Below are 43,701 nucleotides of genomic sequence, written 5' to 3' on the forward strand. Positions count from 1 at the left end.
GTCACAACCGCTTGCTATTCAAGCAGAATTTCCTGAATGGCTCATGGAAAAATTACAAAAATTTTTACCCGATACTGAGATTCTCAGGCTGGGCCAAACATTACAGTATCCCGCTCCCTTAGACTTACGCGTCAATACGCTGTTTGCAAAACGTGACGAGGTGCTCACACTATTAAATCAGAAAGGTATCGAGGCGCACGCTACCCCCTACTCACCTATCGGTATTCGTCTAACTGGCAAACCCGCCATTAATAAAGATCCGCTATTTCTTTCTGGAAAAATAGAAGTACAAGATGAAAGTAGTCAGATTCTGGGCTATCTGCTCGCACCCCGGCGGGGTGAAATGGTTGTTGATTTTTGTGCAGGTGCTGGTGGCAAAGCATTGATGCTGGGCGCGCTCATGCACTCCCAGGGCCGCATTTACGCTTTCGATATCTCTGAGAAACGTCTTAACAATCTGAAACCACGTCTCAAGCGCTCTGGTTTGTCCAATTTACACCCTCAACGCATCAGCAGTGAAAATGACATTAGGATAAAACGCCTGTACGGAAAAATAGATCGAGTACTCGTTGACGTACCCTGCAGTGGATTAGGGACATTACGCCGCAACCCAGATTTAAAATGGCGGCAAACACCGCAAAGTATCGAGGAATTAAAATGCAAACAAGCAACTATCCTTTCTTCTGCTGCCAACCTACTTAAACCAGGTGGCAGACTGGTTTACGCTACCTGCAGCCTACTTCCTGAAGAGAATCAAGAGATTATAGAATCTTTCCTCTCTGGCAATTCTCATTTCACCCGATTAAATTGTGCAAGTCTTCTGGCACAACAGAAAATACCGCTTGACACAGGCGAATACTTGCAGCTATCACCAGTACTTCATCAAACTGATGGCTTCTTTGCCGCAGCTCTAGAGCGAGAAAAGTAACCTGATTTATTTTCTTCGTTAGCACAACGGAATGTCTAATCTACTGACAATTACAATTAATCTTCGGATGAACCAAAGACTTCATCAGCAGCAGAGGACTTGCCAATATGATAGCCTTGTGCAAAATCTACCTCCATTTTTTCCAGCAATACCAACACCTCCTCATTTTCAACAAATTCAGCGGTAATTTTCTTACCAAACCCCCTTGCTACGCTGCATAAGGCTTTAACCAATATTTGATCAGCAGGGCTACTCGCCAGATTCCGAACAAATGAGCCATCTATCTTCACAGCATCGACAGGTAACTCTCTCAAATAATAGAAAGATGAAAAACCAACACCAAAATCATCCAGCACAAAACCGCAACCAAGTTCCTTAATTTCTCGAAGCAGGTTTCGTGTTCCAGGTAAATTATCGAGAGCGGCAGTCTCTGTTATTTCAAACATTAAAAGAGTGGGGTCGACACCTTTATCCATAAGCTCCTGTCTAATCACTGGCAGTAATCCTGGATCGTTGAACGCATGCGCGGACAAGTTGATTGATAAGCGAATTCGATTACCTGATTTATTGATCTTGGCTGCTTGTGCAATTGCCTTACGCAATACCATATGATCAATCTCATGGATCAACCCGGTATGTTCTGCGGCAGCAATGAAAGCCGCAGGTGAATGAATTGTGCCATCCTTACCGCACATACGCAGCAATACCTCATAATGGGAGATCGTTCTATCGCGTAGCGACATAATCGGCTGGAAATAAAGCAAATACTTATCATTCAAATTGGCATACTCGATTTGCTCTTTCCAATGTACAAGCGTATACATTCGCTCTCTCGTTTGATCGTCATTGGAAAACAGATGCCAGGTACCCCGCCCTATTTCCTTGGCCTGATACATAGCAAGATCGGCTGCAGCCAATAGATCGTGTACATTGTTACCATGCTCCGGAAAAAGAGCAATACCGATACTGGCTGCAATTTTATATGTTCTACCATTTACCGTTAACTGCGTCTCACTCAAGCGTAATAGAATTTTCTTTGCGACTTCAATAGCTCCGCTCGCTGTAATTTCTGGCAGAATAACAGCAAACTCATCCCCTCCTAAACGTCCCGTAATATCCGCAGCACGAATTGCATGAGATAGCATGTCGGCAACTATCTTCAGCAAAGAATCGCCAGCTTGGTGCCCACTAGTATCATTAATGTACTTAAATCGATCGAGATCAAAAAATAACAATGCCCCTGGATGTTGGTATCTCTCCGCCCAATTGATCATATGCTCGAGCTCTTCACTGAAACGACGCCGATTATATAGATTCGTCAACGGATCATGATCGGCCAACCATGCTAAATGGCCTTCCACACGCTTGTATTCTGTAATATCCAGACCAACTGAAAGTACTGATGGATCTGCTTCTGATTGCCACGACAACCGAGAGTGCAACCAAACGATATGTCTTTTTGAACCATCATTACATAAGGTAATGGCCTCATGCCTCAATTGTTCACGTCGACCAGAATGTATCTCCTCTAAGTACTGGCCAAGATTGTACTGTTCACTGTCAGGTAGCAATATCTCAAGAAAAGGCCTACCCTGAATCTCTTCTTCAGTATAACGCATCAGCATTTCACCATATGCGTTTAACATTATTATCTTACCTTTGACATTCTGGGTCAGCACGATGACCTGAGCTGTATCAAGCAAGTGTGCAATAAAATCTTTCTCTTTGCTTAATTCATCCCGTTGCTGAACAAGCAGCTTTGTACGATAAACGACTTTATCCTCCAGCTTCTCAAGCTTATGAGACAACGTCACTGCAGCTTCATAAAGAAGATCAATCTCATCCTTTAGCCATTGCTTCCTGTTAACAGAAGAAAGCGTAGCGCGGAAGATTCCAAAGCTGCCACCCGCCAAAAGCGGCAAGGTAAATACAATATGCTTAAGCCGTGAGAGTGGCTTAGAAAGAATAGCAAACAATAATATTTCTGAAAAAATTAAACCAATTAGACCGATGATGACTATACGCCAAATAGAATCACGAATCGCTTCAATGGTAGCGGTAATATCAGTAATGACAACCAAGTGAGCCTGATCTGTCATGCTGATCCCTTGTAATGGAAACAGTTTTATACGCTGGTAACGTTTATTCCATTCGGTTTGAATGCCCTGCTTCAGTTTGGCAAGATCGGGGTACTCTTCTACCGTTTGATAAAGGATCTCAAGATTCTTATCTCTATTGGTCAATGCTGCCAGGCGTATCTCCCAATCAGGAAACCATACATCATTGTGTTTAATCGTGTATTTTTTTTCTTTTAGAAACAATCCAATATCAGAGCCAAATGTTCGCTTAAAACCTAAGAAAACATCGGCCAGAGAAGCGCCAATAACGATCGTTCCTGTACGAATACCTTCCACCAGGAGCGGCTCGATCGTATACTGTATACAACTTTCTATGCAGATTAATGGATTGGCGGGCTGTTCATATAAATTGACTTCACGAACATGCTTCAAAAGAAGCGTATCTCGATAAATATCCGCTTCAAAGCTATCCCAACCTATCAGGAGCTGATTAGATTGATCATAAAACCTTACCGCTTCAATTCCATCTTGAAGCTGCAATAATTGCCAGTGATGTTCAAATGCATTTGCAATCTGCTCATTATTTTGTGCAGACAAGGCTGCATCCATTCCTTTCAGGAAAGGAATCATTCTGATCAGCTGATGTGAGCTAGATGAAATTTGCTCAATGAGTTTTTCAACCTCTTTGGCATATCGCTGATATTGTAGATCACTTTGTTGATCAATATTATCGATGAAGCGCTGATAATTAATGATGCTGAATGTCGTCACCACTATCAGCAAAATTATGCTGCTGAGTAGCGAAATCTTCCATTTCAGACTAGCAAATCGAGATGATGCGCCATGATCAAACTTAGCAATCTGAGTGTTTTTTTCCAAAATACTCTGTTTCATGCAGATTTCTGCTTAAAAGCGATAAGAAACCTGGGCAGCAAAGAGATTCCAATGTCGATCGGTAAAAGCAGGATCCGGATTATCCAATGTAGAAAGCCAGGCTGTGCCATTTACGCGATGATACTCGCCGCGTAGCATAATCGCAGGGGTAATATTCCAACGTAGCCCCACAGTCAAATCCTTAGCAAAACGACTGTCAGAAGGAAGCCCGGTTTTAGCATGCCATTCACTGCCATCACGATCTTTTCTATCTGTAAAAAGTACATCATACCGCAAGACCGCCTCCCAGGCTGGGCTAAACCGGTAAATACCCTGAAAATAAAAACTTTCACCAGTAAAACTCTGGTCAACAGAAGGATGGAAATTCTTCATTTCGATATGACGCAATGCATATTCCGAAGTAATGCTCCAGCGCTCAGCATTATATTGCGCAGAAAAGATTAATGGAAAGAATTCGATTGAACCTGAGCTCAATCGATCCTTCGCTGCTGGATCATACCCTACATTGACCTGCGCTCCGCTTATTGCCAAACGTAATCGCCCGCCATCTCGCTCATAAATCAGACGCCCTAAATATGATAATCTCGGCGTTAGATCACCTGACTGGTTTTTTCGCAAAATAGCTGCCTCGGTACTTTTATCGTCAACTTGTGGAAAACCCGTTACAAACTGAAGTGTAACGTCACCCCAATCAGAACGAGATTCGCCATATAATTGTATACCATCTGAAGCCAACGCTAAATTACGCGCCCGATCGAAGTAAATCGATTGTGGCAACAAAATACTCGGCCGGGTAAAGGGTACATCGCGAGTTTCATTATAAAAACCAAAAGGGTTTTTGGTTCTCCCTAAACGCACCCCTACTTCTTTAGTCTCAGTCGTGATTGCAGTATAATCGACAAAGCCATAATCGATACGAATACCACCTTTACTATCTTCGCCTGTTTGGCGGGATAGTAACTGCCCTGAAAATTGGAGATTCGTCAAGGGTCGATACGAAGCATTCACTCCAATCTCTCTAAAATCGAAGCTACCCCTCCCCCTGGTACTATCTCCAAACACATCATTTCGTGTTGCGGTTGTTTTTATATATCCCTGACTCAAGAAGCCATGAACCTGCAGACCTTTCAGATCTGGTCTTTCTGCCGCATTAATCCATGATGGATGCAATCCAGTCAATAGCATCACCACTCGACTCAAAGAGCCAATCAAAATAATAAGTCTATTCAACATGAACATGAAGGATCTGGATGCTATCATCTATATTTACTCTCTTCAAATAGCCGATAGCGCCCGGGGTCGTGGCGACCCGAACGCGCATTTCTTCTTCGGAACTTACTAGAAAGGGTGCCTGGCCTGTCCCTGAAAAGATAAGCCGATCCCATGCTGAACGTAATTGATAGGGAAAAATATTGAGCTTCTCTTTGGCAAAGAGATTGTGCAACGGCGCATCGTCAGGCAGCACGAACACCCGGATAGGGGAGCCATCCTGCCATGCTCTAAGACGCATGCCAAAAATAGCACGTAATGAGTTTCTGGAAAGGTGTTGTGTATTAACGCTGAGATGAACGACTACCTCAATGGAACCACTGGTTTGCGGAGCACTTGCAACGAATGGCGCACTGATCAACAGAAATAATAGAAAAATACAGCACAAATAATGAACAGTGATGCGTACCGCCATACTGAAAATATGCTAACAAGTTAAAATGCTAGTATCAGTATAGGGCACGCCCTGCCGACATCTACATATCGACTTGAAATCTTCGAGATTTGCTGGCCAGACTCTACCATTATCGGTCACCAGTTCCCAGATATCGCGATAATTTGTATACATCCTTTCCAGCACATCAATCAGGCAGACATAATAAGGGCGTCGTTGGCCATGATAATTAACTAATGGGCCGATAGGCTCGAATTGCATGCCATAAAAACCAAATAGCCTATTCAGAGCCGGATCCATTGCTGAAAATAAGTGATAGATATCATATTTAGCACATATTTGAATAATACCAATAGCCAGCCCTAACATCGGATGGGGGAATCGCCTTCGCCCACTCTCATCAGAGTGCTTTGAAATCTTACCAACTACAAAATGGAAATCATCTTTTCGTCTGAAAAAGTTACGAAGAATAACAAATCTCGAAATCTCAACGGCAGACCGTCGCTGCACGTTCATATTGGTATATGCTGGATAAAATTGCGTATGTAACTCAACAGGAAACTTTTGATTAATATCGAGGGGATTAGATAAAATCAGACGCGTAGTTCCTACAAAAGTATTGGATGGTTTATGTCGTAATAGTAAATGCAAAGAACAACTGTCATATTCATCACTTTCCAATTCGTCAGGATAACTTGACGCATCAATATCTGGGTATTTATTATCAACACACAAAATTCGATATCTTAGATTAAATACCTTCTTTAATAACGCTGGAGTATCAGCAATAATAATTTCAAAGTATTCATGAAATGCTGTGGTGATATCATTCATGACAATCCTTAGCAAGCAAGCTGGTTAAAATTTTTAACAAATAATTAACTAAGCTAATTTTACTGGTCAGCTTCCAATCCAAATCAATGAACTGATTCGAAGTTTTCCTTTATTTCAAAATAATCAGCATTCGCCAGAAACTCCAGTGCTATCCTATAAAAAAGAGCCTCAACCTATCTACATTCCTTGGAACTAAAAAATATAAAAATCATATTCTTATTCAGGCGCATCTATCCATCGATAAAACTTCACAAGTTAATGTTATTTAAAATAAATTGTCGTCAAAATACGACGAATCATTATTTTCATCGAAAATATCATGAAATGATGGAAAAATATATATTTAATAAAAAATAAATTAATAAAAAAATTAATTGGCATAAAATTGTATCAACGAACTAAATTTATATATTTATTCGTTGCTTGTACCAATGCTCCAACATCATTAACAACCAAATCATGGTACCGTGGTAACTTGCGTGTTCATACAAATATTGTCCAAGCAGTTTATCAATAAAATCAGAGCGAATAATTTTGCGTGATTTCAAATCATTTAAACTATCTGCAGCCAACGCTTGCAATAACTTGTGTTTTTGAAGCCAGATCCCAACAGGAAGACCGAAACCCTGTTTCTGTTTAACAATAATTTCATCCGGCAGAAAATCACGTAACGCTTCTTTAAAGAAATAGCGAAGCTTTGTTCCCTTAAGCTTGAGCTGGGGTTCAAGGCGAGCTGAAAAATCTACTATCGCATTGTTTAACAAGGGAAAAGAAACATCCATTCCCGTTAGTTCACATGCTTTGATTACTTTAGGCAAATCATTATCAGCGAGTGTGAATTTCCAGTCAAAAGCAAGCATACGATTTATTAGGCTATGCGCATGCGTCTGATCATAAGTTTGGCGCGATAATACTGAAGGTTGGATGGGGTCTATATTTGCCAGAAACTCACTGGTAAATACGTTCTCATAGTTATAGCGTACCAGCAGATTATAGGCTTCCATTCGCCCAGGCATAGGTATCGATGCTTGCTCAATATAACTACGTGCCTTACGTACGAATTGTAGGCTATTACCTTCTGGAATATTAAGTGCTAGTGGAGTAACAACCTTTTTCCGCAATACTGAGGGCAAATTTTCATAAAGTGAAAATATATATTGTTTTGCATAGCGCACATTGCCACCAAACAGCTCGTCTCCGCCATCACCTCCTAACAAAGCATCAAGACCATCGGCTCTAGCCATGCGCGCACAATAAAAAGCAGGAATAGCAGAAGCATTACCAAAGGGCTGATCAAAGACAGTCGCAATCTGTGGGATAGCAGTAACGACATCTTCAGGTGTGACATAATATTCATGATGATCTGTTGAAAAATGCCTTGCAGCAATACGCGCATATTCCATTTCATCGTACCCCGTAGCCTCGAATCCAATAGAGTAGGTTCTAGCGGGTTGACCGGTCACTTCTCCCAATATCCCAGCAACCGTCGAGCTATCAGTTCCACCACTCAAAAATGTACCGACTTTTTGGTCTCCTACCGCTTCACTTACACTCGAATGCAGCAAAGACAGAAACTCCTGCTTAAGCTCAATAAATGGTCTCTTTTCTTTTTCCCTAAATTGCACTTGCCAGTATTTCTTAATCTCTATACTTCCTTTCTTATAGCTTAGATATTCACCAGGAAGTAAGCGCTTCTGTCCATAATAGATAGTATCCGGACCAGGTATCATGTGAAAGAAAACATAATTATACAAACCCTGGAGATTGACCTCGGGTGTAGCAAGCGGATGCGCCGCAATAGTATCTGTCGATGAGCCAAACAATAAGCCCTGATGCGATACCTGATAAAGAAGCGGTCGTGTTCCCATCCGGTCAGTTGCTAAAATAGCTTCCTGTAAATTACTATTTAGAATGCAACAAACGAATTCACCGGTGAGATCTTCCAGTATTTTCTCCCCTTTTCTCTGCCATTGATCTGCTAGAACCTTCGCTACCCCCTCAACACCTGCAAGGTGATTCAATTCAGTATTTTGGAATCTAACATATCCCCATAACCCAACTAACCACCCATCTTTTTGGTAAACGTGAGTGTATCGATCGCTCGCAGCAATAATCAGAGCAGCGCTATTTCCAGTCAAGGATCGAGCTTGGCTGCCATCAAATCGAATAAGTGGATAAACCATTCGTTCAATAAGTTGCTGAATCTCATCATCAGTACTGCTATATCCGACCCATCCGCATAATCCGCTCATATTGGTTTCCTCTTTTGATGATCATCGAATGTATATTTTGATTAATCCCGAGCTATAAATCGGCCAGTTTCTTAAACCCACGCTAAAGAATCTCAGACATCCTACCTAAATAGGATTTAAGTGCATGACTATCCTGAAAATAAATTATGACAGCCATTCTTTAGAAGAAGCTAGACTAACACCTCTTGCGGAATGGGGTGACTTAGGAAAGCTGTTGGACTTGCTGTCAAACCATACGCACCAGACTGAAATACGACAATAAAGTCTCCAATGTCCGCCTTGGGCAATTCCATTTCATCGGCCAGCAAATCGAGTGGTGTACATAATGGACCCACTACCGATGCAATTTCTGTTTCAGAAGTTTCTACCTTGTTGCCGATAATCACTGGGTAATTTTTACGGATGACCTGACCAAAGTTGCCTGAAGCAGCAAGATGATGGTGCAATCCACCATCTGTCACCAGAAATACCCGTCCTCTCGACAATTTTTTGTCTAACACACGACATACATAAATACCCGCCTCTGCCACAATGTAGCGTCCCAGTTCAATCACAAACCGCGTTCCAGGAAGTACCAGTTTTCCTTTAGTTAATAAATGCTGCAGATTCTCTCCCACCGCAACGAGATCAAGTGGCATTTCGCCAGGGAAATAAGGCACTCCAAAACCACCCCCGATATTCAATGTGCGAATCGGAACAGACGAAGCTTGCGCAAGTTGCAAGCCTAACTGTAAAGTCTTTTCGTGAGCATCCTGGATAGCTTCTGCCTTAAGATTCTGTGAGCCACAAAAAATGTGCAACCCTTCTAAATCCAACCCCAGTTTGCCTATATGAATAAGCATAGCGGGAACCCGTTCTGCATCAACACCAAATGGTTTCGCCCCCCCCCCCATTTTCATTCCAGATGCTCTAAGCTCAAAATCTGGATTGACTCGAACAGCAACTTTAGGACAAATACCCATCTGCTCGGCTAGCGTCACGATACGCTCCAGCTCCCGCTCGGATTCCATGTTAATAACAATCCCTGCAGCAATAGCGCAAGCAAGTTCATGCTCGTTCTTGCCAGGACCGGCAAAACTAATTCTCTCAGGAGGCATTTCCGTATCTAGCGCAATTTTCATCTCTCCGACAGAAGCGACATCAATACCATCCACCAGACCAGCCAAATGCTGAACAACAGCGGGCATAGGATTAGCTTTCATCGCATAGTGAAGATGAATCTCCTCGGGCAGGTAGCGACGCAATAGGTTGACACGCTCAGCAATCAATCGCCTATCATAGGCATAGAAAGGAGTCTGACCAACACGCCGCGCTAGTCGTAAAAGAGAGATGCCTCCTATCTGAAGGCAATTATCGCGAACCGAAAATTGCCTCATGGGGGCGTGTTTCGGGCACATGACCGTCATGTTCCTATCGACATAAAAGTATGCTGAAGCTCCTGAGCTATACTTCTACGATCAATTTTGCCATTGGGAGTACGTGGCAAATGATCTTTCCGCAACGCTACCAGGCTCGGCACCATAAAAGCTGGAAGATGCCGCTTGCAGGCTAACAGTAACGCTTCAGAATCCAAATCTACTCCTCCAAGCGGTACCGCCACCACGATAATTGCCTGGCCTAAGGTGGGATGAGGCACACCTATCGCCGCTGCTTCCACAACACACTCTGTTGAGTAGATAATTTCTTCGATTTCAGTAGGACTGACCCGGTAACCCGAAGTTTTGATCATGTCATCGCGACGACCAACGAAGTATAAATAGCCCGCCTCATCCATACGTACCGTATCTCCTGACCATACAGCCATCTCTGGAATAGTCAATCCAGACCGGCGCGGGAGAGGTCTAAAACATTTTTTAGTCTTCTCAGCATCATTCCAGTATCCCATGGACACTAGCGGCCCACGATGCACCAATTCCCCGGGTTCACCTGGCGCACATTGTGAACCATCTTCACGTAACACTAATATTTCAACATTGGGTATAGCCTTGCCAATAGAGTCTGGGCGTCTATCTACTTCCTCAGGTGATAAAAAAGTCGAACGAAACGCTTCTGTCAAACCATACATTAGAAATATACTGGTATTTGGAAGCTTACGACGAAGCTGATCAAGTGTCGCCCGTGGCATTGCTCCTCCTGAATTAGTAATATAGCGAAGTGAGGCAGCCTTCTCCCACTTTAGCTGAGCAAGTTGAATCCATAAGGAAGGAACTGCAGCAAGACCGTTGATGCTTTCTCGTATTACTTCGTCGATGATATCGCGTGGTAATAAATAATTCATCAACACATTGGTTGCGCCAACATAAAAAGCCGTTGTTAGCTGACTCAATCCGTAATCAAAACTGAGCGGTAGTACTGATAAAATTCGATCATCCTGATTATTTTTTAGGTATTGGGAAACACTTTTTGCACCGGTTACCAGATTACGATGGGAAAGTACTACTCCTTTAGGCTTGCCTGTACTACCAGAAGTATACAAGATTGCAGCCATGTCACTATCAATACACCGATGGGCATGAATTGATCTTGCCATAGTCAGGGCCTCTTGCCAGAGGATCATATACACACCTGAAATCACTGGAAGATTTTCTGCTGACCCAACTACGATCACTACATGAAGATCATGACACTCCGGCAGAACTGGTATGAGCAAATTAAGTCGCTCAATTGAAGTCACCAATATCCTTACGTTACAATCTTTAAGAATATAAGCAACCTGCTCTGCTTTAAGTAACGGATTGATTGGCACAAAAACGCTTCCCGCCGCGGAAGCGCCAAACATGGCAATGACTACTTCAAATCGTTTCTCAAGATAAATAGCAAGACGTTCCCCCCGCCCTAATCCCAAAGCCAGCAGAGCACCTGCAGCAAGTTCAATTTCTCGTGCCAAGGCAGCATAATCCAATCTCTGCTGCTGGTATACAAGTCCCTCCGTATTAACACTACGATTCGCAGTGTTAAAAATCAATTCATGAAAAAGATGAGGCATTTCAGAATTTAAGGCGTAATGGATAACTTATCAAGTATCTTCAGATAACGCCACATTACTCATTTCAGACCGTGTCGATTCATTAGGTCATATAAAGTCGGCCGGCTGACACCGAGTAGCTCGGCTGCCTTTGCAACATTACCATCTACTTTTGCAAGCGCCCTAACCAAGGCCTTGCATTCTTCTCTTTCACGAACTTCACGTAAATTTATCGGCTCCATCAGGATTTGAGACTCCTGAAGCTCCAAATCATCCGCACTAATCTGTGGCCCTTCCGCCATAATAACAGCACGTTTTATACGATTTTCCATTTCACGAACATTACCTGGCCAATGGTGAGCCTCAATTGCAGTCAGCGCTTCCTGACTAAAACTCAATGAATGACGCCCCTCTTTTATGCAAAACTTGTTCTTGAAATGATGCGCCAGCAGCACTGCATCTCCTACTCGATTGCGCAAGGGAGGAATTCTAATGGAAATCTCACCTAAACGATAAAACAAGTCCTCACGAAAACGACTTTCGTCGATCAATTTCTTGAGATTCTGATGGGTTGCACAGACAACACGCACATCTACCGGAATCTCTTCTCGCCCTCCAATTCGCTCAATCACTCTCTCTTGGAGAAACCGAAGCAATTTTGCCTGTAATGATAGGGGTAGATCACCTACTTCATCAAGAAAAAAAGTCCCCCCCTGAGCCAGCTCAATTTTCCCCAGCGTCTGTTTAATAGCACCGGTAAAGGCGCCCTTCTCATAACCAAACAGCTCACTTTCCAGCAAAGTTTCAGGAATAGCAGCACAATTTATTGCGACAAACCGTCCTTCTTTCCGAACACTGAGCTCGTGCAGCGCTCTAGCCAAAACTTCTTTACCTGTACCGCTTTCACCAAGTAGCATAACGGTTACATTCGAGGTCGCAACCCTTTCAATGTTACGACACATTTTAATCATGTCCGGATCGCGCGTAATAATTCCAGAAATTGGAGAATCTAAGTGAGATAGTAGCAGACTGCGATTTTCTCGTTGCAAGCCATACAAATAAAAGGCTCTGTCAACAATTAAACTCAGCATTTTGGGATCATAAGGCTTTTGATGGAAATCATACGCACCTAATTCTATTGCCTTCAGGGCATTTACATGATTCTGATTACCTGTCAGAACAATTACTTTGGTGTCAGGCGCAAGCGCAAGAATCTGTTTCAGCGTGGCCAATCCTTCCGAAGCCCCATCTGGATCGGGTGGCAAACCAAGATCCATAGTTACGACCGCAGGCTCATGTCGACGGACTTGCGCAAGCGCGCTTTCGCGGTCTGTTGCCACGGATACATCGTAAGCATCAAAACTCCAGCGTAATTGTTTCTGCAAGCCCGGATCATCTTCGATCACAAGCAATTTTCTTCGACTATCACTTGCTTTCATTTTTTATATAGTGCCTCAACACATTAACAGAATTTGCATTAAGAATGCATAAAGCTAAGTTATTAAGTTATTAAGTTATATTGATATCTTACAAAATAAATTAGAATCCTACTCTGCACAGATTTTCAATAACACCCAAAAACAGTACGGATCATAACAAACTCTGTTTACAAGCAATTTATCAAAATAAGCAAGAAGCCCGACTAATTCTAGAAAAACAAGTTAGTTTTAAATATCAAACTAGCTTTCTGGGTGCTCTCGATAAAGTGGTAGCATAACTGAGAAAGTCGTTCCTACCAATTCTTGGCTATCAACAGCAAGCTGTCCTCCAAGCTCGTTAATATATTCTTTGCTCTCGAAAACACCGATGCCCATACCAGCTGCTTTAGTAGACTCAAAAGGCTTAAAAAGCTTTTTCTGAATAAATTGCTCGCTCATGCCATGCCCCGTATCTTCGATTTTTATTACAGCTGAATTATCTTTTCTTATGAGTCTAACCCAAACCTGCCCATTTTTAGGAGTAGCCTCAATTGCATTCTGAATCAGGTGGCCAAGCACTCTCTCTAGGCGAGAATAATCAGCTTCTACCATCAATCCGGAATCAGTAATTTCAAGCAGAGGCTTTGGTATATTAAAAGATTTTCTCTCTATAATTTGCTGTAACAATTGATCAAGGTAAAGAGTATTGGATTTTTCCGATTGATTTCCACTGCTTAATTTCTCAAGCAGCCGTTTCATTTTATTCACCGAAAAATTCACCGTTTCAATCATATCTTTCTGAAATTCAGGATTATCTTTATGCTTTTCAGCATTCGAAAGTAATAAAGATAATTGAAAAATCAGGTTTTTGATATCATGCACGACAAAAGTTGACATGCGATTGAAAGATTCAAACTGACGCGCGATTGAAAGCGCATTGGTAGCTTCGTATTGTGCCAAATAGCTCGCCACCTGAGTACCCGCAACCCTCAACAAATCCCTAACTTCCCAATTTAAATTGATAGCACTCCTGGGCTCAATCAATATAACAAATCCCAGCAATTCTCGATGCAAAACTAATGGCACAATCAACCGAGATTCTGGAATGTCAGATAACCAATCTGGCAGCACCAAAGCTGAATATTTTTTTGGATCTGCGTGATATTCTCGTAAATCGATAACCCATGCCTTTTCTTCCAGGAATTGACAAAATTTATTCTTAGCTTCGGTAATTTCTTTCTTTAGAGAAATGTTCCAACCCGCAATTGACTGATACCTTCCATTTTCCTGTCTAAACCACAGTCCACCTGCAGGACTTTCCACTAATTGAGCAAGCGCCTTAATCGCACGCGCCCTTAACTCGAGCTCACCCTCCGAAAGAGTTCGTGTAAAACGTAGCCATTCTTCACGATAATCATAGTTATAGCTATAAAAATGCTTACTAATAAACACCTTAAGCCAGGAACGAGTAGTGCCAGAAAACAATAGAATTATAAGAAGCAGTATCGCACCAGATAAAAAAGTCAACTGTAAAACTGTTCCCCAAGTCCCTCCGGAAAGCCTTAGGTAGTAGCCGACAGCTGCCATTACAAGCAAATATACGGCTGCACCAAATAAGGCAGATGAATAGAACAAAACATGCCGTGATAACGAAATACCTACTGACCACTTTGGGTTACGTGCAGCTGAGAGTGCTATCAAAGGAACAATCAAACTATTGACCCATCCTCGAGCAATCCATATATCAACATTTATTTTTCTGAACAACAGCGCATCACTTAATAAGTAAAAATCATATACAAAAATACTTCCCATTCCCAAGCAAATAAACTTTATTCCCCAGCGTTGCTCGGGTGACGTATTCCTATAATACTGTTCAACGAGAATCATGCCAATTACGGCCATTAGCACACCAGTAAAGAAATTGCTAAAAGAACCGGGCAGCTGACTATGTGGGGTAAATTCGATACTATTGCCACTATTAAGAAAAATAATAAATACGAAAAAAATAAGATAAAGTACTGCAATGGCTACTACGGATGGCCTCATTCTCAGGAGAGTAGAATCTTCTTTTCTCGGCTGAAAAGGACCCAGTAAAGTAATCAAAAATATGGACCAACCAGCATGCCGGAAAATTTCTAGGATTTCTATCAAGAAAACAGATGGATAGCCCCAGTATAATTGGCCTGCGATAGCTGCAGCCCAGAAAACAGAAACTAGACAAGCAATCGCCAACAGTAATCCATACAGGCGTCCGCGCCAACTCGTCAGTAAAAGAACAAATAAGAGAAAATAAGCCACAGCTGCTGTCACATAGCCAGCTGTAGCAATTGTCGACAACATATTAGAGTAATACCCGACTTTTACCTCCCGCCTTTACCAAAAAGAACAACACCCACGGTATCTATTAGAATGATGAGATCAAGAAATAAACTATGATTTTTTACATAATACAGATCATATTGCAGTTTCTCGATTGCATCCTCTACTGAAGAACCGTACGGATAGCGTACTTGCGCCCATCCAGTTATTCCAGGTTTAATACTATGCCGCACGTTGTAATAGGGCACCTTCTCAGTAAGCATATCGACGAAATAAGGTCTCTCAGGGCGAGGTCCCACAAAACTCATTTCTCCTTTGAGTACATTAATAATCTGAGGAAGCTCATCAATTCTCAATTTGCGGATAATCTTCCCAATCTTAGTGATGCGAGGATCGTCTGCTGCCGCCCATTGCGGCTGACCACCTTTTTCTGCATTATTTCGCATACTGCGAAACTTAATTACCTGGAAGATTTTCCCACCCTTTCCAATTCTTTCCTGCCGATAGAAAATAGGTCTACCGTCTTCAATTAAAATAAGAACCACTGCCAGCAACATGACTGGCAATGAAATAAGCAAGATCATTAAACTTGCGAGTAAATCAAAAATGCGCTTGACCGTAGTTCTAAAAAAGCTTTGATCAAAACCACCACCAAATACTAGCCAGCTTGGGTAAAACGAATCCATACGAATATGACCACGCTCACGCTCAAAGAAGGTAGCGATATCCGTTACCTTTATTCCATGCATCTTACATTCCAGCAATTCCTGAATGGGAAATCCCCCTCCTCGCCGCTCCTGGGTTGCAATGATTATCTCGCTAGCATCACACTGATTAACCAAAGATGCCAGTGAACCATGTTTTGGCAATACTACCGAAGCAGGCACGCGACGATCTTCCCCATAAAATGGAACAAAACCAACAATATTTAGATTACGTAAAATCGAGCTATCTTCTGCTATACTCAAAAGCTCCTCTGCTCCGCTTCCTGTTCCAAGCACTATGGCACGTGATCGAAAAACTTCCAGACCAGGCCATCGAAAAAAGATCATTCGAGTTATAAGAATTAACAATAATGCAAGCGATATCACTATTGCCAATAGGCCGCGGCCTAGATATAGCTCTGGAAATAGATAAAAAATCAGAGTCATAATCGCAAAACCTATTGCTAAAGATGGCATCAAACGCCACAATGTAGATTCAATATCCAGCTTTGAATCTAGCTGATACATACCCATCGCAGCTATACATGCAATCATTACCAAAGTAAAAACAATGGCTCCCGGTAACTGAGAAAAAAGCAAATCAATGAAGGATGTTTCCAAATAATGAAAACGAATACCAACACCCAGAAAAAAAATAATCATTAGCAAGCATATCTCAATGCTAATGAGTAATACCGTAAATCTAGAAATGTAATGGTTATAAACACGAATCAAAACACTTCTCCTCGTTAAGATTATTTAAGTAACAAAACTTCAATGTGCCTTAGCTCTCCCTGATTACCCAATATTACTTTAAATAAAAAATAGCTAATTACTGATAATATGGCTCGTTTATTGTTATTTTCTAATGTCTAACTGCACTAGTTCGAGGAAAATTACGCTGTATAAGTGACTCACTTTACTAAAGCTGCTTGCGTTTCAATAAATCCCGTATATAGCTACCAGGAATTGCATAGCTTATACCGCTTGGATTACTTAGTGCCGACTCTTTCTTTCCCTTGACAAACACCATATTCACAATACCATACACCTCTCCACTATCTGGATCATAAAGCGGACTGCCACTGCTACCAGGATAAGCCGTTCCATCAAGCTGAAATACTTCGAAGGCTGATTTCTGTAGTTGCCTGATCTTTCCAGCATCAAGCTGTTTAGTATTGTGAGCAGGTAATATAATTGGGGTAATCGAAGAGATCATAGTGCGATGCGTTACTGGATAAAAACCAAGTATCATACCTAGCGGAAATCCCGTAAAAGCAAGCGCTTGTCCCTCACGAATCTTTTCTGCATCGCCTAGCTTTAATGCGGGTAAAGATGTTCCATTGATCCGAAACACAGCCAGATCATGCTCTTTATCAAGAGCAGCTATTGTTGCGGTCCTAAGTTCGGGATTATTTCCCTTGCCTGTTAATACAACCAATGATTCGTTCCTTGCTGTATCCATTGAATCTGGAACAACATGAGCATTGGTAACAATGTACCGTCCGTCGTCAACAACAAAACCAGTCCCCAGAAAATTAACGGGTGGAGAGCGCATTTTCTGGAAAGTACCTACACCCACAATCGACGGCTTAATTTGTTCTATCGTCTGTACGAGATCAGCATTACAAGACTGGGACACGAATAACATTCCAATCCAAAAGAAAATATAACGTTTAAAAAAGAGAGAATCCCAAAAGATCTGCCATACTCTAGAGTTGAGATTAATATTCATTTATATATCCACTATAACTATAGGATCATTGCCAAGATACAAATCTATTAGCCCCTATAATCCCCCCAATGGAATCAAAGCAATTCCCAGACAGTGATAGAGAGATCAATTTGTTAACAGGAATAAATTAGTAGGTGGTACTGGAATCGAACCAATGACTTCTACCGTGTGAAGGTGATACTCTACCGCTGAGCTAACCGTCTTTATGTAAGCGGATTAAAACATATTACAATTATGGCGGTCAATGCACTTACTGTATAGAGTATACATAGGCTTAGACATTTAACTCCGAGCAGAGGATTAAGTCGCTAGAATTAATATCACGAACAATAGATAAACACTATATGAAGCTAAAGTTCACCAAAATGCATGGACTAGGTAATGATTTCGTGGTTATTGATGGTATCAGTCAATTGATTTCACTTACTCCTGAAAACATTCGCTGGTTGGCTGATCGCCATTTTGGAGTTGGTTGCGATCAGGTGTTAATAGTTGAAAAAGCGAGCGGTAATGCAGATTTCCGTTATCGGATTTTTAATGCCAATGGTAATGAAGTAGAACAGTGCGGGAACGGTGCGCGCTGCTTTGTACGCTTTGTACATGACCAAGGCTTAACTAAAAAGAAAGAAATTTGTGTTGAAACAGCAAGCGGCTTAATCTTCCCAAGACTGGAAGCAAACGGTAAAGTAACCGTCAATATGGGCATTCCTAGATTTGAACCCGCAGACATCCCCTTTGTGGCTGAAAAACGCGCTTTGACCTATCTGCTTGACGTTGACAATAAACAAATAGAGATTAGTGTTGTTTCCATGGGTAATCCTCATGCTGTTCAAATTGTAGCCAATGTAGATGATGCGCCGATATCAACCCAAGGGATTCAGATCGAATCACATGCACGCTTCCCACAACATGTCAATGTTGGTTACATGCAAATCATCGATCGACATCACATCCGATTACGCGTCTTTGAGCGCGATGCCGGAGAAACACTGGCCTGTGGAACAGGTGCCTGCGCTGCAGTGGTCACGGGCATTGAACGCGGTCTACTCGCATCTAAAGTTAAAGTCAGTACCCATGGCGGCGATTTATGGATACAGTGGGAAGGAAAAGATCAATCCGTCTTGATGACTGGACCCGTGAGTACTGTTTTTGAAGGAATTATCGAATTGCCATCGAACTAACATCGGAAAATACCTTTCCAGGAAGTCTTTGATAAAAGACTAGGGAAACCGAATTACTAATACAAAATAATGACGTAAAATGTGTACGATCTGCATGCACTAGCAAGAAAATTCTCATGGCTACTCTCCGGCTGGGTTACGGCTCAAATAAATATGAAGTACGAAGCGAGGTGTCCTGGTTTCTCACCAGTATTTCATGACAAATAAAGAAGTATCGTACGTTTAAGATTACTGATATATCTATTACACCTCCATTTACTCGCTTTACCAAAACCTCAGTCAACTTCAAAAATAGGTAAAACAAAGAAATCAGTCTATGCGCACATTACTTACCTATATTATGGTTTTCCCACGGCGCAGCGCATTCGTCTTGATTGCGTTATTATTAGCAGGGGTCGCCGAAGCACTTAGCCTGACAGCACTACTTCCGCTTCTTTCCGTAGCTGTAGGTGAGACAGATGAGTCCAGTATTGGGCGATTCATGGTTCAAACCCTACATCGCATCGGAATTGAACCTAGTATTGATATCATCTTGCTGATCATCGTTGGTGGCATGCTCATAAAAGGAGCCATTCTCCTTCTTACGAACAGACAAGTAGGGTATACCGTCGCTCATGTTGCAACTACTCTGCGCTTAAACCTCATTGAAGCATTACTTGCCAGTCGCTGGCAATATTTTCTGCGTCAACCAACTGGAGCGCTAGCTAATTCTGTTGCTACAGAAGCCTATCGTGCAGCAAACGGTTTTGAGCACAGTGTCAATGTGCTTGCTTTATCCGTCGAGGTCATCGTATATGTTATTGTTGCCGCATTCATTTCCTGGCAGGCAACCATTGGCTCTCTCTTTATTGGCATTGTCTTGTTTATCATACTGCATCGCCTAGTACGTGCGACTCGTCGGGCTGGTACAAAACAGACACACTTGCTGCGCCATTTATTGGGCTATTTATCCGATGTACTCAGTTCGGTAAAATCCTTAAAAGCAATGGCACGGGACAATGTGGCTGATGCCATTTTACATGATCAATCCTGGCAACTAGAAAAAGCCACTCGCAAAGAAGTCATCAGTAGGGCCGCTTTACTTGCGCTACAAGAACCCATACTCGCAACCCTGACAGCAAGCGGCTTATATCTCGCTTTAGTCGTTTGGAAACTTTCCCTACCTGAAGTAATGGTTATGGTTTTCTTGCTAACCCGGACCCTTGGTCTACTCAATAAAACACAACGTCGTTATCAACAACTCACAGTTCAGGAAAGCGCATATTGGGCACTACGAACAGCAGTAGAAGAAGCCCAGGCCGCAGCTGAAAGAACAACTGGTACTTTACAACCCTCCCTGCAACAGGGTATCAGCCTTCGTCATATAGCCTTTGATTATGATCGGAAGTCAATTTTCAAGGATCTCAATATTGATATTCCTGTCAAATCCTTTACAGCAGTAATCGGCTCTTCTGGGGTAGGCAAAAGCACTTTGCTTGACCTGCTATGTGGACTTGCTGAACCTAAATCTGGTGAAATTCTCATTGATGGTGTTGCATTACATAATATTGATTTACGACAATGGCGACATCTAATCGGGTATGTATCTCAGGATACCGTACTACTCCATGACACAATACTCAATAATGTGCTCGTGGGTGCACCTGCACTGAATTCCGCCGATGCGGAACGAGCATTACAACAGGCTGGCGCGTGGGATTTTGTCAGTACTTTTCCAGACGGGTTACAAACGATCGTTGGTGAGCGAGGAGGTATGCTTTCTGGCGGGCAACGTCAGCGCATCGCGATTGCTCGAGCACTGGCGCATCAGCCCCTCCTACTGTTACTAGATGAACCAACCAGCGCACTTGACCCGGAAAGTGAAAAAACAATTTGCGAAACGCTGCAAAAACTAACACGAGATTATACGATTATCGCGGTATCGCATCAACCTGCGGTTATTAATGCGGCTGATCGTGTTTTTATTCTTTCTAATGGGCAAGCAGAGCTATTAGCTGATGCGCAAACTAAGAATGTTTAATGGATATACAACTAAACTGGGGAGCCACAGCTGATTTATCTTTGTATTACTGAAATCCCCCTAAACCATATTACCCGACCATGGTTTCCAGGTTAGATAAAACATTCGTTATTTCGTTAATACGTGCCTCGCGTACCTTAGCATTGATCAGAACGGGTAAGTCTGCAAGATTGACATCACTGCGCTTGAGTTCTGCAGCAATGGCACCTGCATCAACACTTTTAGCTGCGCTAAATGCCTTGGTTAATCGTCCAAACTGCGGATAAGACTTATCAGCATAACCCGGGCGTCCATGAAAATCACACGCACAGGCATGGAGAAACGCTTCAAAGCGATTTGGTTTGCGATATGCATCCGTTGCCTGCAGCATATCAGCAATCGTTGCTGACCGTAGCTCCTCAGCACGATGCACATCACCATGGAAACGTGCAACAAGCAGCGCTAAATCACGCTCTTCCTTAGGAATTCTGATACGTTCACACAGATCTTTTACTAATGCAACGCTGCGCATTTCATGGCCAATATGCCGCGGCCACTCGTCTGGAGGTGTTGTTCCCTTGCCAAGATCGTGAGTAAGCGTAGCAAAGCGAACAGTCAACGAATACTGACGTGTTGCTGCATAATCAATAGCCATCATGATATGTACCCCGGTATCGACCTCTGGATGAGACTGCACTGGCTGGGGAACACCGAATAGCGCATCAACCTCAGGAATGATGCGCGACAACGCACTGCATTCACGCAGGGCATAAAACATCCGTGAGGGATGATGTTCCATCAATCCACGTGCAATTTCCTGCCATACCCGCTCTGGGACGAGTGCTTCAGTTTCTCCGTTATGCACCATTTCCCTCATCAAATCCAGCGTCTCAGGGGCAATATGAAAACCCAAGCGTGCAGTGAAGCGCGCAACACGCAGCACCCTAACGGGATCTTCGACAAAAGCCGGACTGATATGACGCAACACGCCCGCTTCAAGGTCAGCGATCCCATTAAATGGATCGATAATATTTCCATTTTGGTCCTTGGCCATTGCATTAATCGTCAGGTCACGCCTAGCTAAATCTTCCTGTAATGTCACCTCAGGGGAGGCATAGACTTCGAATCCCTTGTATCCACGTGAAATTTTGCGTTCAGTGCGCGCCAAAGCATATTGCTCTTGTGTTTGAGGATGAAGGAAGACCGGAAAATCCTTACCGACAGGGCGAAAACCAAGCCGCACCATTTCTTCCGGTTTAGAGCCAACAACGACATAATCATGATCTTTGACCGGCAGTCCCAGCAATTCATCACGTACTGAACCACCTACTCGATAAATTTTCATGAAAAAATAATTACTGCTTTGGGGAAACGGTCCCTAGGCGTTGCGTTAATGTAAGCTTATGCGGGTGACCAAAATTATTCGCATAATATATCGAATTGTTCAACACTACTTTGACATAATCACGCGTTTCATTGAAAGGAATAGTTTCCGCATAAATAGCCCCTTCTAGCGGCCTTATATCATCTCGCCACTGTTTTGCCCTGCCCGGCCCAGCGTTATAGGCAGCTGCAGCTAATAGCGGCTGATTATCAAATAAAGTCAATACATGCTTTAAATAATAAACCCCTAATCGGAGATTGGTATTAATATCGGTAACGAGATGATTGTGAAAATTCTGCATACCCAATTTTTCTGCAACCCATTTTGCAGTAGCGGGCATTAATTGCATTAAGCCCATGGCGCCAGCACTCGATTTAATATCAGCAATAAAGCGGCTTTCCTGGCGGATCAATCCATACACAAATGCTTCATCGAGCTCATGATATCTCAATACTTCCCGCATCTGGTCACGGTATGGCGCCAGGTAGCGCAAATTGAAATTATGTTGTGATACCGTTTGGATAGCCGTATTGATCGCTCGATCATATAAACCATGGCGATAGGCCACCTCTGCTGCAGCCAACAATTGCGCATCACTAAATTTACGCATTGTCCAAACCCATTCACGATTCGCCTCCACACGCAGATTAAGCTGGTACAGGGTAAGTGCCCGCTGAATTCCTGGCACTTGCTGCATCGTTCTGATTTCATCCAAACTGGATTGATAGTTGGCAGCTGGAACACTCAGCATAACTCCCAACTCTTCTTTTGCCATCTGTCCATAATAGCTGTGCTCGTGACTCAGCGGTGCAAGAATTTCATTAGCCGCGGCTAGCTCGCCTTTTGTTTTTAACGCTCGCGCCTTCCAGTAGCGCCATACGTCAGCTTGCTGCATCGCAGCCGACATGCTATCTATACATTGCAAAACGAGATCCCATTTTCCCTCTCGAAGTGCAATTCGTGCTTTCCAGGTAAGTTTAGCTTCGGTAAGTGGATAGACCTGTTTGCTATTTGCAGCCTCTAGAAACCAGCCAAGCGCCCGAGAATCTTGTTTAAGGGCTGCCCGATACGCCAGACTACTCATAAAGTAGGACTGATCATATTCTGAGAACTGTTTGCGTATTTTATACCAGCGGGCATAGGCCTGATTGATCCCGCTGCGCAGTAGCTGCGATAAAGCGAACATTGCAATCTCACGATCATGCCGAGATCTAAAGTCATTCTGGTATTTCTCCAGATAACGTTGCGGATCCTTTGCAGCCTCTTTGAGCTTCTGCGCATTAAGCGCTTGGTTGGCTGGCAAATAGCGACTAACATGCAGTGCTACACTTGCGTTCCCTGCCTCAAGCGCGAGTCTAATTCGAGACCAGATATCTTCCGTCGATATTCGTCCCGTCGTAACCAGTATATTGAATACTGGAGTACAACTATCAGCCATATCACGCTCAGTAAACCAAAGTAATCGCGCTTCATTCGGCGTTTCTCTATCTCCCGCAGCCAGGCGCTGCTGCAGGGAATAACATATGAGTCCCTCATCTTTATTGCTCAACTTTGGATATTCTTCGGCAAACAACGCCCATTGCTGCTTTCTTCCAAGAATTCTTAACCAGTCCCCTCGCAACTTATCTGCAACAAGACTCTCCTGGCGGCGCGCGAGAAATTCCCTAATTGTGCCGATATCAATCGTTTCCAGATATAAACGCAATTGATAATATTCAGCATACGGTGCAAGCACATGATTTTGCAGATGCTTGGCGTAAAATGCCACGCGTGCAGCATCCCCCACCCTGAATGCCTCCCGCATCGCCAAAAAATCTTCCCCTTGACCGGCTGCAAGCGATTTCATGTAACAGATCAGGAATAAACCAATTAAAAATTTTCTCATGCCAGAATTATTAGCTTTTGAATTCAAAATACGCAAGAGTAAGAATCATTCGAAATCACAGACTCTTATCGGTTAAATCTAGGTTATCGCGACACCTCGTTGCGATAACCCATCAACTAGAAGCAACAAAGCTTTATTATTACTAGAATGATCAAGTTATTAGTATCTCAATTCCTCAAATTACCCCTTGAGCCAACATTGCATCCGCCACTTTCACGAAACCAGCTACATTAGCGCCATCAACATAATTGATACGACCATCTTCCTGCTCGCCATATTGCAAGCATGCTTGGTGAATAGCCCTCATAATTTCCTGTAAACGCGCATCAACTTCCTCGTGTGTCCAGAAAAGCCGCATTGCTTGTTGACTCATTTCCAGGCCAGAGGTAGCCACCCCCCCCGCATTACTCGCTTTACCCGGTGCAAACAAAACTTTGGCATGCTCGAAACGCTTCACAGCACCAGCTGTACAAGGCATATTTGCGCCTTCTGCCACACAAATTACACCATTTTTAATCAAAAATGCCGCATCGTCTTCACTGATCTCATTCTGGGTTGCGCACGGTAACGCAACATCTACAGGCGCATGCCATGGTTTTTCTCCTGGAATAAACTTGGCTCCTATTCTCTCAGCATAATCACTTACACGACCATAAAGGCGATTTTTTACTTCTGACAACATAGCGAGCTTTTCAGGTGTGAACCCTGCCTCATCAATTACCGTGCCACTCGAATCTGAAACAGTCACTACTTTTGCCCCAAAGGCCATTGCTTTTTCTATTGCATATTGCGCAACATTACCCGATCCTGACACGGCAACACGTAAGCCATCCAATGATTGCCCAACATGCCTAAGCATTTCATCAACAAAATAGACCGTACCATAACCCGTAGCTTCCGGACGTATCAATGATCCCCCAAAACTGATCCCTTTACCGGTAAACACACAATCTGAACGATTAGTCAATTTTTTGACCATACCCGCCATGTAACCGACTTCCCGGCCACCCACACCAATATCGCCTGCAGGCACATCCGTATCAGCACCAATGTGACGAAATAACTCACTCACAAAAGCTTGGCAGAAACGCATGATTTCATTAGGACTTCTCCCTTTAGGATCAAAATCTGAGCCTCCTTTACCGCCTCCCATGGGTAAAGTTGTCAAAGCGTTCTTGAACGTTTGCTCAAATGCTAAAAACTTGAGAATGGAGAGATTAACTGAAGGATGAAAACGAATACCTCCCTTATATGGGCCAATCGCTGAATTATGTTGTATACGATAACCACGATTGACTTTTACTTCACCGCTATCATCGACCCAGGCAACCCGAAATATAATTATGCGTTCTGGTTCGACGATTCTATCTAGCAAGCCATGCTCGGCATAGCGTAGATTACTGGTGATAAACGGCCACAAACTCTCAATAACCTCAGTAACAGCTTGCATATATTCTGGCTGACCGGGGTTACGTTCAGAAACATAATTTCTGAACTCCTCAATACTCTTGTACTTCATCCTCTATATTCTCCTCTAAAATTAAATGAATGGCCGTTTTACCACGGTACATTCTGCCATCAATCCAAATATTTCACTGAATTTTCATTTATTTGATTACAGATCTTTTTATTCATTAAGAAAAGGATACGCTATTTGTTTACTAGTAAAACACAAACTAACCATTCAATAATATAAATGGCATACAAGCAAGTTTTTTATTAGCCATAAAATGCTAAAAAAGAATTGATTGGTGGAAAGTTTTTGTAGAGAAAAAGTACAGGATGCAGGCTCATAAGATATCGATTCTTTGCGCAAGGAACTCTTTCAATCTGTTACTGTGCCAACATTTCCAGGGGAAGCTGAGCAGTTTGCACACCGTAACCAAGTGCTGCACTGGTCTAGTAATAAGCATTATCCAGATTCATTCTTAATCAATTGCGGGGTACCACTATCACGTCCTACTGATACCGATCAGCCATTTTATCGGGGTCATCGTTCCATCTGTAAATATTTTAGGTGCAGCAAAACTGGCTTTCTTAGTTACACTTATCCATTGTAGTCAACTACATAACGTGAATTCAACGTAAGAAAAGCTGTAAAAGGAATCGGAATTTCTTATGATGAAACGATTTTGGGAAAGCATGGGACATCAAGTATACCGATTGCCGCTAACAAGTTTAGCCATTGATAAAGACTTTTGAGAAGTATCGCATCGGATTAAACATATCCACCCCAGGGAAACAATCACAAGGCAAGCGGATCAATGCACTACGCCATCCGGCAAAGTAGGCTAATATAAGCCAACACAAATCCAATCTACTCTACTCTAAACAATCATCTGCAAGAAGTACTTGCGGCCCCACAGTGGGCTGATAAATTTCGACTATCTTGTAGCGGGACTGCGCTCCCTGCTTGAGTGATACCTGCCGTAATGGTACTTGGAAACGTTCAGCAAGAAACTTTAATAGCGCTTTATTAGCTTTACCTTCAATAGGTGGAGCGGAAAGTTTTATTTTAAGTGCATTACCATGCAATCCGACCGATGCGGTATGCTTTGCCCCGGGCTGAATGTAAAGTGTCAAAATGAGACTGTGATTACCATCGCTTCGATACCAACTCATCAGAACATGACTGAAATTTCCTGTTGCACGCCCGCTACTACCATTAATAGCAATTGCACCACAATAATGGCGAACAAAGGTGACAAATCGACATTGGCGATGGGAGGGATACGACGTTGGAAGACCCCTAGAACCGGCCGGGTAAAACTATCCAGTATCGGTGCTAATGGACTATAAGGATTAATCCAGGAGAGTATCGCTTGTACAATAATCATGATCATAATAATGTACAAAGTCATTCTAATAAGCTCAATTAATGCCAGCAACCCAAATCCAATGAATGTGCTTCCAGCGGATGAATCAAACTCATAACCCTGCAAAATGTTCACTCCAGCCAGGATAATAAACTGAGTAAACCAGGCTAGCGCTAATGTGGCAAGATCAAAACCCTTCCAACTAGGAATTACCCGACGCACAGGCAGCACGATAAAATTGGTGATGGCAACCAGAAACTTTGATAATGGATTATAGTAAGAGGCGCGTAACAATTGCATATAGAAACGTAGCAGTAACGCAAGGGAAAGCAGGCCAAGCACGGTATCTATAAGAAATACTAATATTTGACTGGACATTTTTTACTCTCTGAAGATTTTGACACTTGAAGTTAAAGGCTATTTGCTACCTAATTCATCACCCATTTGTTGAGCACGCTTGAAAGCCACATGAATTGCACGCACAATTGCATTTTTAATGTCATCCTGATCCATCTTTTGTAGCGCCCGCTCGGTCGTCCCTCCTTTCGAAGTTACCCGGGACCGTAAGATAACGACATCTTCCTCACTCTGATTTGCTAGTTGCACTGCGCCCAAGAAAGTTTGCAAAGTCAGTTGCCTCGCCTGCTCCATGCTCAAACCCAATTCCACACCAGCCTGCTGCATTGCCTCAATAAAATAAAAAACATAGGCAGGACCACTACCCGAGATAGCAGTCACGGCATCTAATAGCGCTTCCTGCTCTACCCACAACACTGACCCTACCGCACTAAGAATATTGGTAACATTTTCCTTCTGTTGAATCGCGACCGCAGGTAGCGCATATAGACCCGTGACTCCGGCACGAATCAAGGAAGGGGTGTTGGGCATGGCACGTACAATACAACTATAACCACCCAGCCAGCGAGACAAATCGAGCGTGCGAATGCCAGCTGCAATAGAAATAACCAATTGACTAGTGAGTAAAGGAGCGAGTTGTTCTGCTACAGTAAAAAGCTGCTGCGGCTTAACTGCCAGGAGGATAATATCGCAACCGGCAACCCCCTTCTCAAGCTCGGTAGCAGTTGCCACTCCGAATCGATGTTTGATTTTGTCACGGCTTTCAGGGCTTATTTCTACAACACGTATTTGTGTTACAGGATAGTCTTGCTGCAACAGTCCACCAATTAAGGCGCTAGCCATATTGCCTCCGCCAACAAACGTAATGCTCATATTATTCCCATACTCCGTGTTTTTCTAAGCGAGTAACCACTTCGCGCTAGATAACTTTAATAAATCAGCCCCAATGAGACTCTCTGACTACACATTGTTTTGCTCACCCTAAGCAACCCGACTTATCGTTTGAATATGTTTATGATTATTGTGAGCACAATGCTCACAATAATCATAGAGGTAATGGGTATAAAAACCCTTCCCCGCTCTGATTCTATCCTGATATCACCAGGTAATTTGCCAAACCAACTTAATAGCCAAGGAGCCAAATGCATTATTGCACCCAGAATAAGCAAGATTGCACCAGCAATCATGATCCACCGTGCCATAAAATCCATACTCTACAATAATGTTTGCATCAAAAAGGTTGAAGTGCCTCGCCATCAACCTTTACAGTTAACCACCAAACTCACTTCTGACATTTTGGGCAATAAAAACTTGAACGCTGCCCTTGCTTAATTTGTTCAATCAAGCTGCCACATATTCGACATGGCTGGTTTATCCGGCCATACACCCAATATTGTTGCTGGAAATATCCCGGATTACCATCGCACTTAACAAAATCCCGTAAACTGCTGCCACCTGCTCCAATCGCTGCCTTAAGGACTGTCTTGATGGAGCAGGCCAGTCTCTCATACCGATTCAGACCAATTTTACCGGCCAATGTTCTAGGATGTATCCCAGCACGAAATAATGCCTCATTAGCATAGATATTACCTATACCCACTACAATCTGATTACTCATAAGCACTTGCTTAACGCTGACGATCCGATGCCGCGTCTTCTCATACAAGCTCTTCCCATCAAAGGATGAACACAGCGGCTCATCTCCGAGCTGCGCCAGTAATGGATGTCGCATAACATCTCCTGTACTCCACAGAATTGCCCCAAAACGACGGGGATCTCTGAAACGCAGTATTACACCATTGGCAAGTTCCAGGTCAAAATGATCGTGTTTCTGTGCTGGTACTGGAACAGACACTAGACGCAAGCTGCCAGACATGCCTAAATGCACAATCAATGTTCCTTTGCTGCAAATGAACAGGAGATATTTTGCACGCCGCGCTATCGAGACTATTTCCTGCCCTGCCAGCGTCTCATCAAGATTGCTTGGAATCGGCCAGCGCAAACGTGAATTTCTAACAGTAACGTGCACAACACGCTGATTTAATAAATATGGTTCAAGGCCTTGTCGCGTAACTTCGACTTCGGGTAACTCGGGCATTATTCAACAAAGACCGTTTGATCATTAGAACTTAAGAGATCGGTAGGCAACGCCGACAGCGTAGCAGCGTAGCGTGGTGAAACCAGAAATACCTGTTGCCTAGTTGCCATATATTGCTCGTTGGTGATGGGTGCGAAGTTACCAAAATCAAATGACTCTTGATCGACTTGCAGTCTAATAACAGGTGAGGCCAGACCGTAGCGATCTAGATTCTCTAATGGCAAAAGATGCTGGCTTGTCGCAGATAGAATTTCCAGAATGGGCTCAACATTTACTTCGTTCACTTTACCCTGTACAGGTTTTTTCATGTACCAGCGATTATTAGACCGACTTAATTCAATCGAGGTGTCTTGCCTATCGATACGGATATGCTGCACTGATTCCGCCGAAAGCGACGAAATTTTATACGCCGCTTCTTCCTGTAATGAAGGTTTGATATAGAGAAACGCTGCAAGCACAACAGCTGTGGCAAACATAATCAGATTAAGCCAGGAATGGGAATGCATACCTTTACCTTCTCCTTCGACGCCACCAAATGATTAGTCCGCTCATTAGGAACAGCAAGGGAAGCGCAATGAGGAAGCCAATTACGATCGCAGTTAATGCAGATTCGCTCAATATTAGTTGACTATCAATGGTTGCACGAGGCTGAATGGTGATCAAATCCTCATCACCCGCAAGCCAGTTAATCAGATTAATTCCAAAATCGATATTGCCGCCATTTCCAAGATAGGTATTGGCAAGAAAATGTCCATTCCCGACAACAACGATACGCTGCTCACGATCATCAATAGTACGATCGAGTGCTACTGCTACGCTAACCGGACCCGCCATATCGTTAGCTTCATCAAAAGTGGCCTCATCATTCAACTTACTGACCTCCACCCAGCCCTGCGGTGCTACTTCAACCAACGAAACACCATGCCACTCCTCATTTTCATTAAAAATAATTTGTCGTACAAATGGAAATACGGTAATAAAATCAAAATTCTCGGTAATAGCATGCTGTCCATAAATCGTTCCCAATGCAAATGTGACAGGCGATCTCAACCGCTTAGCCTGCGGATCAACCACTACACCGGGCGTGAAAGTCAAGCCCAATTTTTCGGCTAGCGGCAACAAGCCATACAAAGATTCCTGATCTACCAACCACAGCAAATTGCCGCCGTGCTCAATATAATCGAGTAGCTTATCTACCTCACCAGCCAACAAATCAGTTTGCGGAGAGGCGATGATGAGCACACTTGTATTGGATGGGATCTCCTGTGTACTGGCAAGATTCAGAGCTTCACCTTTAAAGCCGGCTTCTGTTAATTTTCTGCCAAACTCTCCCATATCACGATTGGCAATACCATCAAGCTTACGTTCGCCATGACCAGAAAGCATCATCAATTGTTTTTGATCAGATCGTACCAATCGCATCAATGCGTTGGTAAACGTTTGCTCATTAATAGTCGTGAGATGCTCGGCTCGGTCATTAAAGGTCATCACCATCTCACCGTTCATTCTAACGTCGGCTTCTTGTGCAAGGTTAGGCTGCTCAACTGGATCAATAAAGTTGAGCACAAGATCAGGCTTAATTCGCTGGTAGACAGCCACAAACTCACTGATGATTTTTCTGATATCGCCTAGCTGGGCATCCTGCGTAGTGGCATAAACTGTAACACTTACCGGACCATCTAATTTTTGTAATACATCGCGACTTGCTTCACTCAAGCTATTATGACCATTTTGACTAATATCCCATTGAGTACGAAACTCTATCGCCAGATAACCCAGCATACCCACCAATATCAAGAGTAGTACCACAAATAGTCCATTCTGCAGCAGCAGATGCAGTCGCAATTTTTTATTAACCGTAATCATCTAGATCATTCACTCAAAATCATTGGCAAATCAAATTCACCCATGAAGCCGTTCTCCATCCAGTCGACGAACCGTCAATATCAGAAAAGTAACGATAAAAAGGGTGAAAAAAGCAAAGCTAAATGAATCAATCAAACCACGATTGAAGTTTTCGTAATGCCTGAGCAATGAAAAATTCTGTATAACGCCGCTCACATCACTTACAACGATATCTGCTATCCATAAAGCTAGTAATATGCCTAACGTCCCTAGCGCAGCAATCGCTGGATGAGAAGTCAAACTAGAAATATAGAGTCCAATAGAAACAAAACAGGCAGCCAGCAATAATAAGCCGATAGCATTACTCACGAGTAAGCCCAAATCCATTGCTCCCCCGACGAGTAGAGAAAGCGACAACACTACGGCAAGTAACGTTGCTAATAAAAAGAAAACCATTAACCCTAGAAACTTACCCAGCACGATGGCCGTCATTGAAATTGGCGCAGAGATTAACAAAGCCATGGTATGGTTACGCCACTCTTCTGCCATGAGGCGCATAGTCAATAAAGGTGTTGTCATCAGCAATACTATTGATGCCACCGCAAATACCGGCACGATGATCACTTCTGTCGCGCCAGGTGGATTGGCAATCTGCATGAGCTGCGCTTGCAGTTCTAAAAAGGCATCGAGACGCCCCAAAAAAACCCAGGTTAATATTAATTGGATCAGCGCGAGAAAGGTCCAGGCTAGGGGCGAGACAAACAATAACTTCAATTCTTTCCTGGCAATAGTCAAAATCATCTTATTAATTTCCAGTATTTGCATTCTTCAGGGTCAATTGTTCAAAAATTCGCTCCAGGCTGAGGCCTTTCTGTTTAAGCTCAGTTAGCGCAGCACTAAACACCATAACGCCTTGATTCATGATTTGCACACGATCGCATACACTTTCGACTTCCGGGAGAATATGGGTAGAAAGAATGACACTACAGGATTTACCAAGCTCTCGAATTAGAGTACGAATTTCTCGTATCTGATTAGGATCCAATCCCACAGAAGGCTCATCAAGAATGATAATCTCAGGTTGATGAATGATCGCTTGCGCAACGCCTACACGTTGTTGATAACCCTTGGACAGCGCACTGATCAGACGCTGCCCAATATCACTCAGCCCGCAGCGTTGTTTGACTTCGGTCAACACAAAATCGATTCTAGACAAATCGACATTGTGCAATCTGGCAGCAAATCGGAGATATTCGTCCACTGTTAGTTCTTTATACAACGGTGGATTCTCAGGCAAATAACCAATATAGCGCTTGGCCTTACGAGGATTTTTAAGTAAATCGATACCACAAATTTGCACACTGCCACTCGTTGGTGCCAAGTTACCCGTTAGCATTTGCATGGTCGTACTTTTTCCCGCACCATTGGGACCCAGCAAACCCAACACCTCACCTCGCTTTAATTCCAGATCGACTCTGCGCACGGCAATATGGTTACCAAATCTACGGCTCAAGTTATGAGCAGAAATAGTCACATTGGGAATGGAATCATTCACGAGCGTACTCATTTTCAAAATTAATCGACTATTAAATTAGGCGTTCTCACTCCACCGAGTAGCAGAATTAGGTTTACCAATATTTCTTTCTTGATTGTTCCGAATCAAGCAAAACACTTTATGGATATTTCAACGCAATGGAATACTAGACGAGTTGCTCTCATCTATTTTCTCGAGTACCGAACTCTAAGTTTAGTATATCCCGCTAAATCATTGCCTGAGATAATACCAGTCTATTCTATCAGTCCATTTCAATTGATTGCCACAGTGTTGCATAATAGCAACAAGCTCGTTTGACAAAAATAAAAACATGAACGCATAATCCGTCCAAGTAGTGTATTAATGATCAATATATCGATAAGTGTCACGAGATCGCATCAGTAACAAATGATTTTGTGAAGTTGACTGATTTTGAGTGAACCCAAATTACGGAAAAGGACAATAGCATGAAAAAGATAGTATCGACCAGAAAGTATCTAATAGGAGTACTTGCTGTTTTGTCAGCACTGTTATTTTCGACAATAGTGACGGCAGAATCACTCTATAGGCAAGGCGAAAGTGATGCTGAGAAAGTAAAAGCTTACAATGTGAATGATCGTGGAGTCGTATCAAGAAGTTCCGCCGATTTAGGCAATCTCTGTTGGCGCACAAGAGAATGGAACGAAGAAACAGCGACCTGTGAATGCGATCCACAGCTCCCAAAATGTCAGATAGAAAAAAAAGTTGAGGCACCAGCTCCTGCTCCTGCACCTCTAACCGAGCCAGAAAAAATCTCTTTTTCTGCAGATGCATTGTTTGATTTTGACAAAGCCGTGCTTAAACCCGAAGGCAAACAGTCTTTAAGTGATTTCGCAGATAAGCTAGCAAATATCAACTATGATCTTATCATTGCCGTTGGCTATGCCGATCGTATTGGTTCGGAAGACTATAACAAGCAACTTTCCATGAGACGTGCTGAAGCAGTCAAGAACTATCTGGTAACCGCCAAAGGGATTAGTCCAGATCGTATTTTTACGGACGGCAAAGGAGAAGCTAATCCAATAACGGGCGATAGTTGCCCGGGTACCCAAAAAACTAAAGCATTGATTAACTGCTTGGCGCCTGACCGTCGTGTAGAAATTGAAGTAGCAGGTACACGATAAGAGAATTAAGATTAGTTTCTAAGTCTGGCTTAAGGAAAAGAGGCCCTGCCATTGCGCAGGGCTTTTTTGTTAGCTTACTTTAAAAATGATCTCTCCTGTCATCGTTGATACAGTCATCGAAGCGCGCTGGATCATTCCAGTCGAACCAGAGAAAACTGTATTGATCGATCATGCCATTGTGATTGATGATGGCATCATCAAAGCTATCGTTCCAAGCTTGCAAGCATGCTCACAGTTTACCCCGCTTAACCATATCACCCTGGATCATCATGCGATCATCCCAGGCTTGATCAATTTGCACACTCATGCAGCAATGGTATTAATGCGTGGCTTAGCCGATGATCTGCCTTTAATGGAATGGCTCAACCATCACATCTGGCCTGCAGAAACCCGATTTGTTGATGCAAATTTTGTGCTGGATGGCGCAACACTGGCCTGTGCAGAAATGCTTAAAGGAGGGATTACTTGTTTCAATGATATGTATTTCTTTCCGGAAATCACTGCAAAAGCCGCCATTGAAATGGGTATGCGTGCAGCTATCGGATTAATCGCCATTGATTTGCCTTCCTCCTATGCCAGTGATGCCGATGATTATCTGGCGAAAGGACTGGTACTGCGTGACCAATATCCGCAGCATCCACTGCTGTCATTCTGTTTTGCACCCCACGCACCCTATACTGTGAGTGACAAAACTTTAACCAATATCATGACCTACGCTGAGCAGCTCAATTTGCCTGTACATATTCATCTGCATGAAACTATCGATGAAATCAGGAACAGTCTGGATACCTTTGGGCTCCGCCCAATCGCACGTTTACACCAACTTGGTTTACTTAGCCCAAACCTGATTGCGGTGCACACGGTACATTTGACCAACAAAGAAATTAGCCTGCTGAAACAACAAAATTGTAATATTGCACATTGCCCTTCATCCAATCTAAAGCTTGCGAGTGGATTTGCTCCGGTTACTGATTTATTAGCACATGGAATCAATGTCGGTATTGGCACGGATAGCGCCGCGAGTAACAATCGTCTTGATATGTTCGAAGAAATGCGCCTTACCGCCTTACTCGCCAAAGCCAATAGTAACAAAGCAGAAGTGCTCCCTGCTCGCCAAGCGCTACGCATGGCCACTCTAAATGGGGCCATTGCATTGGGACTCGATAAAATCACGGGATCTCTATCGATTGGCAAAGCCGCAGACATCACCGCCATTGATTTCTCCGGACTTACACTTTCCTCTTGTTTTGATCCCGTTTCACATCTTGTTTATGTCGCTGGACGAGAACATGTCAGCCACGTCTGGGTCAACGGCAAGCTATTGCTGGATGAGGGAGAACTTGTTAATCTGAACGAAATGGAATTGATCAATCGAGCAATACACTGGCAGAAGCGCCTCAATAGCTAAAAATAAAGGATAGAAATCGCATGGAAAATGATGGTATTAATGCAGATCCGATGGAACTGGAGAAATTCAGTCAACTCGCCCATCGTTGGTGGGATCCTAATAGCGAATTTAAACCACTGCATGAAATTAATCCACTACGACTGGATTACATTGATCAACTGAGCGGTGGATTGGAAGGGAAAACTGTCGTAGATGTTGGCTGTGGTGGCGGCATACTTTCTGAAGCAATGGCTGCGCGCGGAGCAAACACGACAGGAATTGATTTGAGCGATAAAGCACTGAAAGTCGCCAAACTCCATTTACTCGAAAGCGGTCACCAAGTTGATTATCGAAAAATTACCGTTGAGATGCTCGCCACAGAGCAGCCGCATCATTTTGATACCGTCACCTGTATGGAAATGCTTGAACATGTGCCTGATCCTGCCAGCGTAATACGAGCATGTGCTCAACTAGCCAAACCCGGTGGCTGGGTCTTTTTCTCGACTATTAACCGAAACCCTAAGGCCTATCTCTATGCGATCCTTGGCGCTGAATATATCCTTAAACTATTACCACGCGGCACCCATGAATACGCGAAGTTCCTCAAACCATCTGAACTCGCGCGCATGGCGCGTGCAGCAGGATTAAACGACGCCAGGATTATTGGCATGACCTACAATCCCCTTACCAAAGTTTATGCACTCGAATCCGATACCAGCGTCAACTACATCATGGCATTCCGAGCTTAGAGCCTGCTAAACCATAGATGATTGAAGCGATTCTTTTCGATTTTGATGGCACCATTGCCGATACCGCGCCTGATCTGGGTCATGCACTCAATCGGCAGCGCCTCGTACGAGGATTACCTCCCTTGCCCATTGGACTTATTCGCACTCAAGCATCGGCGGGTTCTCGTGGATTACTGAATCTTGGTTTCAATCTCAAGCCAGATAATTCAGAATATGAGGCGATGCGCGATGAATTTCTTCGTTTTTACGCAGAGCGCCTATGTCACGACACTTGCCTGTTTCCAGGCATGGCCAATGTGCTTGATCGACTGGATGCCAATCATTTACCTTGGGGAATCGTGACCAACAAACCTGCTCGCTTCACTCAACCACTCGTGCGAACACTCGGACTACATCAACGCGCAGCCTGCATCATCAGTGGTGATGATACGGTGAATACCAAGCCGCACCCGGAACCGCTTCTCACCGCATGCCGTCAAATCAATGCCTTACCCCAAAACTGTATTTATCTCGGTGACGACATACGGGATGTCAAAGCTAGTCTGGCCGCCGGCATAATACCCATCGTGGCCCGTTATGGCTATCTGGGTAACGATGCGCCACCTGAATCCTGGGGAGCAGATCATCTCATTGATCAGCCCGAAGATCTGCTCAATTATATTTAGGATACCTCCTTAGAATCATTTCTGAGATTCTGTTAGAATCACCCACTTGAACTTTTTCGTCTCAACACAATCTTATTACACAGTATAAATTATGCCGGGGGCGATCCGGCTTCGACGTGGGTTGCAAAGCAGCGCAGGGCATACCGAGGATCAGTTACCTCGTAAATACATCTGAAAAAAAATAGTCGCAAACGACGAAAACTACGCTTTAGCCGCTTAATTCGGCTGAACTCCACACCGGTGGGCCTCAACGCCGGGTCTGGCAACAGACAGTGGAGTCACTAACGAGGATCGTATTTTGTAGGGTTACTTTGCAAAATACTAAAAAATAGGTAACTCGCCTTTCACCAGCCTGCCGGTTGGCGGGTGACAGGTTAAATCAAATAACGTGGCTAAGTATGTAGAACTGTCTGTAGAGGACTTGCGGACGCGGGTTCAATTCCCGCCGCCTCCACCAACACCAAAGACCAACCCTTCATCCGGTTGGTTTTTTTTCGCCTACTCTCTCGTGTTTGCGCGGATTCATGCGGATTCTTGCGGACTTCGAGGATTCAGGAAATCACACAAATTCGCTCATTTTTTCTCTCTTTGCGCCATTATTCTCTCCACCCCTATCCGTTATGCAAGTGCGAAGTCCACAAGTTTGCATTTTTTTAACGTTAAATATCAATCAATTACGCGCGGACTAATCAAGTGGTTGATTTTCAGCATTGGTAGGGGAAGGAAACAGCACCTAGGCGGAGAGAATAAAAAAGAATATGAAAAACTATGCATCATTAGTCTTTTGCGCCTCAATGATGCGTGCACGAATTACATCCAAATCCTTTTCATCCAGAAGTTCGAAAATCAAATCCACAAGGCCATCAACAGTTACTCGCACGACAAAATGTCCTCAACAGCAGTTTTACCTAGCAGTCAGTTCGCTGATGAAATCGATCAATCGGCGATAACGGTTGATGGCATCAAAGATCAGCCCTCGCAGCAGGCCAAGCTGGGTGTGAAAATTTCTGTAGGCATTGGCAATGCGCCGGAAAGTGGTTCTCGAGAGGTATTCGGCATCTTCAATGTCGATGGCAAATTCGCTCAACTCCCCTTCCAGGATCCTATCGAAGTTGTCGGCAGCAACATCGGCTTCCGTTGCCAGAGCTTCCCAGTCCTGTTCTTCCAGGCGTCTGTGAATGTCCTGGTATACCGACTGCAATGCACGCATGCTGTCGATGGCGAGAGTAAGATGGTTGTTGAGTATGTCATCACGTTGCATTGACGTGGCTGCAATCGCTGCTTGACGTTCGATATACTCTTCACCGGTGGCACGGTCCCAAGTATCCAGCCAACGCTCGAATCCTTGTCTGAGTTCACCAAGCTGGCGTATAGCGACCGGATGACGCTCTCCCACGACCCGTTCGAAGGTGGAATGTAGGTTGTACGGCAGTAAGGAAGCCTCGTTCAGGCGGAGTTCACGGCGGCGGCGATCCTCACGTCGCAGTTCCTCGACAGCGTCACGATAGATTTCCTGCCGAGCTGAGCCGACCAGCAACTCCAGCGCCCAACTCAGTGCCGGCAAAAGCCCCCGTATCACCCGCTGACCGGATTCCGAAGTGCGCGGACTTCTTCTCCGCCCGTCGTCAGCCGAAGGTTCCTCCGCGTCCACTCGACTGCGTTGCCTGCTTCGCCCGCTGGCGGCGGCAGGCCCATAGCGTGCGTCCAACTGTGCAGCCGTGGCCCGCTGTCGCCGTGAGAGGCCATTAGCCATTACAAAATTCTCGATAGCGTCATGCAGATCACCACGGCCGCCACCAAAACGATCCACCGCCATGGGGAATCGTGAGTGTTCCGAAAAATCATTGAGGAAACGCTGGTTGACGATAGGCGTGGTGGCCACCAGATTGTCCCGATTTAGAACTCCCCAAGGGTTGCGTTCCAGCGGGACAGCATGGTCGATATTGACCGGCTGCCAACTGTAGCGGCCGCTGTGTGGCTCGTATTGGCGGATCTGGGGTGCGCCGGTCGGCCGTCCCTGGGCATCCCGCTGTATGCGCATGATGCCGCGGTCATGAAGGGCTTCCAGTAGTCGGGATGCCTCTTCGTTTCTCCAAACCACTGACCACATGGTGGAGGATGACCAGCGCGAACGCGCGCGTTCATAGGCCTCATCAAAGATTCTGCGCGCTTCCTCCCAAGCTGCGCGGGTGGGGATTCCCTCTGGATAACGCCCCATCAGGCGTTCAAACTGACTGCGCAGACGCCGCATGGGCGCATCATGGCGCGAACGGGCGCTGCCCAACAGACGCTCTGCGGTGCTGTTCCACAAGTCCCTGAAGTAGCGGTTATTCAATTCATCCAGCGCGTCATGGGTGCGTGCAATGGAGCGCTGGGCAGCAGGCGGCACTGTTGGTGGGGCTGGCGCTGCAACTGGTCTTCGTCCAGATGTGCTGGGATCAGGCCCCAGGCTGTGATCCACGCGCTGGCCCAAGGCGGGATCTACACCCGGTGGGTCCGGTGTGCGGCTCAGGGAAGGTGGGCGTGTGGTTGCTATGTGGGGATCCGTGCGAGCTTGGGGAACCGGCATCGTCGGGGGGGTATTTAGCACCCGTGGCAGATCGGCCAGCCCTCGATCACCAGTGCTGCGTTCTCGGCGGCGCTCGGCGCTGCTGCGTGCAGCGTCAGTCCTTGCTTCTCCAATGCTGCGTTCCTGCTCGGGTCCGCGACCGGGCGCCGCGTTATCTATGAGTCCACGCACGGCTTCCATGCGCCGCAATAGGTCGCGGCGTTGGGCTTCGCTCAGTGGCGCCTGCCGTTCGCGGTCACCCCTGAAACGCTGATCGCGGCGGGAGCGTTCCGGCCCACTCATCTAAGCATCCCCGTCGACGGGGAGAGAAACATGAGTTGCACCCTGTACGATGACCACCTTCTCGATGTCTGGGTCGGTTAGATCCGGTTCATCGTTCACCAGACGCAAGGCGCGGCGCAGGTTTTCCAGGCGCTCGCCGCGAATGTCTTCCTGCACTTTGAGGACATCCATCCCACGATGGGCCAGTTTGAAGTCTTCCAGTAGCGATTGTTCGCCCTTGAGCGCCTCCATGTAGAGTTGCCCGGTTGGTAGTATTACCCTCTGGGAGGTTTCGGAGGATTGGGTAAGCTCGCGTGTCACCGCAGCAAGCAGGGAGTCGCGTTCGGCATTACTCAGAGAGGAAGTCGGATCATGCAGGACTGCATTAGCATAAGCCAGCAGTTCTTCACCGGTGTAGCCCAGGCGTGTGGACGGATCGCGCAGACCGAAATAGTCGTCCACATACTCCTGGCTCATGAAGTCGGTGATATGGGTGCAGGTCTTCAAAGGGAAAATAATGTAATTCCCCTTGTAGCCCAGCGGATTGTTGAGGTCGGCAACGCTGCCGAGTCTGCGGGTGGCCAGGGGTGTAGATGGATCCGGTGGAATCGGTGGATCGCATTCCACGATGTAGAGATCGCCGTCTCGTTGGATACCTACAACGCCCGCCTCTTCCTCACCCGGTGTTGCCCGGCGCAGACGGCAACGGCTGGTAGCAGATTCGACAAAGGGTACTTGCCAGTCATTGAGTTCGAAAAACTGCTGGTCGGGATGCCGGTAATCCCAGATGCCGTGCATGTAGTGCAGGATATTCTGCCTCACATGAAGGCGCAGTTGGCGGATCATGGTGTCCCGGCGTGCCCTTTCTTTTACCGCTGCGCTGTATTGGTGCGCAGTTTCCTGCAGTGATTTGCGTGCTGAAGACAGTTTTTCGCTAGCTGATTCTAGACGGGCATTGAGGAATTCCAGCGCTTTTTCACTGGCTTCCCGGCGTGCTCTCAGCAATTCGTCGCTGTTCGAGCTGCCTCCGTCGAAAAGCTCCGACAGGCCTCCGGAGAAAATTGCACGCGCCACGCGTTCCTCATCGCTGACATCTTCAGCATTCGCAGTCTTTTCACCCAGTAGCAGGCTCACAATGGAATCTTCCCGGGAATGACGCAGGTCGAGCAGTCGTTGCACGTCGGACTCCAGTTCGCCCACCTGGGTACGCTGGGTTTCCCAGTTAGCCTTCTTGATGTCCACATCAATGGCATCGGCCTCAAGCCCGTCTTCTAAGTAGTCGAGCGCTTCCAAGAAACGTTCGTCCAGCAGTATGCGCCGGATGATCCAGGCATGTTCCAGCAGCCATCCTTCGGTGATTTCATGCGGCGCTGGGATGTCCTGCGCCACGAGAATCACGGGAGTCAGCTGGTGGGGGCGACTGGTAACGCGATAACGGCGTTCAAGCTCATAGAGTAGGTAGGTGACGGTCAGCTCATTATTGGGATTGCTCAGCTCGGTGGTGGATTCAGCAGATGATTCAAAGCTTTCCGTACTTTCTACCGATACCTCGGTTTCTTGACGTACATGTTCGGCGGCCTTCTGTACTGCTTCAAGAAACTGTTTCTTTTGCCGACTGGACTCGGCCGACTGATTCATGCCGAATTCGGAGCTGGCTCCGATCTGTCCAATGCCGATGTTGAAGCTGCCAGTGGCCGTCATGCGGAAATTGCTGCTGTTCGCCACCTTGGCCATCACATCCAGCTCGGTGCGAGTAGTGAACTGGCGCTCGTTGGTGGATTCCACGAGAGCTTTCTCAATGGCTTTTTCGGCGCGTGTCTTGTGCACCTTGCGGGTAATTTTCAGGTTGCGTTTCTCGCCTGGTGCCAGCGGCACCGTGTTGATCAAGCGCCCGACCTGGTAGGTTTCTGGAGTCCACTCCTGACGATAGATGAGGAGGATGCCGTAATTGGCGGAGCCTGGAGCGAAATACCTGAATTCATAGGGTTCGTTGAGACGTTCGCTGATGTCGAGAATCAGCCGTTCTGCACGTGCCAGCGGAGAGTTCAGGTGGCGTTTGATCGCAATATCGTATCGCTCGTCAAGATATGTCTGGCTGGCGTACAGATCGAGTGGTGGATCTATGTCGTTGCCGGCGCTCCAGGGCAAGGTGTGTTCGGTCGCAGTAGTGCGTAATACGTTCCTGCCGTCCTCGTCTAGCTGGTTCCAGATTTTCAGCGTCAGTTGCGGAAAGGTCTCCTGCACATGGGACGGAATTGGAATGATCTCGAGCTCGGTGATGCGCCCATTCAGTTGATCGATGTATTGCCGTAGGCCGTTGGCATCGGCGATATCTTCCATCGGGGGCAATTCCAGGCCGTATTCCTCATGCAATGCTGTTGACTGGCGATACAGGTCCAGCACGGACTCCCGCAAGCGTTTGTCAAAGGCTGCAATCCACACATCCTCGAAGGCCACCTGCAGGCTGTGGAAGTCGTGAAAGGCGGTGACGTTCGCCGGTCCACCCGAAAGTTCGAGACGATTTATGGTTGCCTTGATCTTTTCTAGCTCCTCAATGGTCGAAGAGCTTCGCCCGGTAGTAAATTCGGGCAGTTGGGAGACTTGGCCGAGGATTCTGTCCCGGATGAACGTCAATGTATCCACCCTCTCCGGTACAGAGGGTTCTACCTCCGGCGTCACCTCCCCGCCGGATAGATCAGAGGCGACGACGGATTGCGCGCGCACCCTAGCGGCGTGCTGATCGAGCAGGCTACGTACGCGAGTGAGTTGCCCGGCCAACCCTTTCTGGGCCAATAGGTCGCACACCGGAACTTCCACACTGCCGCCTGCTTCCAGCGTATCCGGGGCGATGCGTAGCCTGCCCAGTAACTCAGGTGTCAGACGCAGGCGCATGGCCAGTTCTGGACGGTAACGGGCCAGGGATCCAAGTCCGCTGATGGCTGCGGTACGCAAAGTTGCTTCCTGTTCACCTGCATCAATAACCAGTCTGCTGGAGGCGCCATTGGCTTTTTTCAGCAAGAGCCTGGGGATACTACGTTGGAAGGCATTCACCCTGTTCAACCAGGGCACACGCGCGCTCAGATGATTGCGTACCATCGCCCGGTAGCTGTCCGCGATCTGTTGCCTGCGTATCCTGTCCTGCTCCAGCTGCGTGGATAGGGTGTCCGGATCCGTACCGCGCTCGGGAAGAAATACACCACGACTTCGCAACAAGGCGGCAGGCATACTAATGACATAGCTTTCGATGTGACCGGCATTAGCACGCGGAATGAGGGCGTAATGCAATAGGCGCGACATCAACGTAGATGCGGGAGCGCGATCAGGGCCAAGCACGAACAGCACCAGATCGGGCCGTTTCTCGTTGTTCCTTACCCGAAACGCTGCATCGCTGTAGACAAGCTCGAAACGGCCGTGCTGGTCTGTCAGCACCGAGCCTATCCTGTCTCCGGGGAAATCGATCCAGGCCCGGACTTGGGGATTAGTGTAAAGATGTTCTATGGGATCGTCATGCGTAACGCTGGTGGAAAACTCGTTGTAGTATCGCGGATCCATGTCGTAGATAACAACGACCAGATCGCGGATGCCGGCTGAAGTACCTTCCAGAACAATTCTGCCTTGCGCGACATTATCCATTGTCACTCCTTTAATCATCTTCATGCGAAAGGTGCTCTCCTATAACCCAATATAAGCTGACAATTCATTCTTCAGGGTATAGGAAAAATAAATGACCATTTTCATAGAAAAGAAGAGTATTGAAAATCCGATGAAGTGTCAATCACACTGACAATTGATCATAAATTCACAAAATTTGTGTCTGATTATCTACAAAAAGTAGGGAGGTTAATCCTTTATTACCTTTCAATTACAGGGTATAGCCTACGTCACATAAAATGATTCAATTTTAAAGAGTTGCTCAACGGTGTAAATAGCGGTGTAAAAATGTACCACTGAAGTGCACTAATTTCGCTGCGATCGCGGAATAAAAGTGTACCAGTCCAATGCCTATAAACTGATG

The 43,701-nt window shown here is 45.1% G+C and carries 33 protein-coding genes and 1 other RNA gene (1 of these 34 cut by a window edge); 9 read left to right on the forward strand and 25 right to left on the reverse strand.

All coding sequences use genetic code 11. From position 1 onward, the window contains the following. A protein-coding gene (locus BLW34_RS04120) for an RsmB/NOP family class I SAM-dependent RNA methyltransferase (protein WP_090575995.1) crosses the window boundary here: on the forward strand, positions 1–928 show its 3' portion. Its footprint begins 329 nt before the window's first position; 928 of the gene's 1,257 nt are visible here — the last part of the coding sequence; its start codon lies beyond the left edge, outside the window; it ends in the stop codon at positions 926–928. Positions 929–984: 56 nt separating this feature from the next. Here the strand turns inward: BLW34_RS04120 and BLW34_RS04125 are convergent, their stop codons facing one another. From BLW34_RS04125 to BLW34_RS04175, 11 genes are all read right to left on the reverse strand, one after another. Next, positions 985–3,900, reverse strand: a complete 2,916-nt coding sequence (locus tag BLW34_RS04125) for a bifunctional diguanylate cyclase/phosphodiesterase (protein ID WP_090575998.1) — start codon at positions 3,898–3,900, stop codon at positions 985–987. A gap of 12 nt (positions 3,901–3,912) precedes the next feature. Next, positions 3,913–5,133, reverse strand: a complete 1,221-nt coding sequence (locus BLW34_RS04130; protein ID WP_218138769.1) for a hypothetical protein — start codon at positions 5,131–5,133, stop codon at positions 3,913–3,915. Then, positions 5,123–5,584: a type 2 periplasmic-binding domain-containing protein gene (locus BLW34_RS04135; RefSeq protein WP_256203570.1), complete on the reverse strand. Its 462-nt coding sequence runs from the start codon at positions 5,582–5,584 to the stop codon at positions 5,123–5,125. Before BLW34_RS04135 ends, BLW34_RS04130 begins: the two co-directional genes overlap by 11 nt. Before the next feature lie 12 nt (positions 5,585–5,596). After that, positions 5,597–6,397, reverse strand: coding sequence for a PEP-CTERM/exosortase system-associated acyltransferase (locus tag BLW34_RS04140; protein WP_090576001.1), 801 nt, complete (start codon positions 6,395–6,397; stop codon positions 5,597–5,599). Between the two features lie 404 nt (positions 6,398–6,801). Further along, on the reverse strand, positions 6,802–8,649 hold the full coding sequence (locus BLW34_RS04145; protein WP_090576004.1) for an asparagine synthetase B family protein: 1,848 nt from the start codon (positions 8,647–8,649) through the stop codon (positions 6,802–6,804). A 170-nt stretch (positions 8,650–8,819) separates the two neighbouring features. Beyond that, entirely contained in the window at positions 8,820–10,046 is a 1,227-nt protein-coding gene (locus BLW34_RS04150; protein ID WP_371263908.1) for a pyridoxal-dependent decarboxylase, exosortase A system-associated, read from the reverse strand. A 5-nt stretch (positions 10,047–10,051) separates the two neighbouring features. Continuing rightward, a complete protein-coding gene (locus BLW34_RS04155; protein ID WP_090576010.1) occupies positions 10,052–11,635 on the reverse strand; it encodes an acyl-CoA ligase (AMP-forming), exosortase A system-associated in 1,584 nt (527 codons plus the stop codon). A gap of 59 nt (positions 11,636–11,694) precedes the next feature. After that, a complete protein-coding gene (prsR, locus tag BLW34_RS04160; protein ID WP_090576012.1) occupies positions 11,695–13,053 on the reverse strand; it encodes a PEP-CTERM-box response regulator transcription factor in 1,359 nt (452 codons plus the stop codon). 240 nt (positions 13,054–13,293) lie between these two features. After that, positions 13,294–15,375, reverse strand: coding sequence for an XrtA/PEP-CTERM system histidine kinase PrsK (gene prsK, locus BLW34_RS04165; protein WP_090576016.1), 2,082 nt, complete (start codon positions 15,373–15,375; stop codon positions 13,294–13,296). Between the two features lie 20 nt (positions 15,376–15,395). Next, positions 15,396–16,793: a TIGR03013 family XrtA/PEP-CTERM system glycosyltransferase gene (locus BLW34_RS04170; RefSeq protein ID WP_256203573.1), complete on the reverse strand. Its 1,398-nt coding sequence runs from the start codon at positions 16,791–16,793 to the stop codon at positions 15,396–15,398. A gap of 187 nt (positions 16,794–16,980) precedes the next feature. Beyond that, positions 16,981–17,709 carry a S1 family peptidase gene (locus tag BLW34_RS04175; protein WP_090576074.1) on the reverse strand — a complete coding sequence of 243 codons (729 nt, stop codon included), beginning with the start codon at positions 17,707–17,709 and terminating at the stop codon, positions 16,981–16,983. A gap of 428 nt (positions 17,710–18,137) precedes the next feature. On the opposite strand from BLW34_RS04175, the gene dapF reads away from it, so the two are divergent. Together dapF and BLW34_RS04190 are read left to right on the forward strand one after the other, a co-directional pair. Beyond that, positions 18,138–18,974 carry a diaminopimelate epimerase gene (dapF, locus tag BLW34_RS04185; protein WP_090542605.1) on the forward strand — a complete coding sequence of 279 codons (837 nt, stop codon included), beginning with the start codon at positions 18,138–18,140 and terminating at the stop codon, positions 18,972–18,974. 316 nt (positions 18,975–19,290) lie between these two features. Continuing rightward, complete coding sequence (locus BLW34_RS04190) at positions 19,291–20,994, forward strand: ABC transporter ATP-binding protein (RefSeq protein ID WP_090576022.1); 1,704 nt, start codon at positions 19,291–19,293, stop codon at positions 20,992–20,994. Positions 20,995–21,064: 70 nt separating this feature from the next. Here the strand turns inward: BLW34_RS04190 and BLW34_RS04195 are convergent, their stop codons facing one another. From BLW34_RS04195 to BLW34_RS04250, 12 genes are all read right to left on the reverse strand, one after another. Next, positions 21,065–22,318 carry a multifunctional CCA addition/repair protein gene (locus tag BLW34_RS04195; RefSeq protein ID WP_090542609.1) on the reverse strand — a complete coding sequence of 418 codons (1,254 nt, stop codon included), beginning with the start codon at positions 22,316–22,318 and terminating at the stop codon, positions 21,065–21,067. Positions 22,319–22,328: 10 nt separating this feature from the next. After that, entirely contained in the window at positions 22,329–24,203 is a 1,875-nt protein-coding gene (locus tag BLW34_RS04200) for a lytic transglycosylase domain-containing protein (protein ID WP_256203574.1), read from the reverse strand. 214 nt (positions 24,204–24,417) lie between these two features. Then, a complete protein-coding gene (gene gdhA, locus BLW34_RS04205) occupies positions 24,418–25,761 on the reverse strand; it encodes an NADP-specific glutamate dehydrogenase (protein WP_090542613.1) in 1,344 nt (447 codons plus the stop codon). An 803-nt stretch (positions 25,762–26,564) separates the two neighbouring features. Then, positions 26,565–26,864 carry a DUF167 domain-containing protein gene (locus BLW34_RS04210; protein WP_090576025.1) on the reverse strand — a complete coding sequence of 100 codons (300 nt, stop codon included), beginning with the start codon at positions 26,862–26,864 and terminating at the stop codon, positions 26,565–26,567. Beyond that, on the reverse strand, positions 26,864–27,436 hold the full coding sequence (locus tag BLW34_RS04215) for a YggT family protein (RefSeq protein ID WP_090576027.1): 573 nt from the start codon (positions 27,434–27,436) through the stop codon (positions 26,864–26,866). The genes BLW34_RS04210 and BLW34_RS04215 overlap by 1 nt, the downstream gene beginning before the upstream one ends. 39 nt (positions 27,437–27,475) lie before the next feature. After that, positions 27,476–28,288 carry a pyrroline-5-carboxylate reductase gene (gene proC / locus BLW34_RS04220; protein WP_090576030.1) on the reverse strand — a complete coding sequence of 271 codons (813 nt, stop codon included), beginning with the start codon at positions 28,286–28,288 and terminating at the stop codon, positions 27,476–27,478. A 122-nt stretch (positions 28,289–28,410) separates the two neighbouring features. Then, a complete protein-coding gene (locus tag BLW34_RS04225; RefSeq protein WP_218120420.1) occupies positions 28,411–28,626 on the reverse strand; it encodes a DUF2905 domain-containing protein in 216 nt (71 codons plus the stop codon). Positions 28,627–28,697: 71 nt separating this feature from the next. After that, positions 28,698–29,513, reverse strand: coding sequence for a bifunctional DNA-formamidopyrimidine glycosylase/DNA-(apurinic or apyrimidinic site) lyase (gene mutM, locus BLW34_RS04230; protein ID WP_090542623.1), 816 nt, complete (start codon positions 29,511–29,513; stop codon positions 28,698–28,700). After that, positions 29,513–30,019 carry a DUF4340 domain-containing protein gene (locus tag BLW34_RS04235; RefSeq protein ID WP_090576033.1) on the reverse strand — a complete coding sequence of 169 codons (507 nt, stop codon included), beginning with the start codon at positions 30,017–30,019 and terminating at the stop codon, positions 29,513–29,515. The genes mutM and BLW34_RS04235 overlap by 1 nt, the downstream gene beginning before the upstream one ends. Positions 30,020–30,023: 4 nt before the next feature. Continuing rightward, positions 30,024–31,379, reverse strand: coding sequence for a GldG family protein (locus tag BLW34_RS04240; protein WP_090542627.1), 1,356 nt, complete (start codon positions 31,377–31,379; stop codon positions 30,024–30,026). A gap of 36 nt (positions 31,380–31,415) precedes the next feature. Next, entirely contained in the window at positions 31,416–32,159 is a 744-nt protein-coding gene (locus tag BLW34_RS04245; protein WP_090542646.1) for an ABC transporter permease, read from the reverse strand. Positions 32,160–32,163: 4 nt separating this feature from the next. Further along, the gene (locus BLW34_RS04250) at positions 32,164–32,913 is read right to left on the reverse strand and encodes an ABC transporter ATP-binding protein (RefSeq protein WP_256203576.1); all 750 of its coding nucleotides are present in this window, start codon (positions 32,911–32,913) and stop codon (positions 32,164–32,166) included. 446 nt (positions 32,914–33,359) lie between these two features. Here BLW34_RS04250 and BLW34_RS04255 point away from each other — a divergent pair, with 446 nt between their 5' ends. From BLW34_RS04255 to ssrA, 5 genes are all read left to right on the forward strand, one after another. Beyond that, positions 33,360–34,055: an OmpA family protein gene (locus BLW34_RS04255; protein WP_090576036.1), complete on the forward strand. Its 696-nt coding sequence runs from the start codon at positions 33,360–33,362 to the stop codon at positions 34,053–34,055. Positions 34,056–34,140: 85 nt separating this feature from the next. Next, positions 34,141–35,463, forward strand: coding sequence for a TRZ/ATZ family hydrolase (locus BLW34_RS04260; protein WP_090576039.1), 1,323 nt, complete (start codon positions 34,141–34,143; stop codon positions 35,461–35,463). Between the two features lie 20 nt (positions 35,464–35,483). Continuing rightward, positions 35,484–36,191 carry a bifunctional 2-polyprenyl-6-hydroxyphenol methylase/3-demethylubiquinol 3-O-methyltransferase UbiG gene (gene ubiG / locus BLW34_RS04265; RefSeq protein ID WP_090576044.1) on the forward strand — a complete coding sequence of 236 codons (708 nt, stop codon included), beginning with the start codon at positions 35,484–35,486 and terminating at the stop codon, positions 36,189–36,191. A 17-nt stretch (positions 36,192–36,208) separates the two neighbouring features. Further along, positions 36,209–36,856 carry an HAD family hydrolase gene (locus BLW34_RS04270; RefSeq protein WP_090576047.1) on the forward strand — a complete coding sequence of 216 codons (648 nt, stop codon included), beginning with the start codon at positions 36,209–36,211 and terminating at the stop codon, positions 36,854–36,856. A 96-nt stretch (positions 36,857–36,952) separates the two neighbouring features. Then, positions 36,953–37,313: a transfer-messenger RNA gene (gene ssrA / locus BLW34_RS04275) on the forward strand. A gap of 447 nt (positions 37,314–37,760) precedes the next feature. On the opposite strand, the gene BLW34_RS04280 is transcribed toward ssrA, so the two are convergent. Continuing rightward, positions 37,761–39,245, reverse strand: a complete 1,485-nt coding sequence (locus BLW34_RS04280) for a hypothetical protein (protein WP_143037861.1) — start codon at positions 39,243–39,245, stop codon at positions 37,761–37,763. Between the two features lie 112 nt (positions 39,246–39,357). Between BLW34_RS04280 and BLW34_RS15495 the strand changes: the two genes are divergently transcribed. Beyond that, positions 39,358–39,678 (forward strand): hypothetical protein, encoded by a 321-nt coding sequence (locus tag BLW34_RS15495; RefSeq protein WP_143037862.1) that lies wholly within the window; start codon positions 39,358–39,360, stop codon positions 39,676–39,678. Positions 39,679–39,707: 29 nt separating this feature from the next. Here the strand turns inward: BLW34_RS15495 and BLW34_RS04285 are convergent, their stop codons facing one another. Continuing rightward, entirely contained in the window at positions 39,708–43,343 is a 3,636-nt protein-coding gene (locus BLW34_RS04285; protein ID WP_090576053.1) for a hypothetical protein, read from the reverse strand. Positions 43,344–43,701: the final 358 nt, after the last annotated feature.

It is taken from the genome of Nitrosomonas sp. Nm58, from assembly GCF_900107335.1.
Taxonomy (GTDB): domain Bacteria; phylum Pseudomonadota; class Gammaproteobacteria; order Burkholderiales; family Nitrosomonadaceae; genus Nitrosomonas.

What these genes read in the sequence shown, in the direction of transcription:
- BLW34_RS04125 (WP_090575998.1), bottom strand. Translation starts at nt 3,900, where the DNA reads ATGAAACAGAGTATTTTGGAAAAAAACACTCAGATTGCTAAGTTTGAT.
- BLW34_RS04130 (WP_218138769.1), bottom strand. Translation starts at nt 5,133, where the DNA reads ATGTTGAATAGACTTATTATTTTGATTGGCTCTTTGAGTCGAGTGGTG.
- BLW34_RS04135 (WP_256203570.1), bottom strand. Translation starts at nt 5,584, where the DNA reads ATGGCGGTACGCATCACTGTTCATTATTTGTGCTGTATTTTTCTATTA.
- BLW34_RS04140 (WP_090576001.1), bottom strand. Translation starts at nt 6,397, where the DNA reads ATGAATGATATCACCACAGCATTTCATGAATACTTTGAAATTATTATT.
- BLW34_RS04145 (WP_090576004.1), bottom strand. Translation starts at nt 8,649, where the DNA reads ATGAGCGGATTATGCGGATGGGTCGGATATAGCAGTACTGATGATGAG.
- BLW34_RS04150 (WP_371263908.1), bottom strand. Translation starts at nt 10,046, where the DNA reads ATGTGCCCGAAACACGCCCCCATGAGGCAATTTTCGGTTCGCGATAAT.
- BLW34_RS04155 (WP_090576010.1), bottom strand. Translation starts at nt 11,635, where the DNA reads ATGCCTCATCTTTTTCATGAATTGATTTTTAACACTGCGAATCGTAGT.
- prsR (WP_090576012.1), bottom strand. Translation starts at nt 13,053, where the DNA reads ATGAAAGCAAGTGATAGTCGAAGAAAATTGCTTGTGATCGAAGATGAT.
- prsK (WP_090576016.1), bottom strand. Translation starts at nt 15,375, where the DNA reads ATGTTGTCGACAATTGCTACAGCTGGCTATGTGACAGCAGCTGTGGCT.
- BLW34_RS04175 (WP_090576074.1), bottom strand. Translation starts at nt 17,709, where the DNA reads ATGTTATTCGTGTCCCAGTCTTGTAATGCTGATCTCGTACAGACGATA.
- dapF (WP_090542605.1), top strand. Translation starts at nt 18,138, where the DNA reads ATGAAGCTAAAGTTCACCAAAATGCATGGACTAGGTAATGATTTCGTG.
- BLW34_RS04190 (WP_090576022.1), top strand. Translation starts at nt 19,291, where the DNA reads ATGCGCACATTACTTACCTATATTATGGTTTTCCCACGGCGCAGCGCA.
- BLW34_RS04195 (WP_090542609.1), bottom strand. Translation starts at nt 22,318, where the DNA reads ATGAAAATTTATCGAGTAGGTGGTTCAGTACGTGATGAATTGCTGGGA.
- BLW34_RS04200 (WP_256203574.1), bottom strand. Translation starts at nt 24,203, where the DNA reads ATGAAATCGCTTGCAGCCGGTCAAGGGGAAGATTTTTTGGCGATGCGG.
- gdhA (WP_090542613.1), bottom strand. Translation starts at nt 25,761, where the DNA reads ATGAAGTACAAGAGTATTGAGGAGTTCAGAAATTATGTTTCTGAACGT.
- BLW34_RS04210 (WP_090576025.1), bottom strand. Translation starts at nt 26,864, where the DNA reads ATGAGTTGGTATCGAAGCGATGGTAATCACAGTCTCATTTTGACACTT.
- BLW34_RS04215 (WP_090576027.1), bottom strand. Translation starts at nt 27,436, where the DNA reads ATGTCCAGTCAAATATTAGTATTTCTTATAGATACCGTGCTTGGCCTG.
- proC (WP_090576030.1), bottom strand. Translation starts at nt 28,288, where the DNA reads ATGAGCATTACGTTTGTTGGCGGAGGCAATATGGCTAGCGCCTTAATT.
- BLW34_RS04225 (WP_218120420.1), bottom strand. Translation starts at nt 28,626, where the DNA reads ATGGATTTTATGGCACGGTGGATCATGATTGCTGGTGCAATCTTGCTT.
- mutM (WP_090542623.1), bottom strand. Translation starts at nt 29,513, where the DNA reads ATGCCCGAGTTACCCGAAGTCGAAGTTACGCGACAAGGCCTTGAACCA.
- BLW34_RS04235 (WP_090576033.1), bottom strand. Translation starts at nt 30,019, where the DNA reads ATGCATTCCCATTCCTGGCTTAATCTGATTATGTTTGCCACAGCTGTT.
- BLW34_RS04240 (WP_090542627.1), bottom strand. Translation starts at nt 31,379, where the DNA reads ATGATTACGGTTAATAAAAAATTGCGACTGCATCTGCTGCTGCAGAAT.
- BLW34_RS04245 (WP_090542646.1), bottom strand. Translation starts at nt 32,159, where the DNA reads ATGATTTTGACTATTGCCAGGAAAGAATTGAAGTTATTGTTTGTCTCG.
- BLW34_RS04255 (WP_090576036.1), top strand. Translation starts at nt 33,360, where the DNA reads ATGAAAAAGATAGTATCGACCAGAAAGTATCTAATAGGAGTACTTGCT.
- BLW34_RS04260 (WP_090576039.1), top strand. Translation starts at nt 34,141, where the DNA reads ATGATCTCTCCTGTCATCGTTGATACAGTCATCGAAGCGCGCTGGATC.
- ubiG (WP_090576044.1), top strand. Translation starts at nt 35,484, where the DNA reads ATGGAAAATGATGGTATTAATGCAGATCCGATGGAACTGGAGAAATTC.
- BLW34_RS04270 (WP_090576047.1), top strand. Translation starts at nt 36,209, where the DNA reads ATGATTGAAGCGATTCTTTTCGATTTTGATGGCACCATTGCCGATACC.
- BLW34_RS04285 (WP_090576053.1), bottom strand. Translation starts at nt 43,343, where the DNA reads ATGAAGATGATTAAAGGAGTGACAATGGATAATGTCGCGCAAGGCAGA.